The 57671-nt window shown below is 37.2% G+C and carries 53 protein-coding genes, 2 pseudogenes, 2 riboswitches and 1 other annotated feature (2 of these 58 cut by a window edge); of the genes and pseudogenes, 15 read left to right on the top strand and 40 right to left on the bottom strand.

Annotation, left to right across the window (positions count from 1 at the left end; translation table 11 throughout):
• The 5 genes in view from glgB to ACZ5R4_RS02350 are tightly spaced (at most 14 nt apart) and all read left to right on the top strand, a layout consistent with a single transcriptional unit that may run on beyond the window.
• Positions 1-1486 carry the 3' portion of a 1,4-alpha-glucan branching protein GlgB gene (gene glgB / locus ACZ5R4_RS02370; RefSeq protein WP_464368030.1) on the top strand. 419 nt of this gene lie to the left of the window's left edge, so the window shows 1486 of its 1905 coding nt (coding positions 420-1905); the start codon falls outside the window, past its left edge; it ends in the stop codon at positions 1484-1486.
• A complete protein-coding gene (locus ACZ5R4_RS02365; protein ID WP_277677974.1) occupies positions 1483-2628 on the top strand; it encodes a glucose-1-phosphate adenylyltransferase in 1146 nt (381 codons plus the stop codon). The genes glgB and ACZ5R4_RS02365 overlap by 4 nt, the downstream gene beginning before the upstream one ends.
• A 14-nt stretch (positions 2629-2642) precedes the next feature.
• Positions 2643-3737 carry a glucose-1-phosphate adenylyltransferase subunit GlgD gene (gene glgD / locus ACZ5R4_RS02360; protein WP_464368463.1) on the top strand — a complete coding sequence of 365 codons (1095 nt, stop codon included), beginning with the start codon at positions 2643-2645 and terminating at the stop codon, positions 3735-3737.
• A 14-nt stretch (positions 3738-3751) separates the two neighbouring features.
• Positions 3752-5182 (top strand): glycogen synthase, encoded by a 1431-nt coding sequence (locus ACZ5R4_RS02355; RefSeq protein WP_464368029.1) that lies wholly within the window; start codon positions 3752-3754, stop codon positions 5180-5182.
• A gap of 2 nt (positions 5183-5184) precedes the next feature.
• Complete coding sequence (locus tag ACZ5R4_RS02350) at positions 5185-7590, top strand: glycogen/starch/alpha-glucan phosphorylase (RefSeq protein ID WP_464368028.1); 2406 nt, start codon at positions 5185-5187, stop codon at positions 7588-7590.
• Between the two features lie 98 nt (positions 7591-7688).
• Here ACZ5R4_RS02350 and ACZ5R4_RS02345 read toward each other — a convergent pair whose 3' ends face one another.
• From ACZ5R4_RS02345 to tenA, 6 genes and pseudogenes are all read right to left on the bottom strand, one after another.
• Positions 7689-7988 carry an SMR family transporter gene (locus ACZ5R4_RS02345; RefSeq protein WP_054859411.1) on the bottom strand — a complete coding sequence of 100 codons (300 nt, stop codon included), beginning with the start codon at positions 7986-7988 and terminating at the stop codon, positions 7689-7691.
• A 184-nt stretch (positions 7989-8172) separates the two neighbouring features.
• Positions 8173-8331: pseudogene (locus ACZ5R4_RS02340) on the bottom strand (MerR family DNA-binding transcriptional regulator); the annotation flags it as partial.
• 100 nt (positions 8332-8431) lie between these two features.
• Positions 8432-9232 (bottom strand): energy-coupling factor transporter transmembrane component T family protein, encoded by an 801-nt coding sequence (locus ACZ5R4_RS02335; RefSeq protein ID WP_109984319.1) that lies wholly within the window; start codon positions 9230-9232, stop codon positions 8432-8434.
• Positions 9210-10679 carry an ABC transporter ATP-binding protein gene (locus tag ACZ5R4_RS02330; RefSeq protein ID WP_464368027.1) on the bottom strand — a complete coding sequence of 490 codons (1470 nt, stop codon included), beginning with the start codon at positions 10677-10679 and terminating at the stop codon, positions 9210-9212. The genes ACZ5R4_RS02335 and ACZ5R4_RS02330 overlap by 23 nt, the downstream gene beginning before the upstream one ends.
• A 4-nt stretch (positions 10680-10683) precedes the next feature.
• On the bottom strand, positions 10684-11274 hold the full coding sequence (locus ACZ5R4_RS02325) for an ECF transporter S component (RefSeq protein WP_464368026.1): 591 nt from the start codon (positions 11272-11274) through the stop codon (positions 10684-10686).
• Entirely contained in the window at positions 11267-11956 is a 690-nt protein-coding gene (tenA, locus tag ACZ5R4_RS02320) for a thiaminase II (protein ID WP_054788453.1), read from the bottom strand. Before tenA ends, ACZ5R4_RS02325 begins: the two co-directional genes overlap by 8 nt.
• A gap of 79 nt (positions 11957-12035) precedes the next feature.
• Positions 12036-12142: riboswitch (TPP riboswitch) on the bottom strand.
• 179 nt (positions 12143-12321) lie between these two features.
• A riboswitch (Lysine riboswitch) is annotated at positions 12322-12503 on the top strand.
• 192 nt (positions 12504-12695) lie between these two features.
• Between tenA and dapA the strand changes: the two genes are divergently transcribed.
• On the top strand, positions 12696-13586 hold the full coding sequence (dapA, locus tag ACZ5R4_RS02315) for a 4-hydroxy-tetrahydrodipicolinate synthase (RefSeq protein ID WP_054788452.1): 891 nt from the start codon (positions 12696-12698) through the stop codon (positions 13584-13586).
• Between the two features lie 83 nt (positions 13587-13669).
• Here the strand turns inward: dapA and ACZ5R4_RS02310 are convergent, their stop codons facing one another.
• Positions 13670-14833, bottom strand: coding sequence for a M20 family metallopeptidase (locus ACZ5R4_RS02310; RefSeq protein WP_109984324.1), 1164 nt, complete (start codon positions 14831-14833; stop codon positions 13670-13672).
• Between the two features lie 101 nt (positions 14834-14934).
• On the opposite strand from ACZ5R4_RS02310, the gene ACZ5R4_RS02305 reads away from it, so the two are divergent.
• Positions 14935-15381, top strand: a complete 447-nt coding sequence (locus ACZ5R4_RS02305; RefSeq protein WP_054859415.1) for a YaiI/YqxD family protein — start codon at positions 14935-14937, stop codon at positions 15379-15381.
• 4 nt (positions 15382-15385) lie between these two features.
• Here the strand turns inward: ACZ5R4_RS02305 and ACZ5R4_RS02300 are convergent, their stop codons facing one another.
• On the bottom strand, positions 15386-15523 hold the full coding sequence (locus ACZ5R4_RS02300; protein WP_181397492.1) for a hypothetical protein: 138 nt from the start codon (positions 15521-15523) through the stop codon (positions 15386-15388).
• A gap of 26 nt (positions 15524-15549) precedes the next feature.
• Positions 15550-16341, bottom strand: a complete 792-nt coding sequence (locus ACZ5R4_RS02295) for an alpha/beta hydrolase (RefSeq protein ID WP_054788451.1) — start codon at positions 16339-16341, stop codon at positions 15550-15552.
• Positions 16342-16588: 247 nt separating this feature from the next.
• On the opposite strand from ACZ5R4_RS02295, the gene ACZ5R4_RS02290 reads away from it, so the two are divergent.
• Entirely contained in the window at positions 16589-16846 is a 258-nt protein-coding gene (locus ACZ5R4_RS02290) for a hypothetical protein (protein WP_054788450.1), read from the top strand.
• A gap of 265 nt (positions 16847-17111) precedes the next feature.
• Here the strand turns inward: ACZ5R4_RS02290 and ACZ5R4_RS02285 are convergent, their stop codons facing one another.
• From ACZ5R4_RS02285 to rhaB, 10 genes are all read right to left on the bottom strand, one after another.
• On the bottom strand, positions 17112-17267 hold the full coding sequence (locus ACZ5R4_RS02285) for a hypothetical protein (RefSeq protein WP_181397494.1): 156 nt from the start codon (positions 17265-17267) through the stop codon (positions 17112-17114).
• 79 nt (positions 17268-17346) lie between these two features.
• On the bottom strand, positions 17347-17553 hold the full coding sequence (locus tag ACZ5R4_RS02280; RefSeq protein ID WP_109984325.1) for a hypothetical protein: 207 nt from the start codon (positions 17551-17553) through the stop codon (positions 17347-17349).
• Positions 17554-17639: 86 nt separating this feature from the next.
• Positions 17640-18539, bottom strand: a complete 900-nt coding sequence (locus ACZ5R4_RS02275) for a type II toxin-antitoxin system SpoIISA family toxin (RefSeq protein ID WP_245902309.1) — start codon at positions 18537-18539, stop codon at positions 17640-17642.
• Positions 18540-18789: 250 nt separating this feature from the next.
• The gene (gene cysK / locus ACZ5R4_RS02270; protein WP_109984326.1) at positions 18790-19704 is read right to left on the bottom strand and encodes a cysteine synthase A; all 915 of its coding nucleotides are present in this window, start codon (positions 19702-19704) and stop codon (positions 18790-18792) included.
• Positions 19705-20211: 507 nt separating this feature from the next.
• Positions 20212-20934: a LutC/YkgG family protein gene (locus tag ACZ5R4_RS02265; RefSeq protein ID WP_464368025.1), complete on the bottom strand. Its 723-nt coding sequence runs from the start codon at positions 20932-20934 to the stop codon at positions 20212-20214.
• Positions 20931-22361 (bottom strand): LutB/LldF family L-lactate oxidation iron-sulfur protein, encoded by a 1431-nt coding sequence (locus tag ACZ5R4_RS02260; RefSeq protein ID WP_464368024.1) that lies wholly within the window; start codon positions 22359-22361, stop codon positions 20931-20933. Before ACZ5R4_RS02260 ends, ACZ5R4_RS02265 begins: the two co-directional genes overlap by 4 nt.
• Positions 22361-23086 carry a (Fe-S)-binding protein gene (locus ACZ5R4_RS02255; RefSeq protein ID WP_109984329.1) on the bottom strand — a complete coding sequence of 242 codons (726 nt, stop codon included), beginning with the start codon at positions 23084-23086 and terminating at the stop codon, positions 22361-22363. The genes ACZ5R4_RS02260 and ACZ5R4_RS02255 overlap by 1 nt, the downstream gene beginning before the upstream one ends.
• A gap of 127 nt (positions 23087-23213) precedes the next feature.
• Positions 23214-25280, bottom strand: a complete 2067-nt coding sequence (locus ACZ5R4_RS02250) for a bifunctional aldolase/short-chain dehydrogenase (protein WP_464368023.1) — start codon at positions 25278-25280, stop codon at positions 23214-23216.
• 124 nt (positions 25281-25404) lie between these two features.
• The gene (gene rhaA, locus ACZ5R4_RS02245) at positions 25405-26664 is read right to left on the bottom strand and encodes an L-rhamnose isomerase (protein WP_054788449.1); all 1260 of its coding nucleotides are present in this window, start codon (positions 26662-26664) and stop codon (positions 25405-25407) included.
• Positions 26648-28072: a rhamnulokinase gene (gene rhaB, locus ACZ5R4_RS02240; protein WP_054859419.1), complete on the bottom strand. Its 1425-nt coding sequence runs from the start codon at positions 28070-28072 to the stop codon at positions 26648-26650. The genes rhaA and rhaB overlap by 17 nt, the downstream gene beginning before the upstream one ends.
• A gap of 186 nt (positions 28073-28258) precedes the next feature.
• Here rhaB and ACZ5R4_RS02235 point away from each other — a divergent pair, with 186 nt between their 5' ends.
• The gene (locus ACZ5R4_RS02235) at positions 28259-29392 is read left to right on the top strand and encodes a zinc-dependent alcohol dehydrogenase (RefSeq protein WP_464368022.1); all 1134 of its coding nucleotides are present in this window, start codon (positions 28259-28261) and stop codon (positions 29390-29392) included.
• A 2-nt stretch (positions 29393-29394) separates the two neighbouring features.
• Here the strand turns inward: ACZ5R4_RS02235 and ACZ5R4_RS02230 are convergent, their stop codons facing one another.
• From ACZ5R4_RS02230 to ACZ5R4_RS02220, 3 genes are all read right to left on the bottom strand, one after another.
• Entirely contained in the window at positions 29395-30372 is a 978-nt protein-coding gene (locus tag ACZ5R4_RS02230) for an AraC family transcriptional regulator (protein ID WP_054859420.1), read from the bottom strand.
• A 77-nt stretch (positions 30373-30449) separates the two neighbouring features.
• Positions 30450-31709, bottom strand: coding sequence for a threonine ammonia-lyase IlvA (ilvA, locus tag ACZ5R4_RS02225; RefSeq protein ID WP_109984333.1), 1260 nt, complete (start codon positions 31707-31709; stop codon positions 30450-30452).
• A gap of 84 nt (positions 31710-31793) precedes the next feature.
• Entirely contained in the window at positions 31794-33806 is a 2013-nt protein-coding gene (locus ACZ5R4_RS02220; protein WP_464368021.1) for a beta-galactosidase, read from the bottom strand.
• Between the two features lie 207 nt (positions 33807-34013).
• Between ACZ5R4_RS02220 and ACZ5R4_RS02215 the strand changes: the two genes are divergently transcribed.
• Complete coding sequence (locus ACZ5R4_RS02215; RefSeq protein ID WP_054788445.1) at positions 34014-34544, top strand: DUF6944 family repetitive protein; 531 nt, start codon at positions 34014-34016, stop codon at positions 34542-34544.
• Positions 34545-34624: 80 nt separating this feature from the next.
• On the opposite strand, the gene ACZ5R4_RS02210 is transcribed toward ACZ5R4_RS02215, so the two are convergent.
• The 4 genes from ACZ5R4_RS02210 to ACZ5R4_RS02195 all read right to left on the bottom strand — a co-directional run bounded on the left by ACZ5R4_RS02210 (position 34625) and on the right by ACZ5R4_RS02195 (position 39484).
• Positions 34625-35548 carry a manganese-dependent inorganic pyrophosphatase gene (locus tag ACZ5R4_RS02210; RefSeq protein WP_054859423.1) on the bottom strand — a complete coding sequence of 308 codons (924 nt, stop codon included), beginning with the start codon at positions 35546-35548 and terminating at the stop codon, positions 34625-34627.
• Between the two features lie 95 nt (positions 35549-35643).
• A complete protein-coding gene (locus ACZ5R4_RS02205; RefSeq protein ID WP_054859424.1) occupies positions 35644-36888 on the bottom strand; it encodes a glutamate-5-semialdehyde dehydrogenase in 1245 nt (414 codons plus the stop codon).
• The gene (proB, locus tag ACZ5R4_RS02200) at positions 36881-38008 is read right to left on the bottom strand and encodes a glutamate 5-kinase (RefSeq protein WP_277678218.1); all 1128 of its coding nucleotides are present in this window, start codon (positions 38006-38008) and stop codon (positions 36881-36883) included. Before proB ends, ACZ5R4_RS02205 begins: the two co-directional genes overlap by 8 nt.
• Before the next feature lie 145 nt (positions 38009-38153).
• Positions 38154-38365: a binding site (T-box leader), on the bottom strand.
• A gap of 45 nt (positions 38366-38410) precedes the next feature.
• Positions 38411-39484: a branched-chain amino acid aminotransferase gene (locus ACZ5R4_RS02195; RefSeq protein WP_054788444.1), complete on the bottom strand. Its 1074-nt coding sequence runs from the start codon at positions 39482-39484 to the stop codon at positions 38411-38413.
• Between the two features lie 148 nt (positions 39485-39632).
• Between ACZ5R4_RS02195 and ACZ5R4_RS02190 the strand changes: the two genes are divergently transcribed.
• The gene (locus ACZ5R4_RS02190; RefSeq protein ID WP_054859425.1) at positions 39633-40385 is read left to right on the top strand and encodes a CBS domain-containing protein; all 753 of its coding nucleotides are present in this window, start codon (positions 39633-39635) and stop codon (positions 40383-40385) included.
• Between the two features lie 117 nt (positions 40386-40502).
• Here the strand turns inward: ACZ5R4_RS02190 and ACZ5R4_RS02185 are convergent, their stop codons facing one another.
• The gene (locus ACZ5R4_RS02185; protein WP_109984340.1) at positions 40503-41999 is read right to left on the bottom strand and encodes a glutamate synthase subunit beta; all 1497 of its coding nucleotides are present in this window, start codon (positions 41997-41999) and stop codon (positions 40503-40505) included.
• 15 nt (positions 42000-42014) lie between these two features.
• A complete protein-coding gene (gene gltB / locus ACZ5R4_RS02180; protein ID WP_464368020.1) occupies positions 42015-46568 on the bottom strand; it encodes a glutamate synthase large subunit in 4554 nt (1517 codons plus the stop codon).
• Positions 46569-46697: 129 nt separating this feature from the next.
• Here gltB and ACZ5R4_RS02175 point away from each other — a divergent pair, with 129 nt between their 5' ends.
• On the top strand, positions 46698-47600 hold the full coding sequence (locus tag ACZ5R4_RS02175; RefSeq protein WP_054788443.1) for a LysR family transcriptional regulator: 903 nt from the start codon (positions 46698-46700) through the stop codon (positions 47598-47600).
• A 49-nt stretch (positions 47601-47649) separates the two neighbouring features.
• Here ACZ5R4_RS02175 and ACZ5R4_RS02170 read toward each other — a convergent pair whose 3' ends face one another.
• On the bottom strand, positions 47650-48528 hold the full coding sequence (locus ACZ5R4_RS02170) for a 5'-3' exonuclease (RefSeq protein ID WP_109984342.1): 879 nt from the start codon (positions 48526-48528) through the stop codon (positions 47650-47652).
• 95 nt (positions 48529-48623) lie between these two features.
• On the opposite strand from ACZ5R4_RS02170, the gene msrA reads away from it, so the two are divergent.
• Positions 48624-49145, top strand: coding sequence for a peptide-methionine (S)-S-oxide reductase MsrA (gene msrA, locus ACZ5R4_RS02165; RefSeq protein WP_464368019.1), 522 nt, complete (start codon positions 48624-48626; stop codon positions 49143-49145).
• Between the two features lie 10 nt (positions 49146-49155).
• On the opposite strand, the gene ACZ5R4_RS02160 is transcribed toward msrA, so the two are convergent.
• From ACZ5R4_RS02160 to ACZ5R4_RS02150, 3 genes are read right to left on the bottom strand one after another with little or no spacing between them, the layout of a single operon-like run.
• Complete coding sequence (locus ACZ5R4_RS02160) at positions 49156-49806, bottom strand: HAD-IA family hydrolase (protein WP_054788442.1); 651 nt, start codon at positions 49804-49806, stop codon at positions 49156-49158.
• A gap of 28 nt (positions 49807-49834) precedes the next feature.
• Entirely contained in the window at positions 49835-50395 is a 561-nt protein-coding gene (locus ACZ5R4_RS02155; RefSeq protein WP_109984345.1) for a DinB family protein, read from the bottom strand.
• A gap of 1 nt (position 50396) precedes the next feature.
• Positions 50397-50825, bottom strand: coding sequence for a hypothetical protein (locus ACZ5R4_RS02150; protein ID WP_464368018.1), 429 nt, complete (start codon positions 50823-50825; stop codon positions 50397-50399).
• 648 nt (positions 50826-51473) lie between these two features.
• Between ACZ5R4_RS02150 and ACZ5R4_RS02145 the strand changes: the two genes are divergently transcribed.
• Positions 51474-51848: a metalloregulator ArsR/SmtB family transcription factor gene (locus tag ACZ5R4_RS02145; RefSeq protein WP_054788440.1), complete on the top strand. Its 375-nt coding sequence runs from the start codon at positions 51474-51476 to the stop codon at positions 51846-51848.
• The gene (locus ACZ5R4_RS02140; protein ID WP_464368017.1) at positions 51845-52720 is read left to right on the top strand and encodes an aldo/keto reductase; all 876 of its coding nucleotides are present in this window, start codon (positions 51845-51847) and stop codon (positions 52718-52720) included. Before ACZ5R4_RS02145 ends, ACZ5R4_RS02140 begins: the two co-directional genes overlap by 4 nt.
• Positions 52721-52893: 173 nt before the next feature.
• Here ACZ5R4_RS02140 and ACZ5R4_RS02135 read toward each other — a convergent pair whose 3' ends face one another.
• The 8 genes and pseudogenes from ACZ5R4_RS02135 to hisB form a co-directional block, all read right to left on the bottom strand.
• A complete protein-coding gene (locus ACZ5R4_RS02135; RefSeq protein WP_054859431.1) occupies positions 52894-53394 on the bottom strand; it encodes a DinB family protein in 501 nt (166 codons plus the stop codon).
• Between the two features lie 74 nt (positions 53395-53468).
• A complete protein-coding gene (locus ACZ5R4_RS02130; protein WP_464368016.1) occupies positions 53469-54386 on the bottom strand; it encodes a helix-turn-helix transcriptional regulator in 918 nt (305 codons plus the stop codon).
• A 65-nt stretch (positions 54387-54451) separates the two neighbouring features.
• A pseudogene (locus ACZ5R4_RS02125) lies at positions 54452-54562 on the bottom strand (penicillin-binding protein); the annotation flags it as partial.
• Between the two features lie 108 nt (positions 54563-54670).
• On the bottom strand, positions 54671-55138 hold the full coding sequence (locus ACZ5R4_RS02120) for an NUDIX hydrolase (RefSeq protein WP_054788437.1): 468 nt from the start codon (positions 55136-55138) through the stop codon (positions 54671-54673).
• Between the two features lie 356 nt (positions 55139-55494).
• Positions 55495-56145, bottom strand: coding sequence for a bifunctional phosphoribosyl-AMP cyclohydrolase/phosphoribosyl-ATP diphosphatase HisIE (gene hisIE / locus ACZ5R4_RS02115; RefSeq protein WP_109984351.1), 651 nt, complete (start codon positions 56143-56145; stop codon positions 55495-55497).
• Positions 56135-56893 carry an imidazole glycerol phosphate synthase subunit HisF gene (hisF, locus tag ACZ5R4_RS02110; protein ID WP_464368015.1) on the bottom strand — a complete coding sequence of 253 codons (759 nt, stop codon included), beginning with the start codon at positions 56891-56893 and terminating at the stop codon, positions 56135-56137. The genes hisIE and hisF overlap by 11 nt, the downstream gene beginning before the upstream one ends.
• Positions 56890-57516 carry an imidazole glycerol phosphate synthase subunit HisH gene (hisH, locus tag ACZ5R4_RS02105; RefSeq protein WP_464368014.1) on the bottom strand — a complete coding sequence of 209 codons (627 nt, stop codon included), beginning with the start codon at positions 57514-57516 and terminating at the stop codon, positions 56890-56892. Before hisH ends, hisF begins: the two co-directional genes overlap by 4 nt.
• Positions 57513-57671 carry the 3' end of an imidazoleglycerol-phosphate dehydratase HisB gene (gene hisB / locus ACZ5R4_RS02100; protein ID WP_054788435.1) on the bottom strand. Its footprint extends 429 nt past the window's final position, so only the last 159 of its 588 coding nucleotides appear in the window; its start codon lies off the right edge, out of view — the gene reads right to left on this strand; it ends in the stop codon at positions 57513-57515. Before hisB ends, hisH begins: the two co-directional genes overlap by 4 nt.

Genomic DNA, 57671 nt, shown 5'->3' with positions numbered 1-57671 from the left:
TTCACCACTTTTGATCTATGAGCTTCATGCGGGCTCGTGGAAAAGAGATGATCAAAATCTACCTATATCCTATCGTGTATTAGCATCACAATTAATCCCATATGTTAAAGAGTTGGGCTATACCCACATTGAATTATTACCCTTGGCTGAACACCCACTTGATGCGTCATGGGGCTATCAAATTACGAGTTATTATGCCCCAACATCTCGCCATGGATCCATAAATGATTTAAAATATTTCATCGACCAATGCCACCAGCATCAGATCGGGGTGATCATCGATTGGGTTCCAGGGCATTTTTGTAAGGATGATCACGGACTTAGACAATTCGATGGGGAAGCATTATATGAATATAAGGATCCAAAAAAAGTGGAAAAACCACTATGGGGAACCCTCACCTTTGACTATGGAAAGCCTGAGGTTCAAAGCTTTTTAATTTCCAATGCAATTTATTGGTTAAAAGAATTTCATGTTGATGGTCTAAGGGTAGATGCTGTTGCAAGTATGACTTCACTGAATTTTGATCGCCCTGACTCAGAAGAAAAACTTGTCAACAGCTTTGGTAATGAACTAAATTTAGAAGCTATCGCCTTTTTACAAAAATTAAATGAGGTTGTATTCCACTATTTTCCTAAGGCACTGATGATGGCAGAAGATAGTTCAGATCTCCCTCTTATCACTCACCCTACCTCTAAGGGTGGGATTGGCTTTAATTTTAAATGGAATATGGGTTGGATGAATGACTTACTAAAATACATGGAGCTAGATCCCATTTATCGAAAGTGGCACCACCAGCTACTAACCTTTTCAATGATGTACCATTATAGTGAAAACTTTGTTCTTCCACTATCTCATGACGAAGTCGTACACGGAAAAAAGTCATTATTAAATAAAATGCCTGGAGATCAGTGGCAGCAATTTGCAAATTTACGGCTATTATATGGTTATATGATGGTACATCCAGGAAAGAAGCTGCTCTTTATGGGTGGAGAATTTGGACAATATATAGAATGGCGCTTTCAGCAAGCGTTAGATTGGCATTTATTCGATTATCCCCTTCACCATGCCCTCTTTCATTATTTAACTGAATTACATAAATTTTATCACCATCAACCATCTCTTTATCAATTAGACTATCATCCATCAGGTTTTCAATGGATTGATCCTGATAATCATGAACAGAGTATTCTCATTTTTATTCGTAAAGCTCTTGATTTAGAGAACCATTTATTAATTGTTTGTAATTTCACACCAGTGGTCTACTATGATTTTAACATCGGTGTTCCCACTCCTGGAACCTATCGAGAGTTATTTAATTCTGATGCGGCCTGCTATGGTGGTTCAGATCAAAGCAATACTGAGATCCATTTTAGTTTTCCAGAGGGATGGCACGGCCAAGATCAACATATAAAAATAAAGGTTCCACCACTTGCGATTTGTATTTTCCAACAAGTACTGGAATCCACAGAGGAGGAACTGGAATGAAAAAAGAATGTGTCACAATGCTCTTAGCAGGAGGAGCTGGTACGAGATTAGGCATGTTAACGAAAAATTTAGCAAAACCAGCTGTCCCTTTTGGTGGAAGATATCGGATTATTGATTTCGCCTTAAGTAATTGCTTGAATTCAGGCATGAACACAGTAGGAGTAGTTACACAGTATTCTCCTCTCGTATTACACCGACATATTGGAGTGGGAAAGGCTTGGGGGTTAGATCGATTAGAGGACGGATTAACTATACTTTCCCCTTTTACAACCTGTGATGGAGGATGTTGGTATCTCGGGACAGCAGATGCTATTTTTAAAAATTGTCATTTTATTGACCAGTATCACCCTGATTATGTTTTAATTCTATCTGGTGATCATATCTACCAAATGGATTACAACCAGATATTAGCACAACATAAGGAAACGGAGGCAGATGTAACGATTGCTACTATGGAAGTACCATGGGAGGAAACCTCTCGATTCGGCATTTTAAATACAACGAAAAATTTAAGAATCTACGAATTCGAAGAAAAGCCTTCTCAAGCAAAAAATAACCTTGCCTCTATGGGAATTTACGTCTTTAATTGGGAGGTTTTGAAGCTTTTCTTAGAAAAGGATGCAACAAAGGATCATTCGGATCATGATTTTGGGAAGGATATTATCCCTGCCATGCTTGCAGATGAGCTTCATTTGTATGCTTACGTATTCGAAGGATATTGGAAGGACGTTGGTACTATCCAAAGCTATTGGGAGGCACATATGGATTTATTAAATCCTAACAGTACAACACTACTCGAGCATGGTAAATGGAAAAATTATTCCCGTGATTCCTATCTTGCTCCTCAATTAATTGGTGAAAATGCCGTTATTCGTCATTCCTTAATTAGTAATGGTTGTATCGTTGATGGGACTGTGGAGGAATCTGTTCTCTTTGAGAAGGTGCAAATTCATCAACATGCGATTATCCATCAATCCATTCTACATCCAAATGCTCAGATCGGGGAGCATGTCCTATTAGATCGTGTTATTGTTCAAGAAAATGTGACGATCCCTGATCATACCAAGATTGCAGCGAATGAAGAAGAAGAACCAATTGTCGTATCTAACGAAAATATAAACTCCATTCTATTAATGAGGTGATATTAGTGGCATCTATGATTGGATTAATCAATTTAGAACACGAAAATGATCAATTTAAAGAATTAACCTATCATCGTCCCATAGCTTCTATCCCATTTGCTGGTAGATACCGTTTGATAGATTTTACATTGTCTAATATGGTTCAATCTCAAATTCACGAGGTTGCTATTTTTACTCAGAATAAATATCGTTCCCTTATAGGACACTTAGGTTCAGGTGCTGATTGGGAATTAAATAAAACACATGGCGGTTTATTCCTCTTCCCTCCTCAAGCGCATCATTCTACAAACATTTCCCAAGGGGATGTAGGTCATTTTTATTATAATCGAGATTTCTTTGAAAACAGCTCTGCAGAATATGTGCTAATTAGTGGCAGTCAATTTGTAGCCAATTTGAATTATTTACCACTGTTCCATTACCACCTAGAAACCGGTGCTGATGTTACATTACTAACTACCCAACACGACATAATACAAGAGCTTAAGAACTGCTTGAAGTTAGTACTGGACAAAAACAATAAGGTAATTGCGATTACGAATGATAAACAGAATCAAGAAACCTTTTGTGGTGTTTATCTATTACATAAATCTCTGTTGTTAGAGCTTGTAGATGAATGTGTCGCTAATCATAAAAGCTATTTCTTCTGGGATGGTATTAGAGCGAATCTAGAAAAGTTACATATAGCAGCCTATCATTACGATGGTTATCATTCGATTATCCATGATGTTGCTGGCTATTTTAGACAAAGCATGAAGCTAATTAAACCCGAAAACTATAGACAGCTTTTCCGAAACTATCCACCTGTTTTTACAAAAGTAAGTAACCACCCTCCAACAAGATATCAGCATACAGCTATTGTTAAAGATTCACTTATTGCAACTGGGGCACTTATTGAAGGTACTGTCGAAAATAGTATCCTTTTTCGTGGGGTGAAAGTGAAGAAGGGTGCCGTTGTAAGAAACTCGATTATTATGCAAGATGGCGAGATTTCCGCCGATAGTCAGCTGGAAAATGTCATTCTTGATAAACAAGTAGTCATAACAAAGAATCAGATGCTAAAAGGTTCGATAAAGCATCCTTATATCATCGAAAAGAAATCTATTATTTGAGGAGTGCTGAAACCATGGAGAAAAAAATTTTGTTTGTCGCTTCTGAATGTACCCCCTTTGTCAAAACTGGTGGCTTAGCAGATGTTATTGGTTCCTTACCACAAGCGTTAAACCAGCTTCCAACGATAGAAACAAGCGTCATTCTCCCCTATTATGAACCCGTTATGAAACCATGGATGAATAAATTAGAAGAATTATTCACCATTCCCATAGAGGTCGGTTGGAGAAAGCATTCGTTCACACTATATCAATTAGTGCATAAAAATGTTCGCTATTACTTTATAAAAAATCATTATTACTTCTATCGTGATGAGATTTATGGTTATGAAGATGATGGAGAACGCTTTATTTTTTTTAGTCAAGCTGTCTCGGAAGCTCTAACTTGGATTGATTTTAAGCCAGACATCGTTCATGCTCATGACTGGCAAACAGGTTTAGTGATGGCATTTTTGAAAATTCTCTATCCCAAATCAGATTATAACACCGTCTTTACCATTCACAATTTAAAATACCAAGGAGTAGTACTGAAAAAGTATTTTTCTGATCTATTTCAAATCAGCCGGGAGCATATTGGTGGTATGGAATGGAATGGTCATATTAATTGCATGAAAGCAGGAATTTTTCATGCAGATAAAATAACTACGGTTAGCCCAACCTATGCAGAAGAAATCAAAACAGCCTATTTTGGAGAAGGCCTTGCTCCATTACTTAAAGGAAGACAAAGGGATTTGTACGGTATCCTAAATGGTATTGATATAAACGAATACAATCCTGCAAAAGACCTTTTTCTTTATCGGAATTATACGAATGAACGTGAGCGAAAAAAAGAAAATAAAATATTTCTCCAAAAAAAATTGGGCCTACCTGAAAATGGTAATGTACCTATGTATATATTGATATCTAGACTAGTTGAGCAAAAAGGACTTCACTTGCTACAAGCTATTATAGATAAGTTCTTACAAGAAGATGTTCAATTTGTCCTACTTGGTACAGGAGATTATTTATTTGAAGATTTTTTTTACCATGCTGCAGAACGTAATAAGGATAAAATGGTTTGTTTTTTGGGGTTTGAAGAGAAATTAGCAAGGGAGATGTATGCTGCAAGCGATTTTTTTGTCATGCCATCCAAATTTGAACCATGCGGTCTCACACAAATGATTGCACTTCATTATAAAGTTGTTCCAATTGTCAGAGAAACCGGTGGATTACAGGATTCGGTTCTCCCTTTTAATGAATACACATTAGAAGGCACTGGTTTTAGCTTTGCGAATTACAATGCACATGACCTCTTACATGTTTTAAGATATTCCTTATCTGTCTATGAAGATGAGCATAAGTGGAATAGCCTATTACGTAATGTTGAAACCTGTGACTTCAGCTGGGAAGCATCTGCTAAAAAATATGATGCATTATACGATGAGATCATGATTTCGGAGGGGATTTGAACATGATGGAATGGGACGTAAAACAGCTAAGAGAAAAGATCCAAACAACAATAAGCGAGAACCATTCTGACCAAAACAGCCCCATTTCTGTACCTAAAGTGTATGAAGCTATTTGTCAAATCTTAATGGAACTAATCGAAAAAGATTGGTCTCGTACTAATCAAAAATACGATGAAACGAAGCCAAAGCAAGTCTTTTATTTCTCGATGGAATTCCTACTTGGACGTCTTTTACAAAGTTATTTATTAAATTACCAGTTACTCAACACGTGTAACCAAGCAATAAAGGAACTCGGCTTTGATCCTGAAGAGATCTATTATTGCGAACAGGATCCCGGTCTTGGTAACGGAGGTCTTGGAAGGCTGGCAGCATGTTTTCTCGATTCCACCGCCTCACTCTCGTACCCAGGTCATGGTTATGGCATCCGTTTTCGCTATGGGTTATTTGAACAACGTATTATTAATGGCTATCAAACAGAGTTACCAGACTATTGGCTGAAGGATCGCTATCCTTGGGAAATACGACGAGCAGATGAAGCGGTGACTATTCAGCTTGCCGGACATTGTTACTTAAAGGAACGTGAGGATGGCTCTCTGATTTGTCTATATGAAAATCAAGAAAAGATAATGGCCGTCCCCTACGATATACCGATTGTAGGCTATGATAACCAAACCATCAATACACTTAGACTTTGGAGTGCGGAACCAATAGCAGACATAGAGGAACAAGAAGAGGATCAATACTATCATCAATTAGAGCAGGAGCATTCCTCCTGGCAGATCTCTGGGTTTCTTTATCCAGATGACTCTCACTACGAAGGAAAACAGCTTCGGTTGAAACAGCAATACTTTCTCGTTTCTGCAAGTCTACAGGATATTCTAAGAAAATATTCATCTATTTCCTCCGCTACATTGCCAAAGAAGCTAGTCATTCAAATTAATGACACGCATCCCAGTCTAGCCATTCCAGAATTGCTGCGAATATTATTAGATGAAAAAAGATTAGAATGGGAGGATGCTTGGGAAATCACGCGAAAGATTTTTGCTTATACCAATCATACGCTCATGTCTGAAGCACTGGAGACTTGGCCGGTTGATATGTTTCGAGAGCTATTACCTCGTATTTATATGTTAATAGAAGAAATTAATGAACGGTTTTGTCAGGATATTTGGTTGAACCAACCTCATCTAAGACAAAAAATCCCATCACTTGCCATCATAGCAGATCATCAAATTCATATGGCTCGACTTGCTGTTGTTGGTAGCTTTAGTGTGAATGGTGTGGCAAAAATTCATTCAGAAATTTTAAAAACAAGGGAAATGAAAGACTTTTATCATTTATATCCTAAAAGGTTCAATAACAAAACAAATGGTATTTCTCATCGTCGTTGGCTCGTTATGGTAAATCCAAGACTGACTCATTTGATTTCCGATACGATTGGAACGAGCTGGGTAAGACATCCAAGGGAATTAACTCATCTGTTACGCTATACAAAAGATACTTTCTTTTTAGAACAATTACACTCGATCAAACAAGAGAATAAACGGAAATTGGCGGCAATTATCCATCAGAGGACAGGAATATTAGTAGATGATCAGTCAATATTTGATGTTCAAATTAAGCGAATGCATGAATATAAGAGACAGCTATTAAATGTTTTTCATATCCTATACTTATACAATGAATTAAAACAAAACCCAAAACTAGATATCACCCCTCGAACCTTTATCTTTGCAGCAAAAGCTGCGCCTAATTATTACTTCGCCAAAGAAGTAATCAAACTAATTCATACGGTGGCTTCTATCGTTAATTATGACCACACCATACACGGTAAATTAAAAGTGGTTTTTTTAGAGAATTATAATGTTAGCCTTGCCGAAAAGATCATACCTGCTACGGATTTGAGTGAACAAATATCTACTGCAGGAAAAGAAGCGTCAGGAACAGGTAATATGAAAATGATGATGAATGGCGCTCTAACGATAGGTACATTAGATGGTGCGAATATTGAAATGAAAAATGTAGTGCAGAAAGAGAATATGTTTATTTTCGGATTGAAAGCAGATGAAGTCTACCACATCTATCAGAATAACGACTACTTTGCTAATGAAGTCTATCAAAATGATGAAAGATTAGTGCGAATTTTACATCAATTACGTGACGGCTTATTTGGCCATCAGGAATGTAAAAACATATATTACCATCTCCTTTCCACGAACGATCCATTTTTCATTTTGAAAGACTTTTCAGATTATGTCGAGACACAGCAATTAGTAGATCATTCCTATACAGAAAAACAAAGATGGTTAGCAAAAAGCTTGATTAATATCGCTCATTCAGGTAAATTTTCAAGCGACCAGACGATTCAAGAATATGCAACTGGTATCTGGAAATTGAGAAAGGGATAACGTTTGTAAGAGCTGACTACCTAACTTAAGACCCGGAACTTCCTACAAATCATAGGGAGATCCGGGATGTTCCGTATGGAATAATGATTCAGCCACTCTTAGCTAACGACCTTTAAACTGATCACTGTAAGGATCATTCCGATAATACAACAAATGCGGAGAAAATTTTTAGGCTCATGAATGAAAATAATTCCAATGATTGCTGAACCAAGTGTACCAATTCCTGTCCAAATTGCGTATGCAGTCGATAACTGGATCTCCTGTAAAGCCATAGATAAATATTGAAAACTAATAATAAAACTACCAATTAGCCTCACATTGTTCCAGAAGTTATTTTTTTCTGATACTTTCTTTACCCCAATAACTCCTATCACTTCAAATAAGCCTGCAATAATCAAAAAACTCTTTGTCTAATATACTGAAATATATTTTTCCAACTATCGTTTTGTTCAATCACCGATAGATGCTTAAATAGCCGCAATTCCTTAGTAACAAGTGCTAGTTGTTCCTCAAATACATCTTCCCATTTTTCTGATTTAAGATTGTTTCTATTTGATTTAATTGAAAATTTAGTTCCTTTTATGCAATAATTCGCTGTAATGTGATAATATCTTTTTTTGAGTAATAACGATATCCTGATTCCGAGATATAAGATGGCTTCAACAAATTAATTTCATCATAATACCTTAATGTTCGAACCGTACTATTCATTTCTTTTGCAATCTTTCCGATACTATACATTGCGAGCCTTCTTCCCTACTATCATAAGCCTAACGTAAGCGTAAGAGTCAACAAAAAAGAGCATTACTAATGATGATAGTAATGCTCGATTCATTCTCTTTTATAAGGAAAGGACGTCCTTTACTTGCAAAATAGGAAGTTGTTCACTCATATAAAAGGTAATAAGCAGTGTTGCTAATAAGAAGATAACAAAATAAGTATCATACCTCGTAAACCCTATTTGATAATAAAAGGTTCTGTCTCTATTACCTGTAAATTGTTTAGCTTCCATTGCAATTGCAATCCGATATGCTCTGCGTATACTTTGTGCAAGGACTGGAATGGTAAAAAGCTGAATCTTTTGATAAAAACCATGAATTCCTTTCTTATATTCCATGCCACGAATCTTTAATCCTTTTTTAAGATGACTAAACTCTTCCGCGATCATCGGTAACAAGCGGATCGCTGTCATAAAACTGTAGGCAATCTTCGGAGGGAGCTTCAACTGCTGCATCATGGAATAAAACATCGATACAGGTCTTGTGGTTAAAGCAAATAATAGCCCTAATAACCCGAAAACGATACTCCTCATTCCTAAATGAATACCTCGATAGAAGCTTTCTTCTGTTACATGGATAACACCATATTGAAACAATGTCGTCTGCCCTTCCCCAAATAACATCATTGTAATAGTAGAGGAAAGAAAAATGATGAGGAATGGAGATGCAAAAAGCAGTAATAACACAAAGGGATAGCCTGTCAAAAGAAAATATACCAATAATAACCCTATACAAGTATAAAACAAGATATTCGGATTATGAATCAGCAGAAGGCCAATAAATAATCCTACAAAAATAATAAATTTCATACTTGGATTAATGTGATGGAGGAATGTTTTTTTATAGGATAATTCGATCGCCAACCTGTCCTACCTCCTCTTCTTCCCTAAGATTCACTATATCCCTTATATGTATTATTTTCCCTTGTTTGATTTGCCACACAATGGTTGCGTGTAATTCAGTGATCATCGGATCGTGCGTCACCATCACAATCGTCATCCCTTCTTTCCACAATCGAGTCAACTTTTCTAAAATTCTAAAAGTATTTCGAGCATCCTGACCAAAGGTTGGTTCGTCTAATAGAAGCATGTCAGGTGACGTTATCGTAACAGTTGCAAGACTTAGTCTTTTCATCTGACCAGTTGAAAGCTGGAAGGGATGCTTATGAATTTCGTTCAAGAGATGGAAATCCTTTAATTGAGCTTCAATTTTTTTCTTATTTTCTTCTTCAGAGAGTTTCTCTTTACGTAGAGAAAAGGCTAATTCTTCGTAAACCGTATTTTCTACAAATTGCAATTCAGGGTTTTGAAACACATAGCCGATTCGTTGGTATAAATCACTATGATTTTTCACAAGTGGATAGTCTATTTTTCCGTTCGTCTTAATTAGCTTCATAATAGCCTGCAACAATGTACTCTTTCCTGCACCATTCTCTCCTGTAACAGAAATCCAATCCCCTTTCTTTATTTCTACATTCGAAACTTCTATTTCGGGCTGTTTATGATGATAACCGATAAAATCCTCCATTTTCATTAAAGTCTCAGCTGATTGATTGATGGGTTGATTGATTTCTGTTTTAGCATGCCTATATTCGTGCCAAACGGAAGGATACCAAATGCCGAATTCCTTTAGCTTTTGCTTAGATTGTTCAAAAATGACTTTGGGAGTATCATCCATCATAATGTTCCCTTTTTCATCAAGTAAGACGACACGGTCGATAAAATCAATCACATGCTCGATTTTATGCTCAACAATGATCACGGTTTTGTCTCTAGCAACCCTTTGCATCGTTTCCCAAACCTGTGCCGTCCCTTCTAGATCAAGCATGGCAGTCGGTTCATCTAGAAATATTGTGTTTGGCTGTAATGCTAGAATGCAAGCAATTGCAAGCCTTTGTTTCATACCACCAGATAACCTTTCTATTTTAATATGGACATCTTCTAGTTCTAATCCGACCTCTACTAGGTAACGATGTAATAATTCCTTCATTTGATCATGCGGTATCCCGAGATTTTCTAACACAAAACCAAGCTCTTCATCGACATAGGGCATACAAAATTGAGAATCCGGATCTTGAAAGACAAAACCCCAGGAATTTGAGAGCTCTCGTGATGTATATTTAATGGGGATTTCCATCGATTTTGGCACCAACCCTGATAAAATTTTTAATAAAGTCGATTTTCCCGATCCTGAAGGACCAAGGATGAGTACTTTTTCCCCTTTTCGAATGGAGAGAGAGAAATCCTTAAATAAAAAGGATTCCTCTTCAGGAAATTTTACACGTAGTTTTTCGATAGCAATGGTACTCATTCTTTCACCTAATCTCCTCATCTAGCGCTTCGTAATGCTTGTTGGACAATGGTCGAACTAGTCTTGTTACTCCCGTTTTTTCTAATGCATTTACTAGGTAGTATGCAAAGATTCCTGTGATTACGATAGACCCCAATATTCTAGCAAAAACGAGCAAACTCAGATTCCATAAAGCTAATTCCGTGATATACCCATAATAAATATCGAGCCATAAAGAGCCGATTGCCGCACCAACTGCAGCTAAGCACATGACCAAAATATGATAGCTTCGGTAACGGAAAATAGCGAATATAATTTCACAACCTAGCCCTTGAACGAGGCCGTATAATAATAATGAAATACCCCATTGACCACCAAATAAGAATTCTCCTTGTGCAGCAGCCAATTCTGCTAACAAAGCGACGCCAGGCTTACGAATAATTAAAAATGCAACGGTTGCCGCCATAAACCACATTCCGTACAGCAATTGATCGATATGCAAGCCTAAAACCGAAACCGCGCTATAGAGGGGTCCCCAGATTTTATATATGACACTGAAGACTAATGCAATAACAACTGTAACAAGAATATCGGTAAGTGTTAGCTTTTTAAACATATTTTCCCTCTTTTCTTCCTATTGATTGCCAGGATTCAAGTTGATAGGCCATCTCCCAGAACATAAGTTCATAACGACTACTTATGACAAAGTGCTGTTTCATTCTTTCTAGATCTGAATCTGTAACGGATAAAGCAATTTCATCTAACCGATTAATTTGTTCCTCCACTGACCGCTTGAACCACTCTCCGCCATAAGTTGAAATCCATTTTTGATAAACAGGATGATCTGGAGTACAATTCTTCAAAACCTCTCCAACCTCATAATAAAGCCAATAACACGGTAGAATAGCTGCAATCACATCCCCTAAATGCCCGTCATATGCTGCTCGATATAAATGAGAGGTGTAGGCATAAGCAGTTGGAGAAGGCTGAAATGCTTTGATCTCTTCCTCCGTAATCCCTAAAATCTCTGTAAATGATTCATGTAACGCATGTTCTGCTTCATAAGTGCTTTGGGCATGTGCGGCCATTCGGTTTGTCGTTTCAAAAGAATTTGCTTTAGCTGCACCGAGTGCTTGAACTTTTGCAAAATGGGATAAATAATAAGCATCCTGTAGGACATAGTACTTAAAGTTCTCTACCGGTAATGTTCCCTCTCCAATTCCTTGGACAAATGGATGCTGGAAGCTCTCCTGCCAAATAGGGTCTACTTCCTTTCTTAGTTTTTCTGAAAATTTCATTTTTCTTCTCCTCCCAGGAAACACAAAAACCACTATCCTACCAAATACGTAAGGATAGTGGTTATACCTGCAGAAAATAACGGATATCGTACCACTTCCCTACGCTGGTATAAACCAGATCAGGTTCTAAGGGTCTTAAAGTAAAACTTTAATCTCAGTCTTTAGAAGACACCCCTAGTGGAATGCGTTTTTATTTAATTCGTGTATAACTATATCAAATTTTTCCAGTTTGTCAAGCTATTCTTTAAATTTGTTTCAATAAGAGAGAATCCATTATTTTCTATTCATCTTTTAAACTTTTTATCTATTGCATCTATGGATAAACTTTGTTATAGTAGTAACCAACATTTAAAACAATTGAATAGTTTGAGAATAGAGGTGCAATGACCATTAGTATGTAATCGGAGGAGATGTCGCCTGTGATGATTACAGAAAGGGGGATTTGCCGAAGTGATTAGGAATGCATCATCTTAGTCACTGGTCCTTCATTTAAGAAATGTCGGGCTGTCATATAGTCGAAGAAGCTATATGGAGGGCTATCTCACGCATCATTATCAAATAACGGTGCAACAATGATACCCTTTCATTGTTGCATTTTTTGCTGTCTAACCTGATAGTTATTAGGCGAAAACTTAATGATCTGTTATTAGTTTTCCAAAAAGGTTTGATGATGGGATAAGCTCTATTCATTTTACGTAGCGAAATTGTTTTAAAAATATGAATAGAGGTGAAGGCTAAAATGAATTTTGGACGTGTCGTAACAGCAATGGTCACACCATTTGATCAAAACGGACAAATTGATTTTAACAAAGCAGAACATTTAATTAATTATTTAATTAGTAATGGAACAGAAGGATTAGTAGTCGCTGGTACAACAGGAGAATCACCAACATTATCCAAAGACGAAATTCTTTCTCTCCTTCAATTTACTGTAAAAGTTGTGAATAAACGGATTCCTGTTATAGCAGGTACTGGTTCGAATAATACACAAGCATCCATCGAGTTAACAAAACAAGCCGAAATGTTAGGTGTCGATGCCGTAATGCTTGTTACTCCGTATTACAACAAGCCATCACAGGCTGGGATGTATGCACACTTTGAAGCTATCGCTAAAGCAACTACCTTACCAGTTATGTTATATAACATTCCAGGACGTTCGAGTGTGAATCTATTACCTGAAACTATTATTGAATTAGCCAAAATCAAAAACATAGTAGCTGTAAAAGAAGCTAGTGGTGATTTAGATGCCATGACGAGAATCATTCATGAAACATCTGAAGATTTTTCTCTTTATAGTGGAGATGATAGTCTAACACTACCAATGCTTGCAATAGGTGGAAGAGGAATTATCTCGGTTTCCTCCCATATTATTGGGAATGAAATGAAGGAGATGATTACACAATATCAAACAGGGAACCCGAAGAAGGCAGCACGTCTACATCAAGAGCTATTACCGATCATGAAAGCATTGTTTAAAGCACCAAATCCCGTACCCGTTAAATCAGCATTAGCCATGCTTGGAATGGATGTTGGCTCCGTAAGACTTCCACTCATACCTTTAGACGAAGAAGAATTGAATACATTACATCAGGATTTACATTATCTGCAAAAGAATTATTTTGTAGGATAAAGGATCTATTGGACATAAAAATACTCCCCTCAAGTAACAGATTTTTTATTTTTAACCTGTCTACTTAAAGGGGAGCATATCATTCATGATTGTGGCTTTTTCGTTTGATTTATTTTTCGATGTAATTGTTTTATCACTTCTGCTAACAAGATTGTTCTAGGTAAGAATGAATCTATTTCTAAATATTCATCCTCACGGTGTGCATTTCCACCCACTGGTCCCAATCCATCAACCGTTGGTATTCCGATCGCCGCAGTAAAAGAAGCATCTGAACCACCACCAGTTTCGGTGTCTGTTATCTTTATGTGAAGCTCATCCCCTACCTTGCGGATAATACGAAGAAGACTTTCGGTTTTCGCCGTTTTCTCCATTGGAGGACGGTTAATCTCCCCTTCTAATCGTACCTTTGTTCCTTCAATATCTGCATGAGAGGTAATGTCTTCTATCTTCTGCTCAATTTGATCCGCTTGCTCCTGTTTTCGAAATCTTACATCAATCTCCGCAGAAGCATGGTCAGATATAGTATTAACAGAGCTACCTCCTTCAATGATCCCGACATTGACATGAATACCTTTCTCTTCATCGGTAATATCATGTAATTGAATAATTTTATGAGCAAGCTCCTCTATCGCACTTCTCCCTTTTTCTGGTTCGATACCAGAATGAGCTGCCTTCCCAAATACCTCCAATGTATAATGAGCCTTCCCTCTTCTAGCTGACACAATAGCACCATTTTTTCGAGCTGGCTCCATCACTAAAGCAAATTTTTTATCCTTGGCATGGGATTCAATCAACGATTTCGAAGTAACTGAACCAATTTCTTCATCACTAGTTAATAAAATTTCTACATCATAGAAGGCCTTACTTTTTATTTCCTTCAAAGCTTTCATTGCAAAATAGACAGCAACGAGACTTGCTTTCATGTCAATAACACCAGGTCCATATGCACGGTTGTCTTTCACTAGAAATGGACGCAATTTTGCCGTTCCTTTTTCAAAAACTGTGTCCATATGTGTAATAATTAGGATAGTTGGTTTATGTTGTTGGGAAGCCCTTACAACTAAATGGTTTCCATAATCAGCTTCCGGAAATACATTAACCTTTAGCCCTAAGGCTCGATATAATGTTGCCATTAATGCCCCTATCCTATCCACCCCTGCTTTGTCAGAAGTCCCACTATCTATATTGACCAATTGTTCTAGTAAATAAAGCATATTTTCTTGTTGTTTTTCTAAATAATCGTTCATCCTATACCCTGACTTTCCACTTATAATAAGAAAATAATACTATAACCACTACAAAATTGCTATACTATTCTTAAAATCAATTTATGGAGAGGAAGGTTCATATGGAAATTTACGTGGATGCAGATGCATGCCCTGTTGTGGATACAATATTAGAGGAAGTAATAGGAAAGAATATAACCGTTCATTTAGTTCGAAGCTACAGCCACTACAGCCACCAAGACTATCCGTCTTTTGTTAAGGTAACCTATGTTGACACAGGTTCTGATGCAGTGGACTACCGAATCATAGGCATGGCAAAAGCGAAGGATATCATAGTAACACAAGATTATGGTCTTGCTGCTTTAGGATTAGAAAAAAATTGTTATGTCATTCATCATATTGGCTTCCTATATTCCAAGAAAAAAATCGACCAAATGTTAGAAGAAAGACATTTAAAAGCAAAAGCTAGAAAAGCAGGATTGCGAACAAAAGGTCCGAAGAAGCTAAGCAATGATCAAAAAGAAAGCTTCCGCCATCAATTGCGAAAGCTCATTCAAACATCTTGTTAGAAACTTATTTCTCTTCATATTTTTGTGCAATTTTACTAATAATCCAACGTTTTGCTGTGTCATCAGGAATATCGTACACTTTCCCTTCCCTCAGCAATTCGTTTTTGTAAGTGGTTTGGACAAGCATTTTTACTTTTGTCATGCAAATAACTCCTTCCTGTTGACTATTTATGATGGTTTTATGTATGTATCAAGCCAACTAATACATTCTTCTTTCCAATTTATTGTATGGAATTGATCATCCGCTAAACCAAGGCCATGTCTTCCATCTTGATAAATATGTAGATCATATTCTATCTGATGCTCTTGGAGTGCTTGCGCATATAATAAACTGTTCATCACTGGAACTGCTTGATCATTTGCAGTAGACCAAATAAACGCTGGTGAGGTTTGAGAGGTTACCAACCTTTCACAAGAGTGATTAAGTACTAATGCTTCCTCAGGATTTTCTCCTAATAGATTATTCTTACTTCCTTCATGTGTATAATCCCCCATCGAAATAACTGGATAGCAGAGTAGATGAAAATCAGGTCTTGATGTATATCGTAAAACTGGATCATTACTATCTTCTTTTGCCTCATCAAAGTCATTACTTATCATTGCGGCTAAATGTCCTCCTGCAGAAAAGCCTAGAACTCCTAACTTTTGCCCTTTGATTCCTTTCGATTCCGCATAGTAACGTGCATATTGGATCGCATATTTGGACTTATAGATGACTTCTTGATCTTTTATAGGGGCTACATTATACCGTAAAACATAGGCGTGATAGCCGTTTTTATTTAACCATTCTGCTACCGGCACCCCTTCATGATAAGCACGATGTCCATACCCACCTCCAGGAATAACTACAATAATTGGAGCCTTTCGTTTGTCTTTTAAGAAATATGGTGTTAAGCTTGGACAATCTTCATGTAATGAATCATCTTTCCAATTGATTTCTTCTTTTGTTTTCAGAAACATCAATCTCATCCTTTCTAATTTAACGCATGCATATCAACCATAAATCACCGAAAAACATCTGCTTACAAACGTAATCGACAATCATATTTTGATTTGTATACTCTACTAGTTCTATTTTACATGGAAAAGTAATTTTAGGAAATAGCCTAAAATTTTCTTAAAATCTGGGTGAATATCCCTTTCACATTTCTCCTTTAAGCATAGGCTACTATCAGTACGATAATTGCTTAGGAAAGGAGCATCCATCATGCATCCACATGGATTTCAAGAACCTCTTCATCAAGGTTATCACTATCCTGAACATGATCAACGATTTTTTGGACCAGGACCAGGGTTTGGACCGTTAGGTGCTGGATTATTAGGCTTTGGATTGGGCTTTTTAGGTGGAGAATTAATTGATGGCCCGCCAAGACCATATCCTTATGCATATCCACCATATCCGCCATATTATGGACCAACACCTTATCCACCATATGGCCCGTATGGACCTTATGGCCCGTATTAATCTGAAGCGCTACCTTGGTAGTAATCACGATGTCTTCGTCTGGATACCCTCTATTCTACATCTGCTTACTGAATGTTGATAGGTTAATCTTCCAGTATTAATGCCTAACTATCCAACGACTATCACCCAATTGGTGATAGTCGTAGCTTTATTATCACCATAAAAAATAAAATAGATCTCTATTTAGCTAGCTTTATAATAGCCGGAGATAGAGACCTACTTTTTAAAGAATAAAATATAATTGCCTAATCAATAAACCTATAGCCTAAGAAAAAGATTGATTGTTCTTTTGTAGTTTTTTTATTTTACTTAACATATCCTGATGTCTTTTCTCCTCACGAGACTTCCCTTTCCATTGAGTAACTTTCTGGATATTACTTGTTTTGATGAGATAGGGGCTTTTTTTCTTTTCTTCTGACATTAATTACCATCTCTCCTCATCCATCACCTACCATTTAATTCATATTCATAAAGTCATCTATTGAAGCAAGGCACTCAGATTACAATTGCTTTAAAGCCTTTTTCCTTAATTCTTCCAAATCTTTCGTATACCTAGTCTTAGATGACTCTGATAATTTTGTAATCGGTGATTTTCTATGATGTAAAATATCACGTATTGGTGTTGGTAATAATGTATTCGATTTCTGTGTTATTTGTTCCTTTTCTTGATTTTTTTGGGGCCTAAATTCCATTACTGTCTGAATCACAAAATTCCTCCTCCGCCACTGTTTATTTTCTCGTTTTAAAATACTCTTCATCATTTTACGGAGGAATCACATCAAATATTACCTCTTTATTCATTTTGTTTTTCAAAAAAACAAAACAAACAAGCTAGATTCGTTAAAAACAAGGCGTCCATTTCATACACTCTTTGATGATGCTCCTCGATAAATAGAAGAAATATCTCATCCTCACCAACAAATACCGGACATAGGTGAGCCATTCCTTTCCCATGCTTCTCTTCTCGATCTAATGCTACAATATCCCCATTCCATAAGGTTTCAATAACTATCGTTTCACTTGAAGCGGTTTCATCAGGTTTCACTAGGTTATCTGGCATGGTACTCCAATCTAATGTATGAGTTTGTTTAATGATTTGTATGGTTTCAATGAACAGGTCAATCGTTTCATATGGCTGCTCTTCGTTTTGTCGATTTGCTTCCACTTGATATAAATGAATACGTAGACCAAAGGCTTCCGCATAATAGCTCAAAAAGATGCTTAATGCTTCTGAGAATTCTAAGTCTCTACTGTCAATATCTGATTTGATTAAAGGAGCAATTTGAATCAATTGCGAAAAATAATTTAACTTATCCTTCTGTCTTTCTTCTAACAAACTATTTTCTTGTATATAGCTTTTTAATGGGTCGAAGGCTTGAAATTCTGTTCTCCAGATTTTTTTAATGGTAGGTGTAGAAAATACCGATATATCGATAAAAACAACTATTACAGCAAGGATTAATAGTGTCTGCCAATCTTTAATTGATAGAATTTGAACGATCCATAGAATTCCTAGACATAATACAAATAAAAAATAAAGTGTTTTTCGATATTGATAGAGGTTTTCATTGAATCGGTTATCCTCTTTATTACGGAAACTTCTCCAGCTCTGGATGTAAACATATAATATGAATAGGAGGAGAATACCTATAAGGATTGAAAAACCTAATGCTTCTTTCTCCAAATTATTCACAACCTTTCCACCAAAGAAGAAATGTAAAATATCCCATCCCCTAATTTTTCCATTTGCTAATTCCTATTTTATGCATGAGCAGGATAAATAGTACATTTCTCCAATTTTTCTTCTATTACTAGTTGACTTTTAATAATGAGAAAAGGTTGTATAAGGAAAACTAATAGAATGTCTGAAAAGAAATGTGCTCTATGCCTATAAAGAATTGCTAAAAAAATAGTACAGACTACTTTGTCTGTACTACGAATCCTTATATTAAATTCATACTTAAGTATCTTTCACCAGTGTCTGGGGCGATACAGACGACTTTTTTACCTTTCCCTAATTTTTGAGCTACTTGCATCGCAGCGAATACAGCAGCTCCTGCAGATGGTCCTACAAATATCCCCTCTTCTTTTGCTAGCTTCTTAAAGGTTTGTAATGCATCTTCGTCACTAACTTGAATAATCTCATCATAAACAGAAGTATTCAATATTTCTGGTATAAATCCTGGACTTGTTCCGACTAATTTATGTTTTCCTGGTTTTCCTCCGGATAATACAGGTGAACCTTTGGGCTCAGCTACAGCTACATGTATATTCGGTAGTTTTTCCTTCAAGGTTTCCCCTGTTCCGGTGATCGTGCCACCTGTTCCTGCAGTAGCAACAAAACCGTCAAACTGGCCCTCCATTTGGTCGAGGATTTCTAAAGCGGTAGTCTTTCGATGGATATCAGGATTGGCATGATTTTCAAATTGTTGTGGCATAAAGCTATTAGGAATTTGCTCTAATAATTCTTTTGCTCTCTTAATGGCACCAGGCATTTTCTCTTCACTAGGCGTTAGAACTACCTGAGCACCAAATGCTTTGAGAATGTTTATTCTTTCTTTCGTCATATTATCAGGCATAACGAGTATTGCCTGATATCCTTTTGCTGCTGCTGTCATCGCTAGACCAATACCTGTGTTGCCGCTTGTTGGCTCAATGATCGTAGCATTTTCAGATAATAATCCCGCTTTTTCTGCTTCTACTATCATGTTGTATGCGGCACGGTCCTTTACACTTCTTGATGGGTTAAACATCTCTAATTTAACATATACTTCTGCTATATTATCTGGAACCATTTTATTAAGCTTTACCATTGGTGTTTGACCAATTAACTCTGTCATATTTTGATAAATTTTCATCCTGCAAGTCCTCCCAACTTCTACGCTTTATCATACCAAGATATTTAGAATCTTCACAATAAACATGCTCATTTTCGCTAAAAGAAATAGGGCTTGAACAAACGTGTAGGAAAGAAGTAAAATCCGAATATTAAGCACGGAAACCGCTCTGTCAAAATACATTGCTTTATCCATAGGGCATCAGTCAATATCTGCTCAAGTAAAATTTTTCAGTCAGGTGCAACGATTTGTTAACTACTCATACTGTTTTCCACGGGAGCTTTCGTCTTTTGAAGAGCGAATAAAGACAAAACACTGAAAGTCTAGTTCTCAAAATGGTCTTTATAAAAGGTATAAAGGCCAAAATGCAAGAGACGTGCTCTCATAATGGTCTTTATCATACGAATAAAGACCAAAATACAAGAGCCGCGCTCTCATAATGGTCTTTATCTTGTGAAACTGCGATCTGTCAGAAATTTGCATGGATTTTTCTTATTCCTATTTAGTTATGTCTTCTTCGCTTTTCTCTTACTTATCCTCAACGACAATATAAGCAGCTCGTATCGGTCCATGAACACCAACAACGAGATTCATTTCAATATCTGCGCTGTTACTCGGTCCTGTGATGAAATTAATACAGGAAGAAATCTCCTCACCCTTCTCAACTTGTTGATGTACATAATCAGTTGCCTGCGTCATCCTAGGGACGATGGTTGATTTAGGGATAATCGCAATATAATCTTTTGGCAATAGACTCACCGAGCGTCCTTGTCCTTTCCTATTAAATAAAACAATGGTACCAGATTCCGCCAATGTTATATCACTAAAGGTAATCCCCACATCTGCACGCTCCGAAAATGAAATGGACTCCTCTCTATTTTCATCATTCCATTTAAACACTTCATGTTCTGGTTTTTTAGCAAAATTCTTGAAAAATTCAGGAAGCTGATACGTATGAAAACGATTGTCATAAGAATAGACAATCGATCTTGTTTGATACGATGCTAGCACTTGATCAAGTGTTTCCTGTAAGGATTCACTATTAGTCAAAAAAAAGTCAGTATGAATATGGTGACATTGTTTTTCTAATACCTCGACTAATTGGTCCTGATCAAAATCTTTCATTACCCTTCTTTGTGGATTTACCGTCCAGTCTGGTTTTTCTACTGGCTTATCGGGAGAAATGCCACCAATTTTACCTCTAATATTCTTCAAAAACTTTCCTCTATTCGTTATCGTACCCTTGCTCATTCACTATCACCTCGTTCACTTCGCTGCTTAAACCAATCACGAAATCTTTCTTGTGTTGGTTGGGGTAAATCTCTAGCATCGGTCCAATATCGCAATGGACCTGGTCCCTTCGAAATGACATTATTCTTTGAAAATGGCGTCGTTAAGAATGGTGCCATCTTCGTTGCTGTTCGATATAAATTAGCGGATTGAACGATTTGCTCAAAACCTTTCATTGCAAGACGTTCCGAAAGCGTTGATTTTTTCTCATCTTCGACGATTTTACGTCGGTGCATGATCAGTTGTTCATGTAGCGGAATTTTAACTGGACAAACTTCTGTACAGGCTCCACATAAAGAGGAAGCATAAGGCAATTCTTTGTATTCATCATAGTCTGATAACAGAGGAGATAGAACGGCTCCAATCGGTCCAGGATAAATCGATCCATAGGCATGACCACCAACATGACGATAAACAGGACAAACGTTAATACAAGCTGCACAACGGATACAATGCAGTGCTTCTTGGAATTCTGTTCCTAATATTCTAGATCTGCCATTGTCAACGATAACGAGATGAAACTCCTCTGGTCCATCTGCTTCTCCAATTTGTTTCGGCCCTGTCAGTGCTGTAATATAACTCGTTAGCTTTTGACCTACCGCTGCTCGAGTGAGTAGACTCACGACAATATCTAGTTCTTCCCAGCCTGGAACAATACGTTCCATCCCCATTACGGTTATTTGTGTTTTTGGCAAGGTGGAAACCATTCTAGCATTTCCTTCATTAGTAACGAGAGCAAAGGAACCAGATTCTGCTACAGCAAAGTTACAGCCGGTTATTCCTATATCTGCTGACAAAAATTCTTCTCTTAATTTCTCCCGCGCAAATAATGCAAGCTCTTCTGGTTGTTCTGTTTTAGCATAGCCTAATCGTTCGTGAAATACATCTCTGATTTGCTCTTTATTTTTATGCAGTGCTGGTGCGACGATATGAGAAGGTGGATCATGGTCGTCAATTTGTAAAATATACTCACCTAAATCTGTTTCAATCACTTCACACCCTATATCTTCTAATGCATCATTCATGGAAATTTCTTCTGTCACCATTGATTTTGATTTGGCGATTTTTTTGGCGTTTTTATCTTTGGCAACCTGCTGTATATACGCATTTGCTTCTTCGCCAGTCTCTGCGAAGAAAACGTGTCCACCTAGCTCTGCAACCTTCTCACTTAATTGATGTAAATAATAGTCTAAATGTTCGACAGTATGCTGACGAATTTGCTGTCCAAGTGTTCTCCACTCTTCCCAATCACCTAATTCTTCTGCAGCGTTAGCTCGGTTATTTTGTAATCTTCCTTGTGCAGACCGAACAGAACCTCGCATAAAATCATCTTGTAAACCTTTTGATACCCTTGCTTTAAAATCCTTTTCTCCTATATGCATAGGCATTATGCTTCACCTCTGCTGTTTAAGATTTCGGCAATATGTTTTACTTTTACTGGGATACCTTTCCGTGTCAAACGACCGCCTATATTCATGAGACAGCTTCCATCAGCACCTAGTAAAAGGTCAGCCTCCGTCTCTTGAATATGGGAAACTTTTTCATCAACCATTTGCTCTGAAATGTTCGACATCTTTACGGAAAAAGTACCTCCGAATCCACAGCAATCCTGACGATTCGGTAAATCTACTAATTTCAATCCTTTTACATTACTCAATAATTTAAAGGGAGCTTCCTTGACGCCTAACAATCTAGTCATATGACAAGAAGTGTGATAGGTTGCAACAGCTTGATAGCTTGCCCCCACGTCTTCAATACCCAATACATCGACGATAAATTGGGTGAATTCATAGGTTTTATTCTTTAAATCGATCGCTCGTTTTTGCCATTCGGATCCATCTTCAAATAAATGAACATATTCATGTATCATGTAAACACAAGACCCCGAAATCCCCACTACATACTCTGAATGATCAAAGGTCTCAATTAGATGCTTTGCCACCTCTATCGTTTCTTTCCGATAGCCACTATTGTATGCCGGCTGGCCACAGCAAGTCTGCGCTCTTGGAAAATCAATCTCACATCCAAGCCTTTCTAATAACTCAACAGCTGCTTTGCCTGCATTCACATAAAAAATGTCTCCTAGGCATGTAATAAAAAAGGATACCTTCATTTTCAACGCCCCTTTTAGATGATACCAATCCATAATCTTATCTTTCTATTCTATCATTCTTTTATCCGATATAGTAGAAAGGATAAACCCTTATGAAAGAGTTTATCCTACCAAAACTTCACCAATATTATCTCGTAAATGCTGCAGCAACTCCGCCATCAACAGTGACCATACATCCAGTAGTTTTTGCTGCCTTGGATGATGCTAAGAATGCAACAGATTCTGCGATATCCTCTGGTAAAATATTTACATTTAGAATTGTTCGTTTGCGATAGTGTTCTTCCAAGTCATCTGTGCCAATTCCATAAGAGGAAGCACGCTCTTTCTTCCACGAAGAATCCCAGATTTTAGAACCACGAATGACAGCATCAGGTAATACGGAATTAACACGGATGCCCAATGCTCCACCATCTGCAGCTACTGTTCTCGCTAAGTGAACTTCTGCAGCCTTTGCCGTGCTGTAGGCTGCTGCATTTTTTCCTGCATAAATGGAATTTTTGGATCCAATAAAGACCATATTCCCGCCTATTTCTTGGTTCTTCATTAACTTAAACACTTCTCTTGCCACTAAGAAATAACCAGTGACTAGAACATTTATATTCAAGTTCCATTGATCCATCGTCGTTTCTTCGAATGGACTGGAGCTTGCCAGACCTGCATTGTTTACAAGAATATCTAAACCACCATATTGAAGGATCGAATCACGAATACCTTTTTGAACTTCCTCTTCTTTTGTTACATCCATCTTCACCGCAAATGCACGATTTTCCCCATACTGGCTGTTTACATTTTTCACAAGCTCTTGGGCACCTTCTAAATTAATATCTGCTACAACAACATGTGCCCCTTCCTCTAATAAACGATAAGCCGTTGCTGTACCGATACCACCAGCACCACCAGTAACAAAAGCTACTTGACGAGAAAATTCTGCCTCTGGTGGGGCCAAGCTAAGCTTATAAAGCTCTAATGGCCAGTACTCAATTAAGTAAGATTCCTCTTCATTTAATGAAACAAAATTACCTAAGACGGTCGCACCACTCATTACAGCAATTGCTCGGTGATATAGCTGTTCGCTAATATTAGCTGCTGACCAGCTTTTTCCTGTATTCACCATCCCAAGACCTGGAATCAAAATGATACGTGGTGCGGTTTCCACAATTTGATCACCTTCACTTTTATTTCTTTCAAAATAGGCAACATATTCCTCCTGGTAGACTGCTAAACCTTCTTTAATTTTTTCTTTTAAGCTTTCAGCATTCTCTACCTGAGGATTCCAATCAATATAGAGAGGAACACGTTTTGTATGAACTAAATGATCAGGGCATGCAGCACCTATTTGAGACAGTTCTTTCGCATCGTGACTGTTCACAAACTCTAACACCTTATCGTCATCGGTATAGGTTGCAAGCATTTTCTTATCTTTACTCACTTGTCCACGAATAACTGGTAATACTTCGGCAAAGATGTTTTTTCTCTCTTCTTCTGCTAGAGTGTCGTATTTCGCTCCACCAAATAAACTTTTTCCTGCTTTTTGTTCTTCAATATATGTCTCGGCTTCGTTAATAATAGCAATTGTTTTATCATAGCTCTCTTTCGATGTTTCGCCCCATGTCACAAGCCCGTGTTTTTCCATTATGACAAGCTCTGCATTCGGATTATTTTGTACACCCTCCGCTATCATTTTAGACAATTGGAAGCCTGGACGAATATATGGAACCCATACAAAACGGTCTCCGTAAATTTCCTTTGCAATCTCCTGCCCATTATCTGCGCAAGCGATACTAATAATCGAATCTGGATGAGTATGGTCTACTTGCTTAAAGGGTAAAAAAGCATGTAACAGTGTTTCGATAGAAGATCTTGGGTGTTTTGCATCGATCATACAGTGGGAAAGATATTCCACCATCTCTTCATCCGACATCGTATCCCTTTCAAGCAGTGGTCGGATATCATCTAGCTTTAAACCAGTAAAGTTAGCAGCTTTCATGGAGGCAAGGTCTGATCCACTACCCTTTACCCACATTACTTCGATATCGTCACCTTTAAAATCCTTTTCAATTGTCTTCGTTGAAGTATTTCCACCACCAATATTAACAACAGAACGATCAGAACCTAACAGGTTAGACCGATAGACCAATGATTCTAAACCATTTAAGTCGTTAGCTTTTGTTTCATCCCATTTATTTTGCACCAATCTAATTCCTCCTCTTCCCTTATCTTTGTTTTGTTTGGTTTTCGATGTGTTTCTGTTTTCATTATACTATAAAACAAAGATAAATCAACACAAACAAATAAAAATAAATTAGATGAGGTCTATCTTATGCCTCTCTTTTTGCTAAGACTGATTGTTCATATGTCTTTACTTCATCTAACCAGTTTTCTTGTACAGGTACACCTTGCATCTCACAGTAATAATCCCAAATCGCACCAAAAGGATAAGTTTTAAACTCTTCCATTAAAGCTAAACGATCAGTGAAATTTCCCTTTTCCTGTAGTTCTTTTAATTTTTCATTTGGTAAAAGACTTGCATATAGTAATGCCTTAATCATATTTCTTGTACCAATTGTCCATGCCGCTACACGGTTAATACTAGCATCAAAGAAATCTAAGCCAATCATTACTTTATCCAATGCGTTATTTCGTACTATTTCTAGACCAATTTCTCTTAACTCATCATCGAATATGACGACATGGTCACTATCCCAGCGAACAGGACGGGATACGTGTAAGGCAAGCTTATCACTGTATAGCAACATTGCTGATATTTTATTGGAGACCATTTCTGTTGGATGATAATGTCCTGTATCCAATAAGCATAATTTATTATTTTTCAAGGCATATCCCATATAAAATTCGTGGGAACCAACTACATATGCCTCTGAACCAATACCAAAAAGCTTGCTCTCTACGGCATCAACGTTGTGTGATTCATTGATCTCTACGGAAAAAATTTCATCTAAAGAATCCTTTAAACGTTGTCTTGGTGTTAAGCGATCACTTGGAATGTCTTTATAACCATCTGGAATCCAAATATTTGTTAAAGCTTGGGTACCGAGCTCTTTTCCGAAATAGGCAGCAATCTTTCGTGATTGAATACAATGTCTAATCCAAAAATCACGCACTTCTTTATCTGGATGTGCAAGTGTTAGACCATCCTCTGCCATAGGATGAGAGAATAGGGTAGGATTGAAATCCAATCCAAGTTCATGCTCCTTTGCCCAATCCACCCAATTTTGAAAATGTTTTGGTTCTAAAGCGTCACGGTCGACCACTTCTCCCTCAGTTTCTGCATAAATGGCGTGTAGGTTTATCCGATGTTTTCCCGGGATCAGGGACAAGGCTTTTTCTAAATCGCTTCGTAATTCCTCAGGAGTTGTTGCCTTACCTGGATAATTACCAGTCACATCAATTCCCCCTGACAATTCTTGTTGATTCACTTCAAATCCTCCGATATCATCACCCTGCCAGCAATGGATAGATACGGGAACCTTTTTAACCTTCTCGAAGGCATCTTCTACGGAAATCCCCCATTTTTCATATTGTTTTTTTGCGCTTTTAAAATTATCTCTGATACTCATTTTTCTCACCTCGTATTAAATATTTTTGAATCTCAAAGGAACGATTGATCATTAATTTTGACGTTTCTCTGGAATCGATCTCTCCTGTAGTATGCATTTGTGCGATCAGATTTCCAATAGCCGTTGCTTCAGTCGGACCTGTGTAAACAGCTTTACCAGTTGCTTTAGCTAATTGCTCGTTCATATATTGGTTTTTACTTCCACCACCAATGATATTAATGGATGCATATTCCTTTCCTGTCATTTCCTCGATTTCCTTCACTGCTTGTTGATAGCTTTTAACAAGACTATTGAAAATACAAACAGCTAATTCAGCAGGTGAATGCGGAATGGCTTGATTCGTTTCCTTACAAAATGTTTGAATGGAATGAATCATGCTCTTAGGACTTAAAAAACGTTCGTCATTGACATCGACAATGGAATCAAACGCTTTCAATTGATACGCTAGATCCACAAATTCTTGAAAGCTGTATTGATCTTTTAGTTCCTTCTTTACTTCTTGAATCATCCACATGCCCATAATGTTCTTTAAAAAGCGGATATTTTCATACACACCGCCTTCATTGGTAAAATTGTACCTCATCGCTTGTTCACTAGTAATCGGTGTATCATGCTCTACGCCAATTAAGGACCAAGTTCCTGAACTAATATAAATCGACTCATCATTTGGTACAGCAACAACAGCAGAAGCCGTATCATGCGTACCAGGTAAGACAACCTTCACATCGAATCCTATATCTTTTTGGAGCTCTGGCTTTAAATACCCTAGTGTTTGCATAGGCATTTTAGGCTCTAAAAACAACTCAAGAGGAATATCTAATGCTTCAGCTATTGATTGATTCCATGTTTTGCTGTTTGCCGATAACAACTGCGTGGATGTTGCATTGGTATATTCATTTGATAACGTACCTGTTAGTAAATAATTCAAATAATCCGGTATCATGAGAAAGTGCTTTGCTTTCTCCATTAACTCAGGGTTCTCTTTTTTAAATGCATATAATTGATAAATGGTGTTAAATGGTTGAAATTGAATCCCTGTTTGTTGATAAAGCTTCCTTCGGTCAAGGATTTTAAGAATGTCATCCATTACGCCATCTGTGCGATGATCACGATAAGCGACGAAATCCGTGATACGATTTTTTTCTTTGTCCAACAGAACAAAATCTACTGCCCAAGTATCAATACCAATTGTTGTCGGTTGGTAATTTTTTTGTACACTTTTTCTTAATCCAATAACCAATTCTTGATATAAGCCATCAATATCCCAGCACAAATGACCATTTTTCATTTCCATTCCATTATCAAAACGGTGGATTTCATCAAGCTTTAGTTTACCATTAGCTAAATAGCCTGCTATGACTCTACCACTTGATGCACCAATATCTACAGCTAGATTACATTTTTGCACATTATCCCTCCCCTTATGTAAGCGGTTAATAATTTATATGTTATAGCATAAGAAAACAAAATAATATAACGTAAATTATTTATTTATTGTCCATTTTTGCAAGTGCAATTTTTTCCGATAGATGAATATTTTTCGTGTAATGTAGCAGTTTAAACACAATATGAAATAGTTTAGGAGATGAGATCGATGAAGGCAGTAACTTATCAAGGAAAATATGCAGTAATGGTGAAGAAAGTAGCATTTCCAACGATTCAAGATCCAGAAGATGTGATTATTCGCATTACTTCCACCGCAATTTGTGGATCAGACTTACATTTATATCAAGGGAACTTTCCTCTTCCTATTGGTTACCAGATCGGTCATGAGCCGATGGGAATCGTGGAGGAGATTGGACCGAAGGTAACGAAGGTGAAAGTTGGGGATCGTGTCGTTGTTCCTTTTACAATGGCATGCGGAAAATGTCCATATTGTCAAAATCATCATGAGAGCCAATGTGACGAAGCAAACCCACATTATGATTCTGGTGGATATTTAGGTTATTCTGAGAAGTTTGGAAATTATCCTGGGGGACAAGCAGAGTATTTGCGTATTCCTTTTGGAAATTATACTCCATTTATCATACCAGAGGACTGTGAGGTGGAGGATGAATCTCTGCTACTGCTATCAGATGTTTTACCAACCGCCTATTGGAGCGTCGAAAATGCAGAGGTGAAGTCAGGAGATACCGTTATCGTATTAGGTTGTGGGCCTGTCGGGCTGATGACACAACAATTTGCTTGGAAAAAGGGAGCAGAAAGAGTCATTGCCGTGGATTATATCCCCTACCGACTCGCGTTTGCAAAAAAATGGAATAACTGTGAAACCTATGATTTCACCCAATATGAAGACATGGGAGAATACCTAAAAGAGATCACCAAAGGGGGCGCAGATAAAGTCATTGATTGTGTGGGGATGGATGGTAAAAAATCACCATTAGAATTTATGGAGCAAAAGTTTAAACTTCAAGGGGGAACACTTGGACCAATTCAAATAGCAACCAAGGCAATCAAAAAATGTGGAACGGTACAACTTACGGGAGTTTATGGTGGGAACTACAACGCTTTTCCACTTGGAGCATTTTTCTCGAGAAATATTCAACTTAAAATGGGGCAAGCCCATGCTCGGGCATATATGTCTACTATTTATGAACAATTGGTAAATGGTAAAATTAATCCTAGCGAAATGATTACACATAAGCTCCCATTAGATGATGCCACAAAAGGCTATCAAATGTTTCAAAATAAAGAAGATCAATGCATCAAGGTTGTTTTAAAACCATAGTGTTATTCTGTTTTCATTAGTTCTAATTTATATGCTCTTGGGGTCATGCCATATTTTTGCTTGAAAATTCGATAGAAATAGCTAACATTTTCATACCCTACTTCCTCCGCAATGGCCTGCATAGATAAATCGGTGTATAAGAGTAGGTTTTTGGTGACTAATAATCGTTTTTCTTGAACTAGATCTTTAAAATTTTGGTTGGTCAATTGCTTTATTAGTCTACTTACCCAATAAACATTTTGATTAAATTTGGTGGCTAATGATTGAAGGTTGGCATCTCGATAATTTTCCTCAATGTATAGGAATACATCATTCAAAAAAGAATGTTGTTCATTTTTGATCGGAGTAGCCGTTTGGTTCTTTTTTTGTTCGATCAATTCAATAATGAGGAGTCCCATTAGAAACTTAATCTTTGATTTTGCTAATAATGATTGGTTCATCATTTCCAACAGCAATTGATTCATAATGTCTTGAATTCGATTTGAATCGGAAACGGGATAATACAGGAATTCTCCCTTTTGATTAAAATCAAACATGCTGTTTACTAAAAATTGTAGCATCTGGTTCTGAATAAAACCCGTAGATAAATTGGTTACAATATAATCAAAGAATGCCGGATGAATGATAAAGTTAATAATAATATCTTCTTTCTTGCATGCCTTCAGTTCATGCTCAATATGCTGATTAAGCAATAGGATTTCTCCCTTTTTTAGTCGAATTGGCTGATCCGCAACCTTTTGAAAAAATTCGCCATGATAGACGTAATTCATTTCAATATAGTCATGGGAATGTTTAGGGAAATCAATATATCTTGGATGCTTTCGAATCATGATGAGATCATCTTTTAGGAACTTCTCGCTCTGTATTACGAAGTCGGAGGTTAAATTGGTATAAATTGCTTTGTTGATGCTTTGATTTCCTCTCAAAATCGAGCGTTCTTCTTCGGTTTCTTCCATTAACTTTTTGAAGATTCCTTCCATTATCAATCACCCTTTGCCTCTCGAAACGTCTCTAGCTCTATATGTAAGAAGGAAGCAGAAATTCTGCTTCCTTTCCCTCAAATTAGTAAATGAAAGAGCTGTTCATCCTTGTTTATTTCGATATAGGTAAAACCATTTTGCTCCATTCTAGATAATAAAGCATAATAATCCTCTGAACGGTTTAATTCAATGCCAACTAACACAGGGCCTTTATCCCGATTGTTTTTTTTCGTATATTCAAATCTTGTAATATCGTCATTTTCTCCAAGTACCTTTTCCATAAATTCTCGCAAAGCACCCGCTCTTTGTGGGAAATTAACAATAAAATAATGCTTGTATCCTTCGTATATCATCGATCTTTCCTTAAATTCCTGCATCCGATCGATATCGTTATTTCCACCACTTACGATACAGACGACATTCTTTCCTTTTATTTCATCCTTATAATAATCGAGTGCTGATATCGGTAAAGCACCAGCTGGTTCGGCTACAATGGCATTTTCATTATATAGGTCGAGCAATGTCGTGCAGAGCTTCCCTTCTGGGATTATGGCAATATCATCGATAAATTCCTTTGCAATGTCATAGGTGATATCACCGACTTGTTTCACACTTGCCCCATCAACAAATTTATCAATTTTGTTTAGCTTAACAACTTCTCCTTTTTTCAGTGCTTCCTTCATCGATGCAGCACCCTCAGGCTCTACCCCAATAATTTTAGTGTCAGGACTAATGCTATTTATGTAGGAACCTACACCAGAAATTAATCCCCCACCACCTACAGCCATAAATACGTGGGAGATTGGCTCTTCCATGCTGTCGAGTATTTCTAAGCCAATCGTTCCTTGCCCAGTGATGGTTCTCGTATCATTGAATGGGTGAATAAAAGAAGCATTGTGTTCATTACAGTATGCCATTGCTTCATCGAAGGAATCATCAAATGTATCACCAGTTAATCTAATTTCTACAAATTCCCCACCAAAGAATTCAACACGATTTACCTTTTGTCTAGGCGTAGTGCTTGGCATAAAAATGACCCCTTTTACTCCTAACGCTTTACAGGAGTAGGCAACACCTTGCGCATGATTACCTGCACTGGCACATACCACACCATTTGCTAATTCTTCCTTAGATAAACCTTGCATTAAATTGTATGCACCACGAATTTTAAAGGAACGAACTACTTGTAAGTCCTCTCGCTTTAAATAAACATTGCACTGATATTTTTCTGATAAAATACTGTCTAATTGTAATGGTGTTTTGATGACTACATCCTTTAATACTTGATTTGCAATAATGATATCTCTCACTTGGATTGGATTAACTTTTGTACTCATAATACGAACCCTTCCTACTTCAATTGTTAGAATAATACTAACATAAAGAAAGGAAATAGAAAATAATTTTACACGAGAAGGCTCTCAATCCGTTACTAAAATGACCACATCTTTCTTATTTATCGTTATTTCGTTCTTTACTTTTTCCTTTGTTAACCCATTTTGATATGTTTTTGCAGTATCTAATAATAGATTAACCGGTTCCTCTAGATGGTTTAATAAAAAGAGGAATTGCTTGTTACCTTTTACTCTTTCGACCACTTCAACACCTTTCGGAGCTTCTAACGGTGCGTCTATCTTTAATTGTTGGGTTACACCCTTAAGAAAATGATGTAAATAATCCTCCTCAAGACTGGTCCCAATATAAATAGCTGTGCCTTGACCAAACCTATTGGTCGTTATAGCTGGCTTTCCAGCATACCAATTTTCCTTAAAGTGAGCTAGAGATTTCGCCCCTTCCAATGTAATAATATCTGCCCATGTAGTTACTGTTGCATGTTGACCATTGGCGACAATACTATTGGATTCTTCCATTGCCATTGGTGCGAATTCTTCTACTGTCAACCCGAGCAATTTTCGAAATGGTGCAGGATATCCTCCTAAATGGATATGATCCTGTGCATCCGCTATACCACTAAAAAACGTAACAAGGAGTGTGCCGCCATCGTCGACAAAGCGCTCGAGATTCTCTCTATATCCAGTCTTCACCATATAAAGCATTGGCGCTAGGACTAGCGAATATTTCTTTAGATTGGCCATTGGTGTTACAAAATCTACCGCAATATTATTATCGTAGAAAAATTTGTAATAGGCATAAACCTGATTCAAATATGATAATTGATTATGTGGCTTTCCTTCCAATTCCACAGCCCACCAATTTTCCCAATCGAAAATAATCGCGACTCTAGCTTTTACATCTGCACCGACTAAGGCATCTAATTTTTTCAATTCATTACCTAATTGCTTCACTTCTTGATATGTTCTGCTTTTAGGATTATTGGAATGAGGTACCATTGCACCATGGAACTTTTCCGCACCTGCTCTACCTTGACGCCATTGGAAGTACATTATACCATCTCCACCACGTGCCACAGTAGAATAGCTCCATAGACGCATTTCACCTGGTTTTTTGGTCAAATTAATATCTCTCCAATTCACGTGAGAGGTAACCTGCTCCATTAAGTAAAATGGTGCACCATCTTTTAAGCTACGCATTAAATCATGGTGCATGGCATGACGAAATGGTCTACCCTCCCTAGGATCCGGATAAGAATCCCATGTTACTAAATCCGTTTCTTTTGCCCATTTAAAATAATTTAATGGTTTAAATTCATACATAAAATTTGTGAAAACTGGCATTTCAGGAGTTTTTTCTCTTAATATTTCTTTTTCTAGTAAATACAGATCAAAAATAGCGTCATCCATAAACCTTTTATAATCTAGCTTTTGACTAGGATTATAAAAGGTTGGTAGATTCACTGGAAATTGAATTTCATCCCAATGGTTATAACGTTGACTCCAGAAGGCAGTTCCCCACTTTTGGTTCAATTGATCAATCGATACATATCGCTTTTTAAGCCATTGACGGAATGCATCTAGACTTTCATCACTATAGCATTCGGAAAGGTGACACCCATATTCATTGTTAATATGCCACATTTTAAGAGCGGGATGGTGTTTATATCGTTCTGCCAGTTCCTCCACTAATCGTCTTATCGCTAGCTTAAAGCGCTTACTATTCGGAGAATATTGCTGTCTTGACCCAACTTGATAAGGTACACCATTCTCTTGCACGGCTAAAATTTCTGGATATTTTTTTGACAGCCATGCCGGCGGGGAAGCAGTAGCTGTAGCAAGCGCAACACCAATCCCATGTTCATGCAAAATTTCTAAAACACGGTCTAACCAGCTAAAATCAAATTGACCTTCTTCTCGTTCCAGTAAGGACCAACTAAAGATCGCAACAGAGACAAGATTCACACCTGCCTCCTTCATCAATTGAGCATCTTCTAGCCATGTTTTTTCGTCCCACTGTTCAGGATTGTAATCTCCACCAAACGCTATATGTGGCATTACTTCTTGTATATTTTGGACCATGTTAATCCCCCTAAGCTACACAAGTAAAATTTTACTTGTGTTTTTACTAGTAGTAATTCTATCTTATTTGAATGCGTTATCATATTCAACCCTTTTTATAAATTTCTCTGATTATTATAGATGTACAGTCTAATTTTTCATGGTTACATACCATAGTAGAAGATAAGGGGTAGATCGGAAAAATTCAATTAGAAAAGGGGAAAGAGTATGAGTAAAGAGGATAAAGAGCTTTTCGGAGGCTGGATTCAAGCAATTGGAACCATCCTTTCTGCTATTGCCAACACCCCTCATTTTGGTTTATCACAAACTATATCCCAAGACTTAAAAGTTGTTGGCAATACGATGCAAGCTACCGGTAATGCACTAGCAGTAGATAAATTATCTCAAAAGGATCTATCTGATGTCGGAAACGCTATCCAATCGATCGGTAATCTAACCGTCATCGGCTCATTGAAATTTCCTGTATCCAATCAATTAAAACAAGGATTAAACATAAAAGGAAATCTACTTCAAGCATTAGGAAGCGGGATCTCCTTCTCAGATAGCTTAAAGGATTCATTCCAAATCAGTACGATTTACAACGCCTATGGTAACCTATTACAAGCAATTGGGAATAGCATGCAGGCTCTAGCTTCAAAAGCCGGATCAAATAGTACTATGATGAATACGATTGGAAATTGGATTCAAGCAATTGGCGCGATTATGACAGCAATATCAGAAAGCTTGGAGAAACTCTAGACCAGCGAAGACTGTTTTAAATAAGAAGACTCTTTCATCCAACATAAAAAAATAGGGAGTTTTTCTCCCTATTTTTTTAACTAAAATGCTTGGTTTAATGGTGGCACAATTTGTTTTTTACGTGATACGACACCAGGTAATTTTGCGATTTTATTTTCTAATGTAACCTGGAATGCCTCTGCTACTTTTTGCTCTTCTTCTCCTACAGCAAGAACAACAGAGTCATTGTTCAAAATGTCGGTAATGACAAATACAAATAATTTTAATCCTTTATCTGCAACGGTCTGTTCAATCACTGGTTCTATTTCACTTCGAATGGCTATAACGTCGGTAACATCTACAGTATTTACTTGAGCAATCTCAACTTTATTCCCATTCATATCAAATTCTTTCGCATCTAAAGAAATAAGCTCGGCTGGCGACTTGTCACTTAGATCCGCTCCTGCTTTTAACATATCTAATCCAAAGCGTTCAGCATCTACTCCGGCAATCTCTGCCAATTCCTTGGCTGCTTGGACATCTTCGTCTATACAGGTTGGTGATTTAAATAGTAAAGAATCTGAGATGATAGCAGAGAGCATTAATCCTGCTATTTCCTTTTGAATTTCAACATTCTTCTCTTTATATAATTTATTTAATATGGTGGCTGTACAGCCAACTGGTTCCGCACGATAGTATAAAGGATCCTTCGTTTCAAAATTAGCAATTCGATGATGATCAATGACTTCCATTACTTTGACTTGATCAATATCGTCCACACTCTGTTGACTCTCATTATGATCAACAAGTATAACTTGACCGACTTCATTTGCGACTGTGTTTACAAGTCTAGGTGCAGTTTGGTTAAAATAATCTAACGCGAAGCTCGTTTCATTATTCACTTCTCCTAGTCTAACTGCTTCAACGTCTTCCCCTAATGCTTTTTTTAATTCTGCATAAGCAATCGCAGAGCAAATGGTATCTGTATCTGGATTCTTATGACCAAAGATCAATGTTTTTGCCATGTTACTACTCCTTTTTTTACCAAGATTTATCTACCAACCTATTATATAAAAATAAAAGATAGTTGAATAGTGTTATCAAATGAGTTCTTTAAATTCTACTTAATTTGCCCATTTCCATGTAATAAATATTTAGTGGAAGTTAATGCTTCTAAGCCCATAGGTCCTCTTGCATGAAGCTTTTGTGTACTAATACCGATTTCTGCTCCAAAACCAAATTCAAAGCCATCTGTAAATCTCGTAGATGCATTATGGTATACTGCCGCTGCATCTACCTCATTCATAAATGCTACTACATTTTCGTTATTTTCTGAGATAATTGCTTCCGAATGGTTGGTACCGTATCGATTAATATGGTCAATGGCATCCTCAACGGTATCCACTACTTTCATTGCTACAATCTTATCTAAATATTCTGTTTCATAGTCTTCTTCTGTTGCTAGAGTAACAGTATCATTATTTTCAGCTATTACTTCGTCACCATGGATCTCTACTCCGGCTTCTTGTAAGGCGAACAGTAAATCTTTCAGATATTGACTCGCCCATTGTTTTTGAACTAGAATCGTTTCGATTGCATTACATACACTAGGACGTTGGGTTTTCGCATTAATCGCAATTTCAATCGCCATTTTTTTACTCGCTGTTTCATCAATAAATAGATGACAGTTACCCGCACCAGTTTCAAGTACTGGAACGGAAGAATTAGCTACGACAGTATCAATCAATTTTTTACCACCACGTGGGATGAGCACATCTAAATATTCGTTTAACTTAAACATCTTAGAGGCTGTTTCACGGCTTGTGTCCTCTAAGAGCTGTACGGCATCACTTGGTAGGGAGGATTGCCTTAGAGCATCATGTATCACTTTCACGAGTGCCGTATTGGAATGGATAGCAGATGAGCTTCCTCTTAATAGAACGGCATTACCTGTTTTTAAGCAAAGGCTAGCAGCATCAATCGTAACATTCGGTCTTGCTTCATATATCATCCCGACCACTCCAATTGGAACCCGTACTTTCTCGATTTCCAAATCGTTTGGTCTCTTCCATGATTCCAAGACATTCCCAATTGGATCATCCAACTCTACAAGCTGAAGTAATGCATCTGCCATATCCTTGATCCGTTTTTCGTTCAACACTAATCGGTCGATGAGAGATTCATGTAAACCATTTGCACGACCTCTTTCAATATCTTTTTGATTTTCGGCAATAATAAACTCTTTTTTGTCTCTTAAAGCTTTTGATAATAGTTCTAGCGCTTCATTTTTTTCTTTCGTTGTACTTGTTGCTAAGCTCGTAGTAGTTGCTTTTGCTAGACTTGCCTTTTTTATTAAATCACTCATTTTGATAAGCCTCCTCCATTAATAATACCATTTTGTCCCGGTGAATTACTTCTGGTTTGTTTCCCATCGTGATCTCCATCGCTACCTGGCTAGATTCACCCTTCGCTAAAATCATAGCTTTCGATGAATAATTAACCTGTCCTTTCGCAATCACACGTTCATTAAAAATTACCTCTACGACAGAGCCTGCTTCAAACTCTCCATCAATCCATTTGATACCAGCAGGCAGCAAGCTTTTGCCATTGTGTACAATCGCCTCGCTTGCCCCTTGATCAACATAAATTTTGCCGGATATTGGTGAATGAAAGGCTATCCATTGCTTCTGCTTACGGATACTATTGGTTAAATGCTCCCCGATATATGTTCCGTCTCCTCGATTAGCCAGTATATCAAGTAGCTTATTTTCCCCAGTTCCTGTACCTACAAAGACCCGGACGCCAAGAGACAGTGCCGTCTTAGCTGCAAGTATTTTGGATTTCATTCCACCAGTACCAAATTTCGTTCCAGACTCATGCTTGGTTTGCTGTAATATTTGGTCTGTAATCCCTGTTAAACGATCATAGCGAACAGCCGTTGGATCAAGCTTAGGATTTTTATCATACAACCCATTTATATCTGTTAACATGATCAAAAAATCTGCATGAATTAACCCGCTAACAAGGGCAGAAAGCATGTCGTTATCTCCAAAGGTTAGTTCATCAATAGCAACCGTATCATTCTCATTAATAATTGGCAAAACATTACGCTTCATTAATTCAGTCAATGTGGAGTAAACATTGCTATACTGAACTTCATGACTAAATACGTCTCTCGTTAATAGAAGCTGAGCAGCTACAATGCCATATTTTTTGAAAGCATCTGTATATGCCTCAACGAGAAGCCCTTGACCAACTGCAGCTGCAGCCTGTTTACCTTGAATGGTAACAGGTCTTGTCGGGTAACCTAGGTCGCCAAATCCTGCTGACACGGCACCGGAAGAGATAAGGACAACCTCATAGTGCTGCTCAATTAGCTTTGCGATCGCAGCAGTATGCTCCTCTATCTTCTTTAAGCTAAGGCCTCCATTTTTATTTGTTAAAGAACTACTACCAATTTTTACTACAATACGTTGCTTTGCCATCCCATTCACGCCTCAATTCAACATTTAATAATATGAGCAAAACTCAGCTTCTCGCAATCTCCTACTAGCGAAAGGCTTTGTGTCTTATACTATAATCCATCGGGTATTTATCTTTCTGTAATAAAAAAACTCTTCTCCCCTGTATGACAAGGACGAAAAGAGTTGTTCCGCGGTACCACCTTTTATTGACAGTCAAAAGACTATCCACTTGACTCTTTAACGCAGAGCTACGATTAAGTAAGACTTAACTGTTCATAGAATAGGTTCATTGGTTGAGCGGGTAATGGAGTTTTTCAGCCTAGGAACTCCAATCTCTACTACCATCTTCCAACTACTAGTTCTAATCATCACATTATCTATTCTTCTCTTTATTATAGAAAATTTAACAAACGATCTCAAGTCTTATTTCACTTTTATTATCCAATTAAATGGATCTTCTTCTGTTCCATACTGAATTCCTGTTAATGTATCGTAAAGTTTACGCGAGATCTCACCTGTTTTCCCTTGATTGATGATCATTTTTTGATCATCCCAGTTCAATTCACCAATTGGAGAAATAACGGCAGCTGTACCAGACCCAAATGCTTCTTCTAATTCTCCTTTTTGATAACTATCAAAGAGCTCCTGCATCGTAATTCGTCGCTCCACAACCGGAATGTTCCAATAGTTCAACAATTCAATCACAGAATTTCGCGTTACACCATTTAAAATACTGCCATTTAACATTGGTGTAATCACTTCTCCATTAATTTTGAAAAATACATTCATGCTTCCTACTTCTTCAATGTATTTCTTCTCCACACCGTCTAACCAAAGAACCTGGGCATATCCTTCTTGTTCTCCGATCACTTGGGCTTTTAAACTAGAAGCATAATTTCCAGCCGTTTTGGCTTCTCCTGTACCGCCTTTTACTGCTCTAACGTAATCATTCTCCACAGCAATCTTTACAGGGTTAATACCTTCCTTATAATATGAACCAACTGGGGATAAAATAACGATAAATTGGTAAGTACTAGATGGAGATACTCCCAAATAAGGCTCTGTTGAAATAATAAAAGGTCGAATATACAATGAAGTACCGGGAGTATCTGGAACCCATTCATGGTCAATATGAACGAGGTGTTTGATCGCATCAATCGCAAATTCTTCATCAATTGCTGGAATACACATTCTATCATTCGATCGGTTGAGACGCTCCATGTTCTTATCAGGTCGAAATAGTTGAATCTGTCCATCTTTCGTTTTATAAGCTTTTAGTCCCTCAAACACGGTTTGTCCATAATGAAAAATCATAGCAGCTGGATCTAATGAGATCGGTTCGTACGGAATGATTCGAGGGTTATGCCAGCCTCTTTCTTCACTATAATCCTGGATAAACATATGATCCGTAAAATATTTACCGAACATTAGTTGGTCTGAAGCAGGTTTTGGCTTTGGTTGTTCGTTTTTGATTACTGTAATGGTATATTGTGACATAAAAAAGACTCCTTATACATATAAATAGATTTCATCAAAGAGGAAAATAATCTCTAACCTATATTTTATTACTAAAACAAGCAAAAACTCAACTATAAATAATTAAAATTTTCAAACAATTAATTGCTGAATTCAGGTGGTGGTATTTTTGGAAGAAATTAGAGAGAAGCGTAATTTATCAGAAAGGTTCGAGGTAGCCTTTAATCAAATACACGACCAGCTTTGTATATATGCAAATGAGCCAAATCATCACATATCTTTTACAGAAGTATTGGTAAAGGCGAAATCACACCATAAAATGATTTCTACTCATTATGATTTACTAAAGCAATGTAGTAAGTTGCGTAATGCCATGGTTCATCGAAAAATAAAGGAATCCTTCTACATTGCAGAGCCACATGAGGAGGTTGTTAGGGAAATCGAAAAACTAGCTGATGTTTTACTATCACCTCCCACTTCAAGCAGTATTGCTTCACACCCTGTTGAATTTTTTTATGTAGATGCACCACTAAGCAAGGTACTCGCTTGTATCGAAGAAAAGAAATTTTCTCAATTTCCCATTTATGAAGATAAGCAATGTTTAGGATTGTTAACAGAAGGTGCCATCTTACAATGGATTGCTCGGCATTTATTAAGCAGTAAACAGACATTACAGGATATTTCTATTCAAGATATTTTTCACACAGAAAGAATATCAGATGTTGTTTTTTGTTCTACTTCTTCTACGATATTTGATGTACAAAGTCTTTTTCAATCATATGTAGAAAAGAAGCAGCAAAAATTAGAAGCAATCGTGCTAACAGAAACTGGTAGTAATCAAGAACTACCAAAAGGCATTATTTCTTCCTGGGATTTAGTCCAATTAAGAGTTGGATCATTTCCGCTTTTGCGTCATACATAAGCTATTGCTGACGATTTCACCATGGAACATAGCGACTTCAGCTAGTCATTTTTATTTCCTCCTCTTTTAATATATAGTACAAAAAGAGGAGGAATTTTAAAGTTACATGTGTTAGTGCTACACATTAACGACAGTAGGTAGTTCTGTCTCCCCCATTAAATATTGGTCTACTTGATAAGCTACTTCTCTTCCTTCATTGATAGCCCAAACAATTAAGCTTTGTCCTCTACGCGCATCTCCTGCCGCAAAAACATGCTCCACATTTGTTCTGAAATCTCCATATTTCGCCTCTACCCGATGTCGATTTACCTCTACTTTAAATGCATCTAGTACTGGTTGCTCTACCCCTTCGAATCCAATTGCAATTAGTACAAGCTGGGCAGGCCAATATTTTCCGGTACCAGGTAATTCTTCAAAAACAAATCGACCATTTTCATCACGAGTTTTCTTCATTTCTACGGTATACAATGCTTCTAATTTTCCATTCTCATCTGTGATAAATTGTTTGGTCTGAATCGAATATTGACGTACATCTTCTCCAAATTTTTCTTTCGCTTCTTTATGGGCATACTCCAAGCTATAAACATTTGGAAAGGCTGGCCATAGATTACTATTATCACGTTTAATAGGTAACTGTGGATGTTTTCCAAACTGGACAATGCTCTTTGCTCCTTGACGGAGTGCTGTGGCAATACAATCGGCACCAGTATCTCCTCCGCCAATTACAATAACATCTTTCCCTTTCGCATTCCATTTTTCTTCTATTTGTAAGTTTGAATCCAATAACGATTTAGTAGAAGCCGTTAGGTAGTCCATAGCAAACTGAACACCTTTCGTCTTCCTTCCTTGAATAGGTAAGTCCCGATGCTTTTGAGCACCTGTACATAGAATGACCGAATCATAATTAGCTTTAATTTCTTCAGCAGATAGATCCTTTCCTACCTCTGTGTTTAAAATAAATGTGATTCCTTCTTCCTCTAGTAGACGTATACGACGTTTGACAACATTTTTGTCTAATTTCATATTAGGGATACCATATGTTAATAGTCCACCAGCTCGATCCGCCCTCTCAAAAACGGTCACGGAATGTCCAGCTTGATTTAATTGGTCGGCTGCGGCAAGCCCTGTAGGACCTGATCCGATGATCGCTACTTTTTTACCGGTTCTTTTTTTTGGTATTCGCGGTGTAATCCAACCATTTTCAAAGCCTTTATCAATGATCTTTTGTTCGATATTTTTAATGGAAACTGCAGGATCGTGAATCGCCACTGTACAGGAGCCTTCGCAAGGTGCTGGGCAAACCCGTCCCGTGAATTCAGGGAAGTTGTTCGTTTTCATTAGACGCTCCAATGCTTGCTTCCATTTTCCTCGATAAACTAAATCGTTCCATTCCGGGATTAGATTGTAGACAGGACACCCTGAAGTTGCCCCTTCAATTTCCATACCAATATGACAGAATGGAGTTCCGCAGTCCATACAACGAGCTCCTTGTGTTTTCGCAACTTCATCAGAGAAAGGAGTAGAATACTCCTTCCAATCTTGAATCCGTTCCAACGGATCTCTTTCATCGGCTGTTTCTCTCTCGAATTCGATAAAACCTGTTGCTTTTCCCATCAATACGTCTCCTTTCTACTGCGTTATTTCCTGTTTTTCATCAGAGTGATCATTCATTTTATTGTCTTTTTTAGCCATGAAAGCCTGATAACGAGCTGCCTCTGTTGAGAAACCTTGACTCTCATACCATTGAATTTTTTCTAGCATCTGTTTATAATCTGTAGGGATTACCTTGACAAATTTCTCCCTTTCATTTTCCCAATCTTGAAGAATAGTTGCTGCTTTACTACTATTCGTGTAAATATAATGTTTGGTAATAAATGTTTTTAGTTTTTCTATTTCCTTCGGATCTTGAAGCCCTTCAAATTGTATTAACTCATCATTACATAATTTTTTGAAAGCTTCGATATGATCTGGCTTAATATAGGCTATACCGCCAGACATACCTGCTGCAAAGTTTTTCCCTACATTCCCTAGAATAACGACATGACCACCTGTCATATATTCACAGCCGTGATCTCCGACACCTTCTACTACAATATCCGCACCTGAATTCCTTACTGCAAAACGTTCTCCAGCATATCCATTAATAAAAGCTTCCCCACTGGTCGCTCCAAAAAATGAAACATTTCCGGCAATCACATTATTAGCTGGGTCAATCGTAGATTCCTCAGGTACCCGGACAATAATTTTCCCTCCTGATAAGCCTTTCCCAACATAATCATTGGCATCTCCTGTTACTTCCATAGTCATCCCTTTTGGTATAAACGCACCAAAGCTTTGACCGGCAGAACCTTTAAATTTAAGAGTAATGCTGTCTTCAGGAAGACCTTTTTCTCCGAATTTTTTCGAAATTTCACTTCCTACGATCGTTCCTGTTACACGATTGGTATTTTTAATTGGAAAGGATGCTTCCATTTTTTTACCAGACTCGATTGCATGCCTCACTCTAGGTAAAATATCTGTCATGTCTAAGGATTGATCTATTTTATGATCTTGCTTTCTACGAGAACTAGCATTTCCTTCAGGTCGGTAAAGCAATGTGGTCAAATCCAAATATTTCGCTTTCCAATGTTCGTTCGCACGATCAGATACCTCTAAGATATCGGTACGACCTACCATTTCATCCATTGTTCTAAAGCCTAGTTCTGCCATCAATTCTCGAACCTCTTGTGCAATAAATGTCATAAAATGAACGACATGCTGAGGATCACCCGTAAATTTCTTTCGAAGCTCTGGATTTTGTGTTGCAATTCCAACTGGGCACGTATCTAAGTGACAGACTCGCATCATGACACAGCCAACCGCAACTAGTGGAGCGGTCGCAAATCCAAATTCTTCCGCACCAAGTAATGCGGCCATCACTACATCTCTACCTGTTAATAATTTTCCATCTGTTTCTAAAATTACTCGATCTCGTAAGCCATTGAGCATTAGGGTTTGATGTGCTTCAGCAAGCCCTAATTCCCATGGTAATCCCGCATGTTTAATACTCGTTTTTGGAGAAGCACCTGTCCCTCCATCATAGCCGACTACTGAAATAACATCAGCATTGGCTTTCGCTACACCTGCTGCAATGGTACCAACTCCTGACTTGGCCACAAGCTTTACACTAATTCGTGCATCCCGATTGGCATTCTTCAAATCATGAATTAATTGTGCTAAATCTTCAATAGAATAAATATCGTGATGTGGCGGTGGCGAAATCAAGTCAACTCCTGGTGTAGAACCACGTACATCTGCCACCCATGGATATACTTTCGTAGCAGGTAATTGTCCGCCTTCGCCAGGCTTCGCACCTTGTGCCATTTTTATTTGTAATTCCTTCGCATTCACAAGATAGTGACTTTTGACCCCGAATCGACCGGAAGCAACTTGCTTAATCGCACTGGAACGCCAATCTCCGTTTTTGTCCACAACAAAACGACTAGCATCTTCGCCACCTTCTCCACTGTTACTTTTTCCACCTATTCGGTTCATTGCGATCGCTAGTGCTTCGTGCGCTTCTTGGCTTATAGAGCCATAGGACATAGCACCTGTTTTAAATCTTTTCACGATTGATTCCACTGACTCTACTTCCTCAATCGATATAGATTGTCTTTTTTTGAAGCTAAATAAGTTACGTAGAAAACCAATTCTTTCTTCATTCGCTGCTTTAGTGAATTTCTTAAATAATGAATAATCACCTCTGCGACACGCCCACTGTAAGGTATAGATAGTATGAGGATTAAAAGCATGGTGCTCCCCAGCTTTTCGCCATCTATATTCACTTCCTGAGTCCAATGATGCCTCTATCACCTTCTTGTACCCTTCTTTATGTCGCTTTTCTGTCTCTAATTGAATGATAGATAGATCAATTCCATCAATTTGTGAGGCCGTCCCAGTAAAGTACTCTGCAATAACCTTCTTACTAATCCCGACTGCTTCAAAGGTTTGCGCGCCACGGTAGCTTTGAACTGTAGATATCCCTATTTTTGACATAACTTTAACGATTCCTTCTGTCACAACATCGATAAATTTTTGCTGTGCTTCAGCAAAAGTCATAGGTAGATCCTGATTTTGAACCGCTACATTCAGCGTTTGATAGACTAGATATGGATGAATGGCATCAACTCCATAACCTAACATTGCCGCAAAATGATGAACCTCTCTTGCTTCTCCTGTTTGCGCGATAATACTTGCCTTCGTTCTTAAACCCTCTCGAATTAGATATTGGTGTAATCCACTTACCACAAGTAATGTTGGTATTGCTATATGGTTTGCATCTGTTGCTTTATCTGATAAAACAATGAGATTTATTCCACTTTGAATAGCGTTTTTCGCCTCATGAAATATTTCTTGTAATCTATCTTCCATATTATGTTGGTAAACCGAATCGATCACTTTTGCATGGAGGCCCTTGATAGATTGACCTTCCAGTTTTTCTAATTGATCACTCGATAATATCGGAGATTCTAAACGAATTCGAATTGCTTTCTTTTTGCTCGGATGTAAGATATCTCCTTCTGCCCCTAGCCAAGTAAGGGTAGAAGTTACGAGTTGTTCCCTATAGGCATCTATTGGCGGATTGGTTACCTGAGCAAACAATTGTTTAAAATAATGGAACAAAGACTGCGGTCGTTCTGACAAAACAGCTAGCGGAGTATCATTCCCCATAGCCCCGATCGGATCTTTTCCATCTATCACAAGTGGAAGGATATATTTCTCAATATCTTCCGTCGTATAGCCAAAGGCTTTTTGCAATTGTAATAATTGTGGTTCAACATCTTCTTCCTCTATCGCCTCAGCAGGAAGCTCGCTGACTTGATCTTCTAACCATTCTTCATAAGGATAGGCAGTTGCCATCTCCTCTTTAATCTCTTTGTCAGATATAATACGACCTTGCTCTAGATCTACTAGCAACATTTTTCCTGGGCGGAGTCGTTCTTTGAGTAATATATTTTCTTCCTGATAATCAATTACTCCAACTTCAGAAGAATAAATAATATAATCATCTTTCGTTACATAGTAACGAGCAGGACGTAATCCATTCCGATCTAGTATGGCTCCAATTTGCTTTCCATTTGTAAAAGTGATGGAGGTAGGACCATCCCACGGTTCCATCATCATACTGTGATATTGATAAAAAGCGCGTTTTTTGGGATCAATATTCGAATTCTTTTCCCACGGTTCTGGGATCAACATCATTGCAGCATGTGCAGGGCTTCTGCCTGCTAATGTAAAAAATTCTAAGGCATTATCCAGTGTGGCAGAATCACTACCATCTGAATGGACAATTGGTAATACTTTCTCCATATCTTTCCCAAATGCATCTGATATAAATTGTTTTTCCCTTGCCCTCATCCAATTGATGTTTCCGCGCATTGTATTAATTTCTCCATTATGAATTAAATACCGATTAGGGTGTGCTCTCTCCCAAGACGGAAAGGTGTTTGTACTAAATCGGGAATGGACTAGAGAAAAAGCGGAAACGAAATCTTCATCCTGTAATTCCACGTAAAATTGATCCACTTGATCAGGAGTTAATAACCCTTTGTAAACAATTGTTCTACTGGATAAACTTGGAAAATAAAACCGGATTCCTTGTTCATTTGCCCAATTTTCTGCCTGTTTTCGAATAACATATAGCTTTCTTTCAAAGTCTAATTCATGTTGAATAGACCTTCCACACTCAATAAATACTTGCAGAACCTCTGGCACCGTTTCTATCGCACTTTTTCCGATTTTAGAAGAATCTGTAGGCACCCTTCTCCAACCGATCAATTTTTGTCCTTCGGATGCAATCAGTTCATTCATTTTTTCTTTCGCTAATTGTTGTTCTGCCATATTTTGAGACAAAAATAACATACCAACGCCATACGAACCAACAGCTGGTAGTTGAAAGTCTTGACATTCTCTTCTAAAATATTTATCAGGGATCTGTACCATTAATCCGGATCCATCACCAGTAAGTGGATCACTGCCCTGCCCACCTCGGTGTTCTAATTTACACAGCATTTGTAAACCTTTTTTTACGATATCATGCGTTTGTTTTCCTTTAATATGTGCATATAAGCCAATACCACAAGCGTCATGTTCGAAATCCGGATGATAAAGCCCCTGCGGAGTAGGCATATCTCTATATGTCATATAAGTCTCCCCCAATCTAATCTTGCGTTTTTCGTGTGTAATTACATTGTATGTTTTCTTATTAATCTAAACAATATATAATAAGTATTATATTGTTCTCAAATTGATATATATTATGAGGTGAAGCGTGTGGAATTACGTCAATTGCGTTATTTCGTAGAGGTTGCAGAGCGAGAGCATGTATCAGAAGCTGCAATAGAATTACATGTTGCTCAATCTGCGATAAGTCGACAAATAGCGAATCTAGAAGCAGAACTTGGTGTCGAATTATTTGAGAGAGAAGGTAGGAATGTACGCTTAACTCATATCGGAAAGATATTTTTGACACATACCAAAACAGCATTAAAAGCTATCGATCATGCCAAAAAGCAGATTGATGAATATATTGATCCAGAAAGAGGATCGATAAAAATCGGTTTTCCTACCAGCTTGGCAAGTAATCTATTGCCTACCGTTGTTTCAGAGTTTAAAAAGAAGTACCCAAAAATAGGCTTCCAACTAAGACAAGGCTCCTATAATTTTTTAATTGAATCCGTAGAGAACAGAGAGATTGATGTGGCGTTTCTTGGCCCAGTACCATCTGAGCATCCTGAGATTATCGGAGATATTTTATTTACGGAGAATTTTTATGCGCTAGTACCTAGCTCTCATCCATTAGTCAATCAAGAACATGTCAATTTGCGTGATTTGCATGATGAGGATTTTGTTTTATTCCCAGAAGGCTATGTTTTACATCAGTTAGTCATTGATGGATGTAAACAATCGGGATTTACGCCAAAAGTGTCCTCCCAAGGAGAAGATTTAGATGCGATTAAAGGTTTAGTAGCGGCTGGTATTGGGATTACCCTATTACCCGAAAGTGCTTTTAATGACTTGAATCCACATTATAGTGCAAAAGTAGCCATTCAAAACCCTGAATTAAAACGAACTGTTGGCATTATTATTCCGAGAAATCGAAAACTCGCTCCGTCAGAGCAAGTGTTCTATGAATTTATCAAGGACTTCTTCTCCAATCTAGACAGATTTCAGTAAACGAAAAACGATTACCAAGCAGATTATTTTGCGAGGTAATCGTTTTTCGTTATGAAAGGTTTTTTAACCATCTAACTGGATTGTTAAATTCTAGTTCTTCTATTAAATAGGTTTCGATTGTAGAACGATCTCTTTTCCAAATAGCAGTCTCTATAGCAAATTCTATAGGTACATCCGTCATAATCGCTGCTAATTTTCTAGATATCATCAAATCTTCTTTATATTGTTCTAGCTTTTTCTGCATTCCTTTAGGTAGGGAATCTTTTTCCTCTAATAGACGATCAATCGAGCCATATTGATCCAATAATTTTAGGGCTGTTTTTTCACCTATTCCTTTCACACCTGGATAATTATCGGAAGAATCCCCCATTAACCCTTTTAAATCAATAATTTGTAATGGAGATAGACTTTTCTTTTCATAGAAGTTATCCATCGTGTAGACCTCATAATTCCCTTGACCTTTCTTCATGATCGCTACATTTATCTGACGATCGACAAGTTGTAACAGGTCTTGGTCACCACTAACGATAGTAACGACAAACTCCTCTTGCAAGCGTTTAGCCAGCGTACCGATACAATCATCTGCTTCATAGCCAACTACTCCTACATTTGGAATATCAAATGCCGAAACAATTTCCTTCGCCAAATCAAACTGTGGGATTAATTCTTCTGGCGGTGTATCTCGATTTGATTTATAGTTATCATAAAGCTCATTACGGAATGTTTGACTTCCCATATCCCAACAACATACCACATGGGAAGGAGCAAAAGTCTCGATTGCATTGGTGAAATAGTTTAAAAAACCAAACAATCCGTTTCTTGGTATCCCTTTACTATTCACCATAAAATTACCGGTAAAGGCTGTTGCAAAAAAACCTCGAAATAATAATGCCATACCGTCAACAATTAGTACATGTTGTTTATTCATAAAATCTCTCAACCTCTTTCAAACTTCATTATTTACATCTTAACATATAAAGAGTATATTTGTGTTATTCTTGTTTTAAAAAGGAGGGGCACTAAATGAGAAAAATAGAAAAGGCAACCTTTGCAGGGGGATGCTTCTGGTGTATGGTAAAGCCATTCGACCAATGGGATGGGGTGGTAAGTGTGGTATCAGGTTATACTGGCGGAACAATAGAGAACCCTAGCTATGAGCAAGTAAAAACAGGGACTACCGGCCACTATGAGGCGGTTCAAATAATGTATGATTCTTCTATCATATCCTATCAGACGATACTAGATTTATATTGGCCTCAAATTGATCCAACCGATGCTGGTGGACAGTTTCATGATCGAGGTCCGCAATATCGTACCGCTATTTTTTATCATAATGCAGCACAAAAGGAGACTGCCATTAATTCCAAGAAATCATTAAAAGAATCAAATAGGTTCCAAAAAGAGATCGTTACAGACATTCTACCAGCTCAACCGTTTTATCCAGCGGAAGACTACCATCAAGCATTCTACAAGAAAAATGAAAAAGAATACAAATTAGATAGAGAAAAATCAGGTAGAGATGTATTTATTCAAAAATATTGGTAGTACATTTTCATTACAAGAAATGGAGGATTTCTAACAAATCGTCAATTGTATACTCTGTAGTGGCATGCTTCCAGTGCTTGTCCTTCTTCCAAACTCCTTTCATCCCAACTGCTGTCGCAGCTATTACGTCATTCTCGGGATGATCACCCATAAAGAGACTTTCCTCTGGATTAACTTCAAGGTCCTGTAATGCTTTGAGAAATATATTTGGATTAGGCTTTTTCATCCCTTCCCACTCGGAAACTAAAATCGAATCAAAATATTTTTCGATTCCTAATGCCTGGATGTTATCCATTTGAAATTGTCCTCTTCCATTCGTGATCATACCGATTGCTATATTTCTTGTTTTCAATTCTTCTAGCATCTCAATAAGGTGTGGAAATGGAATACAGCTATATTTAAATTCACTTATATAATCTTGGAGCAATTCCTCCCATGATATTCCTATTATTTCAAATTCTTTTATCATTTGCTGATAAACTTTATCCTTCCATACATATCCTCTATTATCTAACTGAAGAAAACGTTCTATATATTCTTTTTTCGTAATAGAGTCCAGAAGATGCTCGAAACGGTCATATTGTAAATCAATAAACCTTCTTACAGATGCATCTCGATTAAGTAAGGTACCATCTAAATCGAATAAGACAGCCTTTATCATATTTCTTCAACCACCTTTATAAATCTGCTTAATGGTTATACTTGTTTTTATTACTATCTATTACATTATAATACTTCTCGCATAAAGAAAAATGATGTTTCTCATGTATTCCAAGCAAATGAATGCTTTCGATCAGGTTGGGGTTGCTGGCTAGCGGATCTATATAACGTATGTGTCCAGCTACATCGTCGCTAAGTTTTAACACGATTTTTTCTATTTGCTTAGTCTCTTTGTCTAATTCATTGACTAACCATCCAAAATCTACTTGATCCTTGGGCGGAACCAAAATGAAGGGTGCTTTCATTGGTTTCTTTTTTTCCAATTGATATTGTTTATAAATATTAGTGCTATGGACTGGATATGGTTTATTCTTTCGTAATGTTGCAAAGGGTATGGCTAAAGGAATGTAGATTTTACTCAGTCTTCTAAACCATCTCATCATTAAATACAAATGATAATATGTTTCCCCCCAAGACCATTTATCATCAGAGGGTCTTTGCCATTCCTTGCCTTTCCATAATTCGATTTTTATTTCTTTCCTCTGTTTATATATCCTTTGAAAATGTTCAACTAAATATATATTTTTCAAATTAACCTTTCCTCTCTATTAACGTGGATTTCCTTAAATACTGTATTAATGTTATTAGTACCATACTTATGACAAAAATAGGGATGAAATAGAGAATTGCATATTGAACCACTAAATATAAATTTGTAGTATCACTTACATCCCCGATTGCTAGACATAGTCCAATTATCAAAAGAATCAATCCAGTGATTATATAGCTATTTTTTTGTCGAAGTCTTATGAAAATAAAGGAAAGGGCAAAAACCGGAAATAAAGCAGCAGCTAATAAGGTGATATTCCACAATAGATTCCATCCGACTCCATCTAATAAACCGGTAATTAAACAACCCCAAATAATGAAAGCGGAAATCGTAGTAATTACATTTATAAAGGCTAAATCCTTCTTTTTTAGATAGACAAAAATAATAGGACTTAACGTGATACAAAACATTATATAGTGAAAATTCTTATATCACTTATCTTTATCAGCTAGTAATCCTCTCACCATACAATTACTTTTTTGAAAATTAAATCTTTCATAAAATTCGTTGGCATCTTTCGTAGTTAAAGCAAAACAAGTATTTTGTACTTCTGGATGTGTCTACATACATTCAACCAGCCAAGAGCCCAAACCGTTGTCCTTATTACTACTATTAAACTTCCAAATATACTTAAATTGGTCTTGTTCTCACTCCAATTCGATTTTAACATAAAATACCAACAATTAGTCTAAAATTAGTCAAAAATTTTTAAAAATAAGGGTAGTACCAGCGAAGCTGACACCGCCCGCCATAAGGAAATCTCAAGATAATAATAAGTAATAAGTTGTATAAGTTAAATACTTCCCACTGTTCAACAATCGCGCCCGATTGAGCCCTATTGGAAGCATCTTTAATACCAACGAATGGTAGGTTTAATGTTTTAAAAGTTAATGATCTCGATTTTCTTTCTCGATGTGGTTTTAAGATAAAAAACGTGATATTCTTATTCCGTCGAAGGAAGTAATCCATTAATCCAATAGAAAAAAGCAGTTTCTGAAATAAATTTGGAGAAAAGGGTTTTGTTTGTTTAAAAATATAAACCATCAGGGAGAGGAAAAATGATTAATCAGGGAGACGAAGAAAATCTGGTAAACAAATTCAAAGAAAATCAAGATATATTATTTGCAATCGGAGATCAAACTAGGCAAGCCATCCTTATTACCCTAATGCAAGGGCTGCAACATCCCGGTATGCGAGTGGGAGAGATTACGGCAAAAACACATCTTTCACGTCCAACCGTATCCCATCATTTAAAAATATTAAAGGATGCGCAGATCATCAGTGTGCATAAAGTAGGAACCATGAATTATTATCACCTAGACTCCAAAAGCAAGCTCTTGACACTTAAAGGTCTCGTCGATCAGATCGAGGAAATGTTTTTGCAATGTAAATCAGACACTATCCTATATCAGGACGAAAGGAACAGGGTATGAAAATGACTGTAGAAACTAAGACAATTGAAGCGGTTAATGGCGTAAAAATCCCTCAATTGGGTTTCGGGGTTTACAAAATAAAGAAAAAAGAAGAGTTTGAAATGTCGATTCGTGAGGCTATCCGGGTAGGTTTTCGCCATTTTGATACGGCAAAAATTTATGGCAACGAACAAGCATTAGGAACAGCCATTGAAAAAAGTCAGATCCCCCGAGAAAAATTTTTTATTACTTCGAAGGTGTGGAATACGGATCACGGTTATAAAGCCACTAAGAATGCGTTTGAACAAACCTGTAAAAAGCTAAATGTAAAATATCTTGATATGTACCTCATCCATTTTGCTTCACCTCATTATTTGGAAACATGGAAAGCAATGGAGGAACTATACATGGAGGGAAGGATTAAAGTAATTGGCGTTGCGAATTTTGAAATTCAACACCTTGAAAACATCATGAAACATTCTGAAATCGCACCGATGATTAACCAGATCGAGACTCACCCGGAGTTCCCACAAAATGAACTTCATGACTACCTCAAGAATCACCACATCTTACATGAGGCATGGGGGCCGTTGGGACAAGGGAATAAAGCATTACTAGAACATCCGGATTTAAAGACAATTGCTCATGAACATCAGAAAACGGTAGCTCAAGTCATTCTACGTTGGCATCTACAACGAGGAATTATAATTATTCCTAAATCATCAAATCCACAAAGAATTAAAGAGAACAGCGATATTTTTGATTTTGTGTTAACCCATGAAGAAATGGGGAAAATCAGCCAACTCAACACGGGTAGAAGGTATTCAATTAAACCCACTGGCTATATGATTAATCCATTTTACAATAGATTGATGAAAATTTTCATGAAGTAAGTCAGTGAATAATTTTAATGCCATTACCTACCTTTTAGTAATGAAAAACCTAGATTGTCTCATATATAATGAATTCTTTTGTCTATTAATTTAAAAAAGCTTAATTTCTCTATTTAACATGAAGAAATTAAGCTTAATTTGGCTGAAAGTTATGGAATTTCTACTACTTTTTTCTAACTTTGGTACCAATACAATGCAACATCATTCATAGTGGAAGCATATCCTAGTTGTCTTAACATCGTGGTAATATTTCCTCGATGATAAGTACCATGATTGGCAACATGAAATAATATTTCTGAATACGCGGTTTCTCTAGGACCTGTCCAAGGATTATTCAGATTTATTCTCTTTTCTAAATCTGATTGACTATTTATCCATTCTTGATATTGTATAGCAAGTTCTTCATTAGACTCTATAAATTTATTTGCAGAATAGGAATTTGTCTCCTCTACAAGCGCCATAGACACTTCTAATGCTTCTTGCATATCCATTCCTTTCAGTGTTTCTAGCCACATAACATCTACCACATAGATGTGACTAAATGTTTTAGCGATGGTTGGATAGGAACTGCTAACCTCATCATATAGGACATTGCTCGGTAATTCTCTTATTCTTTCTAGTAATACCTTATTAGCCCAAACGTGATAATTGTACATATTTTTTGCATGATTCATTGAACAACCACTCCTTAACTTCTGTTTTTTTGTTTCTATTTGTATTATAAAAAAAGATATATGACAGCAGTTTGTCATACATCTTCATAAAGTTTAACTATATTTTTTGCTTCTTCTATTAGGATGGCTTGCAGTTCAACAGGTTTTATAATTTTCACCCCACTACCAAAACCTAACAGAATAGATTTAAGCCACCTGGCATGTAGAGGTTCATAAACAGAAATGGTAAATGTCATACTTCCATCACGGTTAAGGACCTTCGGATAATTCCGGAATTGGTCTAATGCTCCTGATAAGGAGTTGGGATGCACCCAAATTACTACATCCTCAAATCGTTCCATATCGGACTTTGAATGTGATAACTCATCATCATTAATTTTATGATTTTGAAGATATGCATCTTGTGTTATGGTTATATTCATCATACGTGAGATCCGAAATTCTCTGTAATCCTTCCGTTCTCTACAAAAACTATAAATGTACCAGTTTCGGAACCGATAACGAAGGTGAATAGGTTCTATTTCTCGTGCAGTAAATTCATTTTTACTACTTACATAATCAAAACGAATTACTTTTTTATCAAGTATAGCCATTCGTAGTTCGGTTAACAAACGCGGCTCTGTTCTATGACTAGCCAAGTCAATCAATAGAGATTTATCGTAACCGGTTGGATCCACTGCAGACAACTTATCCATCGTATGTTGCATGTTTTTATCTTCAAAAATTCTCGACAAGCTACTTAGTACTGTAAGTAGAATGGAAATATCATTAGAGCCCATGAAGCTCTTGTCCATTTTGTATCCCTCAATGATCCCGAAACCACCGTTCGTACCTTGATGCGAAACAACAGGTATTCCAGCTGCACAAATAGCATCGATGTCTCGATAAATAGTCCGTGTTGTTACTTGAAATTCATCAGCTAAGCGAGAAGCTGACAAAATTTCATTATTTAGGAGTTTAAATATAATGGCTAGCAATCGTTCTAATTTCAATGCTTCTTTCCTTTCTTTAGTAAAATAATTTAACTCGGATATAGCTTAATTGGTACATTTAGGAGTTAATCAAACATATCCGCTACTAAGTTACTGAACTCTCTCAAATAGTGAAGATAATTGCCCACACCATAGTTATACATTTTGTTGTACATCTTTGCAACGACAAGATTATGTTTAGGCATATCAATAATATTCGAGATGAAAGGTTTTTTTGTATAAGTTGGTCTTCGAAAACCTTGATGAATCTTTTTACAAACATTCTGCATTTATTAAAAAGATCATTATTTTATTACTGGCTGTGAAACTCCATTTACCCAGTCTAGTATAAATGGAGCCTGGTGATTGTTTAAGCTTTTTGGTATTTCATTTTTATGTAAGAAGGCTAAATCTTTACTCTCATTATTCGCAATAAGTTTTCCATTGAAGTCGGTTACTTTAAATATAATTTGAACACTAAAAACTTTATCTCCATTTGAATAGTGTGCAAATCCGTTTTCACCAGAATAAATACCAAACAGTTCTACCTTGTTTAACTGAAGATTAGTTTCTTCTTGTACTTCTCTTTTTACTGTCTCCTCAAAAGTCTCACCAATCTCTAATATGCCACCAGGTATTCCCCAATGGTTATAGTCCGTTCTTTTCTGTAATAAAATTCTTCCTAAACCATCTTCAATAATCGCCCCACAACCAACTGTTATTAGAGTCTCTTTTCCAATCAACTTTCTCATCGTTTTTATATAATCATTCATATTTTATTCCTCTAATCAACATTTTAATAATTAATTTCCTAATAATAGATAGTAATGCTAGTCTCAATCCTGGTTGTCTCGTCAAGGATTTTAATTATTACCAAGTGTTTATCTTGCTTGCTAGCATGACTTTTGCCAAGATATATCCTTTTATCTTGGTTTTCTTTCCTGCCAGTTTGACTATCACCTAGATATATTCTTTTATTTGCTAATCACACCATTCCTTGCGATTAATTATAGAAGAAGAGGTTAAACATGTAAAATTGTTTCTCAATAAGGAATAACAGAAAGTAATTCAAAAAACCATCCTAAAAAATGTAGGATGGTTCTTTCTGCATCTATTCTAGAATCTAATCTTACCAATCTTTTATTTCGGGTCGGTCCCCTTTACTATTGCCTTTTTTAGCAAAGCGATTGGTTAATTCTTGTTTAACATCCTCGAGGCTTACACCTTGATTAGCCATCATAACGAACGTGTGGTAGAGTAAATCACTCACCTCATTGGTTAATTCTTCGTTATCCTTATTTTTCGCTGCAATGACAACCTCTCCGGCCTCCTCGATTACTTTTTTACCTATTTTGTCAACACCTTTTTCATATAAGTAATTCGTGTAGGAGTTCTCTACACGATGTTCTTTTCTATCTTCTACCTCTTGCATAACTTCCTCGATGATCGCTGAATGGTAAGGAGAAGTGCCATTATCCTTTACATGATTGAAGAAGCAAGAGGTTTCACCTGTATGACAAGCAGGACCATTTGGAATGACTTTAATGTGTAACGTATCGTGATCACAATCTAAATCAATCGATTGCACCTGTTGTGTATTTCCAGAAGTTGCCCCTTTATGCCATAATTCTTCTCTTGATCGTGAATAGAACCAGGTCTCATTGGTTTCTATTGTTTTTTGATAGGCCTCTTCGTTCATATATGCTAGCATGAGAACTTCTTTTGTCTGTAAATCTGTTATAATTGCTGGAATTAAACCTTTTGAAAAATCAGGCTTCACGAATAGTCACTCCTTGCTGTTTACATGCTTCTTTTACTTCTTGAATTGTAAAGGTATTTTCATGAAAAATCGATGCTGCAAGTCCTGCTGATACATCTGTCTGATTAAATACTTCTGGGAAATGCTCTGGCTTTCCTACACCTCCAGAAGCTATAACCGGGATGCGCACGGCAGCCACAACAGCTTCTGTTAAGGGATGATCAAATCCATTCTTCACACCATCTGTATCCACACTTGTTAATAAAATCTCGCCTGCACCTTTTGTTTCTACTTCCTTTGCCCATTCAATTGCATCAATTCCCGTATCTTTTGTTCCTCCATGTGTCATGACGTGCCATTTGTCACCAACACGTTTCGCGTCGATTGCGACAACAATACACTGTGCACCAAATCGCTCAGAGGCTTCCGATATGAGAGAAGGATTTTGGACAGCAGCCGAATTCATGCCTACCTTATCTGCTCCGGCTTGTAATAAGCGATTCACATCCTCTATCGAGCGTACACCACCCCCGACTGTAAATGGGACAAACACATTTTTTGCAGTCTCTCTTACAATATCAACCATTGTTTGGCGACCTTCATTGGTTGCTGAAATATCTAAAAACACAATTTCGTCTGCTCCAGCCTTAGAATAATTAGATGCCATTTCAACTGGGTCTCCTAATTCTCTTAGTCCTACGAAATTTGTCCCTTTTACAACTTTTCCTTCCTTTACATCTAAACAAGGAATAATTCTTTTCGCAATCATGCGTCCATCCCCCTTATAGGTGAATATTCTTCCGTTAATTTCATCACGATTTTTAACAGCTCCACGCCAACCTCTCCGCTTTTCTCTGGATGAAATTGAATACCAAATACATTCCTATCCCTTACCATTGCAGGTACCCTAGCACCATAGTTTGTCGTAGCAACGAGATATTTTTGCTGTGTTGTAGCTTGATAAGAATGCACAAAATAGACATGTTTGTCCTGAAGCTTAGCAAATGCCTCGTTCTGATTTTCAATTTGAAGCTGATTCCATCCGATATGTGGTAGAATAAAGCTTGTTTCTATTCTTTCAACCGTGCCTGGAATTAATCTGAGTCCTTCTGTCAGACCATTTTCATAACCCTTTTCAAACAATAACTGCATACCAAGACAAATTCCGATAAAAGGTTTTTCCTTCGCTAGCTCACGTAATGGCTGCATTAGACCTCTCGTTTCAATTTCTTCAACAGCTGCTTTAAAGGATCCGACACCAGGTAAAATGATATGACTTGCTTTTTTTAATCGTTCAACTGAATCCGTTATTTCTATCTCATAGCCTAATTTCTGAAAGGCAGTTGTTACACTTGCTACATTACCCATTCCATAATCTACGATGGCAATCATTCGATTAACCCCTTCGTAGAATTAACCCCTTTTATTTCTGGATTAATCCGAATAGCCTCTGATAAGGACCGACCTAATGCTTTAAAGATTGCCTCGATCTTGTGGTGAGTATTTTGACCATATAATACCTTAGCATGAAGTGTAATGCCTGCTTG

This window comes from Gracilibacillus sp. JCM 18860 (assembly GCF_055395245.1).
The sequence above is the reverse complement of the archived record's forward strand: the minus strand, read 5'-3'. Positions and strand labels throughout refer to the sequence as shown.

Coding starts and splice junctions, on each gene's coding strand:
- ACZ5R4_RS02145 (WP_054788440.1), top strand. CDS start 51,474: ATGATTAATCAGGGAGACGAAGAAAATCTGGTAAACAAATTCAAAGAA.
- ACZ5R4_RS02305 (WP_054859415.1), top strand. CDS start 14,935: ATGGAAATTTACGTGGATGCAGATGCATGCCCTGTTGTGGATACAATA.
- ACZ5R4_RS02255 (WP_109984329.1), bottom strand. CDS start 23,086: ATGAAGGTATCCTTTTTTATTACATGCCTAGGAGACATTTTTTATGTG.
- ACZ5R4_RS02330 (WP_464368027.1), bottom strand. CDS start 10,679: ATGAGTACCATTGCTATCGAAAAACTACGTGTAAAATTTCCTGAAGAG.
- glgD (WP_464368463.1), top strand. CDS start 2,643: ATGATTGGATTAATCAATTTAGAACACGAAAATGATCAATTTAAAGAA.
- gltB (WP_464368020.1), bottom strand. CDS start 46,568: ATGACATATAGAGATATGCCTACTCCGCAGGGGCTTTATCATCCGGAT.
- ACZ5R4_RS02325 (WP_464368026.1), bottom strand. CDS start 11,274: ATGTTTAAAAAGCTAACACTTACCGATATTCTTGTTACAGTTGTTATT.
- rhaA (WP_054788449.1), bottom strand. CDS start 26,664: ATGAGTATCAGAGATAATTTTAAAAGCGCAAAAAAACAATATGAAAAA.
- ACZ5R4_RS02195 (WP_054788444.1), bottom strand. CDS start 39,484: ATGTCACAATATACCATTACAGTAATCAAAAACGAACAACCAAAGCCA.
- hisH (WP_464368014.1), bottom strand. CDS start 57,516: ATGATTGCCATCGTAGATTATGGAATGGGTAATGTAGCAAGTGTAACA.
- ilvA (WP_109984333.1), bottom strand. CDS start 31,709: ATGAGTACAAAAGTTAATCCAATCCAAGTGAGAGATATCATTATTGCA.
- ACZ5R4_RS02265 (WP_464368025.1), bottom strand. CDS start 20,934: ATGAGCAAGGGTACGATAACGAATAGAGGAAAGTTTTTGAAGAATATT.
- tenA (WP_054788453.1), bottom strand. CDS start 11,956: ATGAAATTTTCAGAAAAACTAAGAAAGGAAGTAGACCCTATTTGGCAG.
- ACZ5R4_RS02365 (WP_277677974.1), top strand. CDS start 1,483: ATGAAAAAAGAATGTGTCACAATGCTCTTAGCAGGAGGAGCTGGTACG.
- hisF (WP_464368015.1), bottom strand. CDS start 56,893: ATGATTGCGAAAAGAATTATTCCTTGTTTAGATGTAAAGGAAGGAAAA.
- msrA (WP_464368019.1), top strand. CDS start 48,624: ATGAGAAAAATAGAAAAGGCAACCTTTGCAGGGGGATGCTTCTGGTGT.
- ACZ5R4_RS02215 (WP_054788445.1), top strand. CDS start 34,014: ATGAGTAAAGAGGATAAAGAGCTTTTCGGAGGCTGGATTCAAGCAATT.
- ACZ5R4_RS02120 (WP_054788437.1), bottom strand. CDS start 55,138: ATGAATGATTATATAAAAACGATGAGAAAGTTGATTGGAAAAGAGACT.
- ACZ5R4_RS02205 (WP_054859424.1), bottom strand. CDS start 36,888: ATGAGTGATTTAATAAAAAAGGCAAGTCTAGCAAAAGCAACTACTACG.
- ACZ5R4_RS02230 (WP_054859420.1), bottom strand. CDS start 30,372: ATGGAAGGAATCTTCAAAAAGTTAATGGAAGAAACCGAAGAAGAACGC.
- ACZ5R4_RS02290 (WP_054788450.1), top strand. CDS start 16,589: ATGCATCCACATGGATTTCAAGAACCTCTTCATCAAGGTTATCACTAT.
- ACZ5R4_RS02185 (WP_109984340.1), bottom strand. CDS start 41,999: ATGGGAAAAGCAACAGGTTTTATCGAATTCGAGAGAGAAACAGCCGAT.
- ACZ5R4_RS02285 (WP_181397494.1), bottom strand. CDS start 17,267: ATGTCAGAAGAAAAGAAAAAAAGCCCCTATCTCATCAAAACAAGTAAT.
- ACZ5R4_RS02235 (WP_464368022.1), top strand. CDS start 28,259: ATGAAGGCAGTAACTTATCAAGGAAAATATGCAGTAATGGTGAAGAAA.
- ACZ5R4_RS02295 (WP_054788451.1), bottom strand. CDS start 16,341: ATGTTTCTGAAAACAAAAGAAGAAATCAATTGGAAAGATGATTCATTA.
- ACZ5R4_RS02140 (WP_464368017.1), top strand. CDS start 51,845: ATGAAAATGACTGTAGAAACTAAGACAATTGAAGCGGTTAATGGCGTA.
- ACZ5R4_RS02355 (WP_464368029.1), top strand. CDS start 3,752: ATGGAGAAAAAAATTTTGTTTGTCGCTTCTGAATGTACCCCCTTTGTC.
- ACZ5R4_RS02310 (WP_109984324.1), bottom strand. CDS start 14,833: ATGAACGATTATTTAGAAAAACAACAAGAAAATATGCTTTATTTACTA.
- ACZ5R4_RS02160 (WP_054788442.1), bottom strand. CDS start 49,806: ATGATAAAGGCTGTCTTATTCGATTTAGATGGTACCTTACTTAATCGA.
- ACZ5R4_RS02260 (WP_464368024.1), bottom strand. CDS start 22,361: ATGCCTATGCATATAGGAGAAAAGGATTTTAAAGCAAGGGTATCAAAA.
- dapA (WP_054788452.1), top strand. CDS start 12,696: ATGAATTTTGGACGTGTCGTAACAGCAATGGTCACACCATTTGATCAA.
- ACZ5R4_RS02170 (WP_109984342.1), bottom strand. CDS start 48,528: ATGAATAAACAACATGTACTAATTGTTGACGGTATGGCATTATTATTT.
- ACZ5R4_RS02150 (WP_464368018.1), bottom strand. CDS start 50,825: ATGTTTTGTATCACGTTAAGTCCTATTATTTTTGTCTATCTAAAAAAG.
- ACZ5R4_RS02350 (WP_464368028.1), top strand. CDS start 5,185: ATGATGGAATGGGACGTAAAACAGCTAAGAGAAAAGATCCAAACAACA.
- ACZ5R4_RS02135 (WP_054859431.1), bottom strand. CDS start 53,394: ATGAATCATGCAAAAAATATGTACAATTATCACGTTTGGGCTAATAAG.
- ACZ5R4_RS02210 (WP_054859423.1), bottom strand. CDS start 35,548: ATGGCAAAAACATTGATCTTTGGTCATAAGAATCCAGATACAGATACC.
- proB (WP_277678218.1), bottom strand. CDS start 38,008: ATGGCAAAGCAACGTATTGTAGTAAAAATTGGTAGTAGTTCTTTAACA.
- ACZ5R4_RS02220 (WP_464368021.1), bottom strand. CDS start 33,806: ATGGTCCAAAATATACAAGAAGTAATGCCACATATAGCGTTTGGTGGA.
- ACZ5R4_RS02300 (WP_181397492.1), bottom strand. CDS start 15,523: ATGACAAAAGTAAAAATGCTTGTCCAAACCACTTACAAAAACGAATTG.
- cysK (WP_109984326.1), bottom strand. CDS start 19,704: ATGAAAATTTATCAAAATATGACAGAGTTAATTGGTCAAACACCAATG.